This is a genomic window from Fibrobacter sp. UWH1, from assembly GCF_002210365.1.
In the GTDB taxonomy this organism is placed as follows: Bacteria; Fibrobacterota; Fibrobacteria; order Fibrobacterales; family Fibrobacteraceae; genus Fibrobacter.
Map to the genome: position 1 here is coordinate 1 of NZ_MWQG01000007.1, position 57,671 is coordinate 57,671.

Below are 57,671 nucleotides of genomic sequence, written 5' to 3' on the forward strand. Positions count from 1 at the left end.
AAATGAGTATCTTTTGAAAAAGTTCAACATTATGCGTTAGCGATTAGAAATCGCCATATAATACACGAACAAAATCAACACAATTTATACATTTTTTTCAATTCAAAGTAAAACACTTTATTAAGACACTTTATATAAGGTATTACAAAAATACAACAAAAATAATACAATTGCAGACAATGTAAAAAAAGAACATATTCTACAAACTAAAAAAAGACCTGCCCTTTAAGGCAGGTCCTTTTTACACGAAGGGGCTAATAATTAAGTATTAGCGTCAACCCATTCAGCGTTCTTCTTGCAAGCTTCGATAGACTTTTCGAAGGCAGCCATTTCAGCGTCGTTCATCTTCACTTCGAAGATCTTTTCGACACCGTTTGCGCCGATCACGCAGGGAACGCCGCAGTAGAGGCCCTTGCCCTTACCAGCATATTCGCCGTCCAGCTTGACAGCGCAGGTAAGAACGCTCTTCTTGTCCAGGAGGTAAGCTTCAGCCATCTTGATAGCGGAAGTTGCCGGGCTGTAGAATGCAGAGCCGCGGACGAGGAGAGAAACGATTTCGCCACCAGCGTTAGCAGTACGAGCAGCAAGTTCGTCGAACTTTTCCTTGCTCATGAGCTGCGGCAGAGGAATGCCACCGACGGAAACGCAGTCATAGAGGGAAACCATGGTGTCACCGTGGCCGCCCATAACGATTGCCTTAACGTCTTCAGCAGAAACGCCCAGTTCCATAGCAACGAAGCAAGCGAGACGAGAAGAGTCGAGAACGCCAGCCATACCGATCACCTTGGAGGAATCGAAGCCGGTAACCTTCTGCATGTTGTACACCATTGCGTCCAGCGGGTTGGTGATAACGATAACGAATGCGTTCGGAGCGAGTTCCTTGATCTTGAGGCCCACGTCCTTGATAACGCCGCAGTTGATGCCCAGGAGGTCATCACGGCTCATGCCCGGCTTACGGGGAACGCCAGCGGTAACGATAACGACGTCTGCACCAGCGATATCGTCATAGTTGGTAGAACCGGAGAGGTTGCAGGAAGTGCCCATAACGGAGCGGCCTTCCATAATGTCGAGAGCCTTACCCTTCGGCATACCTTCAGTCATCGGAATATCGATGAGGACCACGTCACCCAGCTGCTTCTGAGCGAGGACGAGAGCCATAGTACCACCAATCTGACCAGCACCAACGAGTGCAATCTTCTTTCTTGCCATGATTTTACCTTCCTTAATAAGGTGTTGAAAAATTTACGTCATAAATATAGCACATTTAGGTGAAAGGATAAAGGTTAAAGGATAAAGGTTTTGGCAAAAGAAGATAAAAAACACGTTTAGCGGAAAGCGTAAAAGGATAAAGATTAAAGAAAACTCTGTTTTATAACATTGAAAGGGGGCAAACTGCCCCTGGAGGCTCAATTTACTCATCCTTGACGCATCGAATAGAGTAGCCATACGTCTTATACTCTTCCGTATCAAGAATTACGTCCGAAGAATTAGAGAAATACATAGTCTTGGCTATAGTCGTAGAGACATCTTCATCCAGCCAGAAATACGCACGCTCGCCCTTGTTTTTAAAATCTGATGAACTGGAATAATACCCTATGGGGAAAACGCCAAAGCCCCAGCGGTCCTTGCCACTTTCGACGCCTGCATAACTTGTCCATCCATAGGATGTCTTCAGGAGAGATGTCGTTGAACCATATTCCGAGAAACCACTCACAAAACTAAGAAGGGTTTTGAACTCATCCAGACTCGGCAAATGCCAACCAGAAGGGCAAGCACCCTTATACGGGCGTTCTATTTTACAACGACTCGATGCGCAAATCGCTTCTGCAGTATCTAAAGCCTGCGCCCAGGTGTAAAGCTTTCCGTAAGAACTGTACTTGATAGAATCGTTATCGTAGAATTTTCCATCTCCGTACGCAAGATTTTCCGCCATCCAAACCTGGTCTCCCATGGTAACGAATTTATAGGCTCTGCCATCACGCTTGTCTATAAAGCACGTATTCTTGTCGGCCCAGAAGGCCTTAGCCTCAAACCACTTGGTCGAGGAAGCCAATCGATTGGTGGAATAGGACGCACGGAGAGTTTCCTTATCCTTCACAAAGACTTTTTTCTCGAAGTTCTCTACATTTACAACCTCGGGATCCTTCGTGAATTCAACGTAACCGATACGTTCCGTACCATCTCCACCGGGAACCGTATACATATCAACCAGTACGCCATAAAAATCAGATTCTGACGAAACCCGGATGGTCACCGCATCATTTTCGGTAAGGCTTTCATCCACCAGTTTCAAGACGGCCTTGTCAGTAACATCCATATACAGGGAATCACCGAAAGATACCGTTGCATAAAGAGCGAATCCAGCCTTGGCCATATCCTTTGATACAGTCCCTAACGTTGCGTCTTTATACTGGATAAGAATGGTGTCCTTTTCATCGATGGCCAGAACACCATCATTCTTGAGGCCATTCATAAGGAATTCTCCATAGAAGTAATCCTTATATCTGTAAGCAACAGCGCTGATTTCATCGCCCTTCACCTTACTGGAGATAGTCACCTCTACGGAGTCCTTACCGCAACCTTCGTCATAGACATAGAAATGTCCCTTGGAAGCCTGGTTATATCGATCCGCATCAAACTCCACTCGGCTATCGGCATTTTTCTTCCAGTAGACAGTTACGTTTTCAAATGTCTTTTTTTCATCTTTAAAGGTATATCGCACATCAACTGTCAAAATTTTCGCAGGATCAGAATAGAAGTAGTTATCGTGATTCTTACCTTCATTCACAACAAAAAAACTTCCTTTATAAAGGCCACCTGCACCAGCAAGCTTGAGATGGGCGTCATAGGTACCGAAGCCGCCCTCATTTTCTGTATAATGACATTCATAGCCGTCGTTATAGCACAAAATCATGGATACCTGTATGGAATCTCCTTCGGCATTCTTATCGTTAACGGTAACAACCACTTCGGCACTGTCCCCGTAATACCAAGGTTTATCCAGGGAGATGAAGTCCCGTTCATTCCTGGAAGCTAGGATAAAGGCTACATTGCGTTTAATGACTCTTTCAGGGTTTTCATCCTTGTAGCTAATAACCACGTTATCCCCATCCTGCACCTTGATCGTCCTGGATCCAGAACTCTTCTGAGCGAAGAACAGCATGGCATAGTAGAAACCGTCCCTAAGTTCTGCAGTCAGCACAATTCCCTTGGAATCAGAGGTACTGGTCACAGTAACTTCAACGGTTTCCTTTTTAGCCAGGATATCGTTATCGCTAATACGAATCAACAAGGAATCGGAATAACTCCATACGGTATCGCCAATTTCCACATGTTCGGCCTTATTAAAATCAATACTTGCAGTGGTACCACCATTGCTACCGGCCTGGCCATTGGTTCCATTCCAGATCGTTCCCACAAAATCCTTGCCACAGTAAATATCGATGCCCTTTTCGTCATCGCGGTATTCACCAGAACAGCTTAGACCATCCACACCATCCTTGCCGTCCACACCGTCCTTGCCGTCAGTACCGTCGGTGCCATCCTTACCATCTAAACCATCCTTGCCATCAGATCCGTCGGTTCCATCTTTTCCGTCGGAGCCATCCTTACCATCGCTTGACTCATATACGGGAATTTTACTTACGCCATAGGTCTTCCAATCCCCTTCCAGGCAAAGGAGCAATTCCCCCGTACTAGTCACATAGGACATCACTCCTTCCATGGATTTCTTGCAGGAATCAAGATCCGATTTTGCAGAAACCACATTCAATCCTTGACGATTTGGAGAATCGCCCTTCTCCGCGGAGGATCCGTTATCATCCCCGCAGGCCCAAAAACACATAACTGCAACTAGCAGCAAAAATGAATATAAAATTTTTTGCATTTTCATATTTCCCTCTTATTCTATGCAAAATTATAGTAAGATTTTTAAATTTGAGATTGATAATGGAAATACATTACATTCTCATACTGGTAGGCATTAGCTGCATGGGTAGCTTCATCCAGCGGGTCAGCGGTTTCGGGTTCGGCATTTTCGTGATGACAATCCTCCCCCACCTACTGCCCAGTTATGGAGAAGCTACAGCCCTATCGGGTATGTTGGCAGGTTCCATGTCCATCGTCGTGGCCCTGCGAATGAGAAAGTTCATCGTCTGGAAAGAAGTTTTGCCCATCCTGGCCATTTTTGCCGTAGTCAGCTTTTTTGCTGTAGGGGCCGTGGCAAACTTCGATGACAAGATGCTGAAACATGTGCTGGGGGTAATTCTAATTGCCATCAGCATCTACTTCTTCTTTATCAGCGAAAAAATCAAGCTGAAGCCCACCATTTTCGTCCAGGCAGTCCTAGGGATTATTTCTGGAGTCATGGGAGGCCTGTTCGCCATGCAGGGGCCGCCAGCAGTGCTCTACTTTTTGGCATCTTGCGAGACCAAGGAAAAGTACATCGCCCACAGTCAGGTGTATTTCGCCCTAGGGAACCTAATGATGACGTTCTTTAGAGCGACAAACGGATTCGTAACACCTGCAGTAGGAGCCGCCTACGTTTACGGTTTGGCCGCCGTGATTCTTGGAGCTTTTATCGGCGGCAAGGTTTTCAAGAAAATTCCCCACAAGGTGCTAAAGAAAATCGTGTATGCGTATATGGCCGTGAGCGGAATCGTGGCACTAAACGGATGAGAGAGCTGGTAGTAGGTAGTAGGCAGTAGGTAGTAGACGGGAGGTATGAGGGCGGAGCCTGCGGCTCCTTTCAGGTAACTAATCGCGCCGATTGCACCTGGCTTATTAATTCATATCTACGTCACTAGATCCTTCGACTTCGTCGCTTCGCGACTTCGCTCAGGATGACACGCAGACCCCCACTCTTCACTATTCACTATTCACTCTTCACTATTCACTGTTCACTGTTAATTATTTACTTTTGCTTCGTATGCGTGCTTTAATTCTTTCTGATATTCATGGTTCTGCAATCGCAGCACGACAGGCATTGTCCTTCTTCGAAAAGTTCGGCTGCGACAAGATTTTCTTGCTGGGAGACACTCTTTATCACGGGCCACGTAACCCGCTGCCCGAAGGACACGGTCCCATGGGAGTTGTGGAAGCGTTGCGACCTTATGCGGATAAGATTGTAGCCGCCCGCGGCAACTGCGATGCCGACGTTGACTTGATGATGCTGGACTTCATCAAGATCGAAGATGAATATGCCGTAGTTGAAGATGGACCCGTGCGCTTGTTCCTAAGCCATGGCCATATTTTTATGCCGGAATGTTTCCCGTCTAACGCACTTTCTCAGCTGGAACCCACCCTTAAAGAAGACCGCCCCATTGACGCCTATCTTTATGGCCATACACACATTTACCAGTTGCAAAGGAACTTCAAGGGCGTGCTCATGGTAAATCCCGGATCAACCAGTCTGCCCAAGGGCGGCAACCCACCCACCTTCGGTTTCTACGACAACGGCAAGTTCAGCATCCACCATCTTGAAACCGGCGAAGAATTAGCTTCCGTCACCTTGTAACGCAGGCTTCACTTGCAGTTCACAAAGGCCTTTTGATTCAGGTATTGGAACAACGTCTTTTCTAGGCTATCCAGGGCTTAGTCCTTGATGCAACGGACGGACATGGCGGAGGTTTTCAGACCAACGTAAGATCCGATGAAGTCCTGGTTGCCGTAGTAGAGGTTCCAGTAAGAAGCCCTGTTTTCACCGATGATTTCGTGTGAGGTCCAGAAATTGGCTTCATCGCCAACGGACACGTAGAGTCCACGATTGTCGCGATAGCCGGCAGGTTTTGCACCAAAGCCATAACGGTTTGTACCCACAGGGACCTCACCCATATCATCGTCATTCCAGCCGACAATAGTCTTGAGGCTCGTTCCAACACCTTCTTGACCGGCATTCTTCTTGAGCACATAATCATGAAGAATGGTAAAATCCCTCATCGTGGGAAGATGCCACCCTTCGGGGCAAGAATTGGCGGAACTCCACTGATAAAGTCTACCGTAAAGAGTGCAGTTTTCTTCCTGATCGTTGGGACACCAGCTGCCTTCTGCTTCGTAAGCAAGATTACGACGGAACCAGGTCTGACGGCCAATGACAACAATATCGTAGCGCTTACCGTCGCGAAGATCGCAGAATTCGTTCTCACCCACGTCGCTGCAAAGAGCCACCATGGCGGAATCCGGTTCGGTAGGCACAGGCAAAAGGGCCAGGGAATCGACGGCACTGTTATTAGATTTTTTCTGAGACGTAATAAGGGTAATCTTCTTTTTGGAAATAGGCTTCGCCTCGACCTTTGGCGGTGGCACGGGAGCCACGGTATCAACCGCAGGAACCGTATCGACAGGTGTTTCGACAGAATCAACTACTGTATCGGCAGGAGCAGGAACAGTATCAACGGGAACAATAACGACAGTATCCTTGGGGGGCGGTACAGGGTTCGAACGGAGTATGACGGACTCGTCTTTCTTGCATCCAAAAAGGACGCTTGCAAGAAATAATGCAAGAATGCACAAAAAAGCCGATGTAAATAGACGAAATAGCTTCAATATTTCCTCGTTTCATCCCATACCACAAGGAAATATAAATACAATTTAACGAAATACGTCATGTCTAACCTTAATTATTACGTCAAAGAGCATTATCTGTTGCGACATTTGCATCATTTTTAAGCTATTATTCAAGTATGAACTACACGCCTTACCGTGACTTGTTAGCAAAATTGTTCCCGAACTACCTAAAAGTGAGGAAACTTCCTCTTAACGGAGGCATGAACTGTCCTAATTTGGATGGTACCAAGGGTTTTTCGGGCTGTTCTTACTGCAACAACCGCAGTTTCAGCCCTGTTTTTGACCAAGCCAAGGTCAGCATCCAGGAACAACTGGAAAAATTCGTGCCGAAACTGAGGGACAAGTACCCCAACGCCGGTATTTTGGCTTATCTGCAGCCTTATACAAATACCCACGCACCCCTGGAACACTTAAAGGGGATTATCGGCCCCATCATCAAGCATCCGGAAATTGCCGGTCTCGCCATCGGAACCCGCCCCGATTGCCTGGAACAGGACAAGGTGGACTACCTGGCGTCTCTAAACAAGAAGAAACCCATAATCGTGGAAATCGGACTGCAGACAGCCAGCGACTTGACATTGGCTGGCATTAACCGTAGACATACTCTGGCGGAATTCGAAGACGCAGTCGCCCGTTGCCAGGCAGCAGGTCTCTGCGTGACGACCCATGTCATCGTAGGCCTCCCCGGCGAAACCATGGACGACTTCAAGCGCACGGCCCAAGTGGTTCGCGACCTGCATCTGGCCGCCGTGAAAATTCACCCCCTGCATATCGTGGTGGGAACAGCCATGGCCGAGGATTACGCCAACGGACAGATTACCCTCCTGACATTCGAGGAATACTGCGACGCCGTTGCAGAAATGATCAAGATTATCGGAACCGAAACAGCCATCGAACGTTTTAGCGGTGAAAGCCCCAGCGAACTGCTGATCGCCCCCAACTGGTGTGGCGAAAGGGACAAGATTATCGCGCTGGTAAATAAAAAACTAGAAGGCTAAAAGACGTTTTATCCCATATGAAGAAAGGCTGCTGTTCAAAAAGAACCGCAGCCTTTTTAAGGTCCATTTCTTAATTAGACTTTCTTGAAAATCAGCGAAGTATTAATACCGCCGAAAGCGAAGTTGTTGGACATAAAGTATTCCACATCCATTTCGCGACCGGAACCGGTAATGTAATCCAGGGGAGCGCATTCCGGATCCACGTTCTTCAAGTTAAGATTGGGGCTGAACCAGCCACGATTCATCATGTTGATGCCAAGCCAGGCTTCAATGCCGCCACAGGCACCGAGGGAGTGACCGATGTAGCTCTTGAGACTGGATAGAGGAACGGCCCGATTCCTGAAGGCACCGTAAGTGGCCCAGCTTTCGGCAATATCTCCATGATGGGTAGCAGTGCCATGACCGTTCACGTAGCCAATGGCTTCGGGAGCAACACCGGAATCCAGAAGAGCAAGTTCCAGGGCATGCTGCATGGTTTCCTTCTTGGGCTGGGTAATGTGGTCGCCATCGGTATTGTGCCCGAAGCCCACCAGTTCTGCATAGATGTGCGCGCCACGGGCCTTGGCGTGTTCATATTCTTCAAGCACCAAGGTACCGGCACCTTCGCCAATGACCAGACCGTCACGATCCTTGTCATAGGCGGCAGGAGTCAGTTCCGGAGTATCGTTCTTGACGCTAGTTGCGAACAAGGTATCAAAGACTGCAGATTCTGTAGGATCCAGTTCGTCGGCACCGCCAGCCACCATCACATCCTGCATGCCATACTTAATGGCTTCGTAAGCGTAACCGATAGAAAGGCTTCCGCTGGTGCATGCGGTATTGGTGGTAATCAGACGTCCAGTCATGCCAAAGAACACGCTGATATTCACGGCGCAAGTCTGGGGCATAGAGCGGATATAAGTGGTAGCTGTAATCTTGGAGCAATCGTAGGGAGGATTCAACATGGAGAAGAAATCCATCAGAGGATTGACGCTACCCATAGAAGAACCGTAAGCCACACCCACTCGGCCAGACTTTAAAAGTTCGGTATCGCCAGTGAGGCCAGCCACCTGCATTGCCTTGTCGGCAGAGGCCAAAGCCAGGAGTCCCACGCGACCGGCACCACGGATTTTCTTGCGGGGGTATTCCGGCAAGTCATAAAGAATGGGTGCAGCCAGACGAGTGTTCATCTGGGTATACTTATCCCAATCTTCCATACGGACAATGCGATTCTTCAAAGACTTTAGGCTAGTGAAGATTTCATCCAGTTCCATGCCGAGGGAAGAAATGCAGGAACCACCGGTAACGACAACTCTACGACTCATGCCAAACCTCCATTTACAGAAATTACCTGGCGGGTAATATAGGCAGCTCCATCAGAAAGCAAGAACACAACCGTGGCGGCCACTTCTTCAGGTTTGCCCACACGTTTCATGGGAACTGCCGGCAAGATCATATCCAGAGGGGCATCCTTGATCATTTCGGTTTCAATGATGCCAGGAGCGACGCTATTCACCGTGATGTTACGGCTAGCCAGTTCGGTGGCCAAAGCCTTTGTGGCTCCGATAAGGCCAGCCTTTGATGCGCTGTAGTTTACCTGGCCACGATTACCGATAACGCCAGACACAGAAGAAATGGTCACAATACGTCCACGACGCTTGCGGCACATGGGCATTACAATGGGGAACATCACATTATAAAAACCGTTCAGGTTGGTATCGATCACCTTGTCCCAGAACTCGCCGGTCATGGCGGGGAAAGGCATATCGGCACAGACACCGGCATTGGTCACAACGCCATAATAAACGCCATTTTCGGCAATGTCCTTTTCGATTACATCCTTGCACTGCTCGCGATTGCTGATATCAAATTGCAGAGTACGAACACAACCGCCATTGGCGCGAATCTTTTCGGCCAAGGCATCAACGGGAGCCGCATTTCGATTGTAATGAGCCACCACGGTGTATCCGGCATTGGCCAAGGCTTCGACAATGGCAAGTCCAATTCCGCCACTGGCTCCAGTAACCAATACACTCTTAGCATTTTCAGTCTTATTATTATCCATTTTACCCTCTACACACTCACAAACCCAAGGACGCCTTGGGATCAGGAACCTCTACGGTATTCAACGTTGCAGCAACGACCTGCTTTCCGTCTACCGAAGCGGATCCATCAAATGTTACCGCCATATCCATGCGGATGGTCTGGCGAACTTTTACCACGACAGTATCCCCCGTCTTAAACACAGGAATATCAGTCTTGAAACTAGACACGCTCATAATAAAACCGACCTTCGGTTTTTCGCCTTTGGAACGTCCATAAATTCCCGACAGAGCGGAAATACTCTGCGCCATATATTCAAAGGCAATCCAGGCGGGCACACCGCCTAGATTTTCATCATAGAACATGCAGTCCTTGCGAATATCAATTTCCGTGGATATGGAAATCTCTTCTAGGCTATAGCTCTGGACTCGGTCCAGCAGAAGCATTTTACCCTTGTGGGGCACAAGTTCACTGACGGAGTCTCTTGTCTTGAATTCTTCAATCATCAGTATTCCTACATCTTAGCCGTTTTCTACAATAAGCGAAACGTTACATCCGCCAAAGGCAAAGGAGTTGCTCATACAATACTTCAACCCGTTGGCAATTTCGCCAGGAGCCACGAGATGAACCGCAGGGAATGCCGGATCCACCACCCCATCATTCAGATGAGCAGGCAACACTCCCCCATTTTTTAGGGACATGCAACAGAACGCAATCTCTAGAGCACCGGCAGCCCCCAGAGAATGACCGGTCAAGGCCTTTGTGGAACTTACCGGGACAGACGCCCCATTTTCTTCGGAGCCGAACACCTTGGCAATGGCCTTGCTTTCCATGGAATCGTTCAACCTGGTTCCAGTACCATGCAGATTCACATAGCCAATCTGATCCGCTGAAATTCCGGCATCTTCAAGAGCGGTATGCATCGCCTGAACAGCACCCATTCCATCGGCCCGGGGTGCCGTAATATGGTCGGCATCGGCACTTTCACCACAACCAATCACCTTCAAGGTCGGCTCTGCACACAGTTCCGGGCAAGGCTCCCTGGTCACCACAAAGAAGGCTGCCGCATCGCCCAGGGTCAGACCTGAACGATTTGCACTAAAAGGATTGGTAGGCTGATCGCTCATCGCTTCTAACGATGCAAACCCGAGAATGACCGGTAACGAGGAAATATCCACCCCGCCCACAATCGCCACGTCACAATGACCGGCATAGAGACTATTTCGGGCAGAAATGAAAGCGGTGGCACTAGATGCACAAGCTGTGGAATGAACAAGAATCGTGCCCTTGATTCCATAACGTTCCGCAATAAACCTTGCGGGGAAATCAGCACGCTGCATATCCAGGACATAACCTTCTGGATACTTGCCCGTTTCTTTAAAACAACGCAATGCCGAAAGGGATGCCTCAGATCCATTGTCGCAGGAACCGATAAAAATACCTACGCGGTCTGCACCAAACTTTTCAACGGCTTTCCTGATTGTATCATCCAGTCCGTCGCCATTTATACCAGACAAAGCCGCCTGAGCCAAACGGTTCACGCGATTATCGAACCACTTGTCAGCTACAGGAGGCAAGGTATTCGGATCAATCGATGCAGCCGGCCGCATAACGCCTGCCACATCGTACATGGTAAATTCACCGCGTTCCGCATTATTCAATTTTTCAAGAACTTCATGGTGATTGGCCATGTTACCACCGCCAAGAATGCAGTGGAAGGCAAAGTCATTAATGTATAAAGGACGCTTCATCAGTTTTCGCTAAGGGTAATATGGTAACGGTATTTTCGCAGCTCGTTCACAAGTTCAATTTCGGAACCAGACTTTTTGACAAGAAGGATTGTATTCCCGTCTTCAAGAAGGGTCCGTTCAAAGTCAGCCCCCTCCACCTTCTCACGGAATTCAAAACCAGCCTTTTCAAAATTATTCTTGAGAGCGTCAAAAGGATAAAAACAAACCTGGAAATCCGCCAGCACGTATTCAGCCTTCATCTTTTCGCCATCGATGAAGGAACTGGACAGGGATACAGAATCCTTGGTATAGGTCAATTCTGCAATGGTCGTACCAAAACCGCCAAACAGGTGAATCGAAAGAATGGAATCATTGGCACGAACCCAGGTGTCACCCGAAAAAGAGCTGGTATCGCCATCGGGTTTTGCAAAATGTCCCTCTAGACGCTGAGCCATGTCTATGGAACCAGACATGGCCTGTGTAGGCAGCAATTGTACGGAACGTCCATCGGAATAAAACACCGGGGCTGTTGAATCCGGTTTTACTACAGCCTTATGGCATGCCCCAAAAAACAGGCAACATAGACATGCTGCGGCAATAAAAAAAGCTCTCGGGGTAAGGAATTCCATCGAGAGCAAAGCTAGAAAATTTAAATTCACTCCCCGCTAAAGGGAGACAAAATAAAGCAACAAATAATGCCTAGAAGGGTCGCTAGGCCAAAGGTGGCGACCGGCACAAAACTACTAAAGGCTAGACTGCCAAAAGAAATCAGCGTGGTACAAGCCGAAAGCATAACCGCCAACGTGGTCACCAGATTCCTACGCCCCCCCTCCTTGAAGAATAGGGCATAATCGATACCGATACCAAGGGTAAGAATCACCCCGACAATGGCAAAGAAATTGAAATCGATTCCTGCATACCCAAAAACAGCAGCCAAAAAGAGGCACGCCAGAACAGGTGCGCGAATTATGCGGACTGCCTGACGAATTCTGTATACAAGAACAAGAACCAGGAATACAATTACATAGGCAACAGCTACCAGCAACAGAGACACATGGGATAGTTTTGTCAGGGTTGCGTTAATATTCGCCATCTTGTTCACGGCATAAACTTTAGGTAGGTCTTGAGTCAGTGCAGCTGCATCAAATTTTAAAGATACGTGCAAAGGTAAAACCGCACTGTAGAATTTCCCGTTCACCTCGCCAATCCACAACATATTCAGAAGGCTCTTGGTAGAAGAGGGGAAACGACTTTCGGGAGTTAAATAAGCGGGTTCCGTAGCAAGGCTCGCCTTAAAGGCTGAATCGCTGACGATTCCCAGTTCGGACACAAATGACTGCACTGATGGAGCAAGCTGTTGAACAGCAGTCCAAGTTTCCTTCTGCGTTTTTACCGAAGGCAAGAAGCTGCTTGTGGCCAGAAAACCGGATAACAGGGAATCCGTTTGGGCGGACGCCAATTGCAGAGCAAGCGATTCCTCTCGCTGGAGAACCTCTTCAGGAGAATCGCCTTCTACAATGAAATAGTTGGCTGAAATTCCAAGGTTGTTAAGACGGGCGTTTAAAATTTCTGCGGCCTTCAGTTCATCGCTCATGCTATAGAGAGCTCGCATATCCGTATGAACATTCAGCAGGTAAAGTCCCGGAAGCAACGCCACAACAAATACGCCACCTAAAATTTGACGAAGATAGCGACCCGCAGGAAAACGTTCGTATACCTTCAGCACCTTTTGTGGAACGAGGGCTGGCAAACCTCCCTGGCGGCGAGGCTGCGAAATAACCGGGAACAACAAGGTAATTGTCGCAAAGGAACTTGCCAGGCCGATAAGCGAAAACACAGCCATCTGGCGCAACAAAGGGAATTCAGCAAATGTGAGGGCAATGTAGCTGAGTTCCGTGGTCATAAATCCCAACAGCAGTCCCTTGAAGATATGCCTGCGAACGTCCTTCACCCCATTCTTCCAGCTGGTAAAGAAATGAATGGCATAATCAATGCTCACGCCAATGACGCTGGTGCCGAAAACAAAAGTGAAAATATGAATCGATCCGAAAATAGCCCAGGTTCCAGCCAAAGCCGTAGCGGCGGCCACGGTAATAGACAAAACAGTAGCCACAAGGGGGAACACGGTTTTAAAGGCTAGCAGAAGAAGCAAAATGATCAAGGCCATGGAAATTCCAGAAATCCAGGCAATTTCGGACTGGGCGTTGCCAGAACTTTCATAACTATGGAAAGGTACGCCAGACTTGGCTACCTTCAGCCCAGGGTAAACCTGCTGCAGGGAATCCAAGGCTTTGTCCAATCGAGAGAGAACATGTCCCTTTGAAGCCATGGACGGTGTTTTTTCTGATAGGACGGCACTCCACATGACGTAATTAACAGGACTTTCCAATAAACCGTTTGCGGAATCCGTTGCGGTAAGCACCCCTTCCTTCAAGGTAAACTTGCCGCCCATCAATGGCGAATTCAGGGTGAAATATTCAAAGCTCTGTTCCCCAAGTAAAAGCGGATCCTGTTCAAGACGATTCAAGTCGGCCAGGGAGAATGCACCATAAACTTTCTGAAGAGCTTCGTTCTTCAAGGTTTCTACATCCCCGGACTTCAACATTTCACGTACAGGAGATCCCTGCAACACATAGCGATTTTCAAATAGAAAATCTCTGTTTTCCTGCATGGCATTTTCATCTACATGCAGACGGATTTCATCAAAAGATTCATCTTTTTCAAAGGACGCGAACAGCGCTTCAGCGGAAGCCTTGGCAATAGAAAAATTCTCGTGCCCCACCAGTACCGAAATATTCCGTATACTGCGAGCGCTCAAGACTTTTTCGGCTGCACTTACATGATGCAATTCATCGGAATCCGGCAACACCGAATAAAGATCGGACTCCACATTCCAGGGAACAGAAATACCGATAATCAAAAGAAGGGCGTGAAGCACAACCCAAATTGAGACACCGATTTTCTTATTCAAACCCATAGAATCACCAAGTTACGGATTATCTCTAAGAGTTTTATAGATCCTGACCGGAACGTTTTCTTCTGCAGAAATTAGCGAATCCATCTGGGATTCACTCATCTGCTTCTGGTCAGAAAGTTCATACACAACAGGGTTGCCTTCCCCGTCGGAAATGCTCATCTTGTCAAGACTTGAGGAGCCTTCAAGAACAATGCTCTCGATAACCTTACGAACAGCTGGTTCGCGAGGCACGAGGCCAATCACCACGTTCTTTCCTGCTTTCTCAAAATACACCGAGAAATTTTTCTCTAGCTCCTGACAGTTGCCAGAAAAGACCGCTTGTATCGTCCTAGAAAATTCGGCAAAGACCGGATTTTCCTGGGAAGAAATTTTCTTGATAGGGCCCTTTCCCGCCTGCTGGAAAATTCCGCTCTGAGTCACCATCATCAAGGAGGCAAAAGGTTTCAGGGTGTTCCACGAAATTCCATACTTGCTGGAAATCATGAAGTTCCCCGTAGAAACGAAATCGCGGTTCAGCTTCTTGATGGACTTCGTCTGTTTGAAGTTTCCATAGACAATTCCATGGGAAGTCATCTGTTCAAGGGCCGCAGTTAATTGCTTGCGGGATCCGTCATTTACAGGATGATCAAAGACTGCGCCCAAAGCAAAAGTCGCGGAAACCATCAAACAAAAAACGGAATAGGCAAACTTGTCCAGGAATTTCATCAGTCTTCCTTATCCAATGCAGTTCTCACCCGATCAACGAAGCAGGCCGGGCAAGTCCAGAGGGATTCCTTCGTATTCATATCCACGGCCATCTGGGTACTTTCAGCCTTTGTCAGCACGGCACCCGTTTCGGCATCCATAAACTTGTAAGCCAGCTTCATACAGACTTCGTATTCAGTCAAGGTTACTTCGCAACGGATTCTCTGCATAAATACCATAGGGCGAATGTACTTCACATGCAGATCCACCACAGGCCAAAGGTAACCGCTGCGGGTCATATCCCTGTAATCATAACCGATTTTACGAAGCAAGGCACAACGGGCCACTTCCATGAACTTCACATAGTTCCCATGCCAAGCCACCTGCATAGAATCCACATCGTAAAATTCAACATTAAATTCGACGGTTTCTTTAATTTTCTTCATTTTAACCTGTCTAATTTAAACTGCGTAGAATTTCTGACGGATCAGTTCCAAGGTGTTGCGGAGATCACCTTCCAGCTGGCGATCACATTCCAGGGGAGCAAACTTAGAGAAGACCTGATCGTAGGTGTTCTGAAGATTGATCATGCGGTCTGCGGAAATTTCGCCACGTTCAAACCGAATGCGCACGGCCTGGGCAGAGGCCAACAGTACAGCAGCAGCCACCTGTTCAGAAAGTTCCAGAATGCGGATACAGTCACGGGACGCAATTGTACCCATGCTAACCTTATCCTGATTATGACATTCGGTAGATCGGCTAAAGACGCTCATGGGCATTGTCAGGTGCAGCGCTTCTGCGGTCCAGGAAGAGACGCCAATCTGAACAGCCTTGAAACCGTGATTAATATCGTAATCACCCTTAGAGCCAGCCAAGTTCGGCGGCAAGTTGCGATTGAACTTGATGTCTACAATCATGGCCATCTGACGATCCAGAAGATCAGCCATATTGGCCACAATATTCTTCAAGGTATCCATAGCCAGACAGATATGTCCACCATAGAAATGACCGCCGTGGAAAATATTGTGGGTTACCGGATCCACAATGGGATTGTCGTTAGCGCTGTTCAATTCCACTTCAATCAACTGGCGCAGCAAATTTTCGGAATCGTAGAAAAGTCCGATAATATGGGGAGCACAGCGAAGAGAATAAGGGTCCTGAATTTTTTCGGGAACCACATTGTTGGCCTCGGCCAGATTCAAGCCATGGCGAATTTTCTTGGCGGCCTTCATCAGCCCCGGATGAGGTTTAACTTCGAAGAGGCGCTTGTAGAAATGGTAGGCATTGCCCTTCATGGCAACAGTAATCAAGGCAGTAATTCGACAAGCCAGGTCAGACAGATACTGGGCACGAGAGAATGCCATGCAGGCCACGGCGTTCATGGCGGCGGTACCATTCATAATGGCGATTGCTTCCTTGGGACGGAACTTGTGAGGGGTAATACCCAGTTCATTCATCACGTCTAGAGATTCACGAACTTCGCCCTTGTACAGCACCTTACGTTCCCCGATTACAGCACCGGCCAAATAAGACAGCGGAGTCAAATCGCCGCTGGCGCCCACGGAACCTTCCTGAGGAATCAGAGGAAGAATGTCGTTCTGCAGGAAGGTCATCATGATCTTGAGGAGAGCATAGCTGACACCGGAATAACCCTGTGCCAAGGTATTCATACGCACCACCATGATGGCGCGGGTGGTTTCAGGATCAAAATAGTTTCCCATACCACAACCATGAAAACGAGTCAGGTTAATGGGAAGCTGGTAGTAATGTTCCGGAGGCAGGACCTGAGTACAGGAATCACCGTAACCAGTCGTTACGCCATAGATGCCACCATGTTCAGCCAGAGCCTTATCCAGGAATTCTGCGCCGGCATCAATCATTCTCTGGAAGGCTTCGGAACTATCCAGTTCAACATTGACTTGCTTTTTGGCAATGGCCACCACATCTTCGACGGTCAGTTTTCTGCTACCAACAACTACAGTTTCCATAATCATTCCTCAATCATCAAAAATTTTTCTGTCTGCGGATCAATCTTCCCAGAAGTTGTAAAAGTTATACCACTGGTATGGATGTTTCAAACAGAGTTTTTCCAAAATCGATGTGTATTCCCGCAGCAACAACTTCAGACGTTCAGGGCGTTCCTTACGGGAACATTCCAATGAAGTCTTGGCTCGAATCACATGCATCTCATAAGTGGATTTAATATCGAAATCCTTCTTGCGGATTGCGAACATAAAATAAATCGGGGCGTTCAGAATTCCAGCCAGAGAGAAGGAGCCTTCCGGGAAGTTCGCCTTTTCGCCAAGAAATTCCGTTTCCAGTTTGCGGTCGCGGGAATTGGCAGAGGTTCGGTCCCCGGCAATCACCACCAGATTACCGGCAGCAATCTGATCCTTCATCCAGACGGCGGTATCGACGCCGATATTATTGGCATCAACCACATGATCCATAAGATCGGGATTTAACTCTCGAAGAAGTGCGTTAAACTTTGAGGTACCCGAGAAATCAACGACAGGGAAAACTTCAAAATCCTTCTGGGTATGATATTCATCGTAACCCGTAAGCGAACGGAGCATTTCCATATTGCCTAGATGAGAGCAAAGGAGGAACGCCCCTTCCCCACGATTCAGCTGATCCACCAAGGCATTCAAATCATCGTCTTGTGTTTCGATGTTGTTCAGTTTGATGGCCCCTTTCCAGCCAAGTAGCTTTTCCATCATGGAAAGGGCGAAGGACAAAATGTGTTTATAGGGCCCAAGAAAATCAGGACGTCTTTTTTGAACGCGAGCCAAATGTTCCAGATAAATCCGTGAGCGGGCTCGTACCGGCTTGGCCCCAATCCAAAAGAAAAAACAAATAATCGCCGTGCAGACTTCTACGAGGAACAAAGGCAAATGGCACACAATCCAAAGCATAAAGCGGAAGTGCCAGAGGCTACCTCCAACTTCTTTCACTTCGGACCAATGCTCCGATCTTACCTTTTCGTTTTCCATAAAATGCCTTTGAAAAAATCTACTTCTTCTTAAAAAGTCTGCGAGCAAGAATCATGGGACTGCGAAGGAACATGCCGCAGCACAGCTTAGTGTGCGTTGCAGATATGGCGACATTGTCGTGAAAAACACGGAAGTTGGAAACACCGTCTTCGGGATAGCTAACCTTGATGGGATAGAAGCGCATCTTAAGGCCCTTCCAGGAAAGTTTCACTAGAATCTCAATATCGAAGCCCATTCGGTAATTGCGAATTTTCTTTGCTACGGGCCAGACACTAGCCAGCGGATAAACTCTGAAACCGCACATGGAATCAGGAATTTCCCTGGACATGGTTTCAATGGACACCCAGAAGTTGGTAATCTTGCGCCCCTGCTCGCGAGCCTTGGGAACGGTTTCGTCATACTGGGGGAAGCCGCCAATCAGATCGTCAGGATGCTTTTGCGCGGCCTTCACAAAGAAGGGAATCTTGCCCATGTCATGCTGACCATCCGCATCCACCTGCAACGCGTGGGTAAAGCCAGCCTTTACAGCAGCTTCAAGGCCAGAACAGACAGCCTTGCCCTTGCCACCATTTACGGCGTGGGTCACAAGAATGGTATTGGGAACTTCACTAGCAATCTGTTCCAGAATCTGATGCCCTTCGGGCGCATTACCATCGTCCACAAGAACAACCGGTATGCCATAAGAAGCCAGCACATCCACCACATGACGGGACGCCGCCTCATGACGGTATACAGGAACGACCGCACAAATCTTAATATCAGTCAAACTAGCCATTCAAGCCACCTACATTCATAGTGAAGGAGCCATTTGACAAGGTCTTTTCGCCCAATTCATCGGTATAGTTAAAGGAAACCTTTCCTGCTTCCTCATCATAGGAAATTTTCACATTCACCGGCGTATCCGGGAAAATGGGATTTGCAAATTTCGTTCGATGAATCTTTGAAAGTTCCTTGGGAACATCCAGGAAATTACGGGCCAACTTAAGAACCATGTCAACCTGCACCACGGCGGGAAGCAACTTGAACTCCGGGAAATGTCCGTCGTAATAATCACTTGTCGCAGGGAAAATCAGCTTGGCGGTCAGCACGCCCGTCTCCCGACGGAATTTCAAAATTCTGAAATTGGGACTTTCAGCTAAACCAAAGAGCGCCTGCACATCACGCATGCGGATCTTGCCTTCGGTATTCTGAGGCAATTCTTCTAGATAGCGCCACTTCTTGGGAGACACCGTATTTTCGATGAACTTGACCAGGTAATCGTGGAAGAAATTATTCATCTGAAGTTTGGTGGAGCCCGCAAACTTTTCACGGCCTTCGGCATTCAGCACAATGGCTGCAGCCAAGTACTGACGCTTGCCCACCATGGGAACCACACGCACATCCTGCACCAGCCCCGTCTGCTTCAAGCGGTTTTCGACTTCGGGCAGGGAGATTCGCTTTTCTTCAATCTTTACGATAGAATCGGAACGTCCCTTCAAGAGGAATCGACCGTCATCGTAAATATCTACCAGATCGCCTGTGGTAAAACCATCCGGTTCCAGGATGTAGCTGGACTTGATGTTCAGACAATCATTTTCGCCCAGACTCATCTTGCAGACTTCAAAGGGTGTCCACACAGGGCCATTCTTAGACTGTCGATAGGCAATGCCACCTGTTTCTGTACTGCCATAGATTTCCATGGTCCAGTAGCCAGTCAGTTCGCAAGCCCTTTCGGCAACTTCCTTAGGCAAGGGACCACCGGAAGAATAAATGATGGGAGCGCACTTAAAATCGAAAGGCTTGTCGCTATCGGCGGCCAGGCGTTTCAAGTATGCAGGGCTTGATGCAATGACAGCCTTTTCATTTACGAGGCCGGCAAGTTCCTGAGGGAAGTCGATTCGGCGTCTACGGAAAGGCAGTCCTGTGGCGATAGGCAAAAGTACCGAGAACAGCAAACCATAAATATGATGATGGTTGACCGTACTATAGACCTTGTGGTCTACCCAGTCATTACCAAAGACCTTCACCAGTTCAAACAGTTCGTTCTCAAATTGCAGGAACAGCTTGAATACGGCCTTAGGTTCGCCAGTGGTGCCTGAAGTGTACATGACCATTTCGGCCTTGGACTTATCAAACTTCCCAAATTTCAGGTTTGCGGTATCGGAAGTTTCGCCCTTCAGGATATCCTGAATCAGGGAAGCCCCATCGGCCGCCGTACCAAACGGTTCGTCGGTAATAAACCCATATTCAGGCTTCTTGATTTCCTTGATGAAGGCATCCTGGCGATTGGCAGTCACGAGAGCCTTACGGCCACTCTGCAACATGGCAAGCAGGGCCACCACAAAGAAATAGGAGTCTTCGCAATGCAAAATCCAGGGGCAATTATCCCGGGATTCCAAGAAGGAACGAACCTTGGAAACGTCACTTGTAAAGTCAGACCATGTCTTTACGCTTTCACCATCAAAACTGACAACAGCCCCTTCGGGGCGGGAATTCAATTCCAAGTCGCAAACAGGAACATAGGATTGCAATTTACTCTGCATAATCTTTCGGATCAAAAATTCAACGGCAAAAAATACACCGATTAAAATGTAGGAAAAAAGCCCGTTGTACAAGGACCACAAACGGTCAGAACCAACGAACACGGTGGTTGCAGACACACAGGCGTTCGCCACAAAGAAGATGCACCAGGCAAAAGTCACCCTGTCGCAGTACCGTTCCACATAATTCCTGCTTGGCGAAGTCTTGATAGTCTTATCGCCCAGGTTGGCCATGCGGAATACGAAACTAGGCTTTTTCCATAGGGTAAAGCCAAAAAAGGCGAGCAAGCTCAAGTTCACCAACACGGGGTAGAACTTCAGGAACAAAATGTTGTCTGCAAAAAAGGAGACTACCCCACAGACTAGGATCAGCACAACGAGAACCGCTGCCTTTATGGAATTCGCGCGGCCGAGTTCCCCTGCCCCACGGTTGCGGGTAAAATTGAGGAACTGATAAAAGGCAAGCGCCAAGAGCAAAATGCTCAAGCGCCTAGGAGAAAGTCCCCAGAACTCCATCCCGCAAAAGACGAGTACTGGGTACAGAACAGAGATTGCGGTAAAGAAGACCTTTCCCGCTATAGATTTCATTATTTGGATTCCGCAGTCTGGATCAGGTTGTAGATGGCATCCACCACATCCTGAAGGGTACGCACGGTCTTGAACACTTCGGGATCGATATTGCGAGGAAGGAAGGACTTCAACTTCACAATCAGGTCCACAGCATCGATGCTATCCAGTTCCAGGTCTTCGTAAAGACGAGCCTCGGGCGTAAGCTTGGCCTCATCCATTTCGAATTCTTCGATGAGGGCGGTCTTGATCTTATCAAAAATTTCCTGTTTTTCCATTTGTGTACCTTTAAGCCCTTATGCGTCAGTGTGCTTGGAAATGTATGCGGCAAGAGCATCCACAGAGGCGAAATGCTTCTTGGTTTCTTCGTTAGCCACAGTGAAGGTCACGCCAAAATTTTCCTTGATGGCAATACCCAATTCCAGAGCGTCGATGGAATCAAGACCGAGACCTTCACCCTTTTCGTTTTTACCAAAAATGGGAGCCGCATCAACAATGTCGGCCGGAGTGATATCTTCCAGTTCCAGTGATTCGATCAGCACTTCCTTAATGCGGGTGTTCAGATCAGACATGAGACCTCCAAATGTTTATATACATGACAACCGAGTCAAGAGTTACAAAAATACGATCAGGCAATATAGAAAAAATTATATTTGAAACTGCTTTACACCCCTCTAAAAAGGTTTCGGAGAGTGGAACATGTTTGACTTTTATATTAACGACAATATTGACGCTGTAAACGCCAAGTTCGAAGCTCAGAAGATTGCGTTTGCCCCCCTTAGTTTCCAGGCCGCCCGCGCCCTGCGCAACCTGGGAATCCTGGATGAAATTAGCAACGCCCGCAAAAAGGGAATCAAGATTTCCGAACTATCCCAGAAGTTGAACATTTCTCTCTATGGAATCGGCGTACTGGTAGAAATGGGACTTGGCATGGGAGCTATCAAGGTCCACAAGGATTCTGACGACGATGACCTGCGCCTTACCCTAGGCAAGATCGGCTTTTTCCTCATGAAAGATGAAATGACCCAGGTAAACATGGACTTTTCCCAGGACATCTGCTACCGCGGTGCCGAAAATCTGGAAGAATCCATCCTGAAAGGCAAGCCCGCAGGACTCCCCCACCTGGGACCGTGGAAAACTGTTTACGAAGGTCTTTCCCAGCTGACCGAACAAGAAAAGAAGAGCTGGTTCGGCTTTGACCATTTCTACTCTGATTTGGCCTTCCCCGAAGCCCTGCCCATCGTTTTCGAGAAGCCCGTTGGACGTCTCTTTGACATCGGAGGCAATACTGCCAAGTGGGCCATTTCCTGCTGCAAATACAACGCAGACGTAAAAGTTTCCATTATCGATCTTCCGGGCCAGACCGCCGTTGCCGAAAAGAATGCTGCCGCAGCGGGTTTTGCCGAACGCATCAATACGCTCCCCTGCAATGTGCTGGACGAAACCACCGCTTTCCCCACCGGAGCCAATGCGGTATGGATGAGCCAATTCCTGGACTGTTTCTCTCTGGAAGAAATCACCAAGATTTTGACAAAGATCCGTAAGGCTGCAGCCCCCGATACAGACGTCTACGTTCTGGAACCCCTTTGGGACAAGCAGCGATTCGAAGCAGCAGCATATTCCCTTCAGGCGACATCACTGTACTTCACCTGCATCGCCAACGGCAACAGCAAAATGTACCGTTACGAAGAACTGAAAAAGGCAATCGAAGTAGCAGGTTTCGAGCTGAAGGAAGCTCACCACAATGTGGGCCCCAATGCTTATTCCCTTCTTCGTTTCCGTATCAAGTAAGACGCTCTTTTTGTAAGGAATCTTATGACAAAGAACGTTTATATCCAGCGACTGGCAAGTTTCATTCCCAACGACGCCCAACCCAAGCCTGACGTATCTTTCGTCCCGATGCTTACCCGCCGTCGCCTGACCTATGTTTCCCGCATGGTCGTTCTCGTAAGCGATATGGTATCCAAGGATAGCGAAGGCAACAAGTTGCCTCCTTGCAAGGTGACGTTCGCCTCTCAGTTTGGCGAAATCACCCAGCAGCTCAAAATATCCCAGGCGCTAATTGATACGGGCGCGGTTTCTCCGGCCCATTTTAGCCTTTCGGTATTTAACGCCTCTGTCGCAAACGCAACCATTCTCGAAAACAACACCGCAGGCTACTCAGCCGTCTTCTCGGGAAAGGAATCCTTTACCTCGGGCCTCACGGATTGCCTCGCCGCCTTGCAAAATTGCGACGACGCTACGGAACGAACCTTCATCTTTGCAGACGAACTAATTCCCGAAACTTACGCACCCGTGGCAGGAGTCCCCTACCCCAATGCCGTTTGCGGTCTCGCCCTCCGACTCACCACCGACGAGGCTAAGGCCGACAAGGCCTACAAGGGAATCAACCTGAATTCTCAGTTGGAGTACCTCAAGATGCTTCAGGGGAATTTTGACACCGCGGCAGAACAGGCCATCGCTTTCCTGAGCGCCCTAGAAATGCAGAAGCAACCCGTATTCTAGACTCTATGCAGAAGATTATCTACATCTACCGAATTGCAGTAAAACTTTTCAGTTTTGCATTTTTTGGTTTATGCAGTCTAGGATTGGCCCTTGGGCTTTTCCCCATTATGCATGTCTTGGCCGGATTCTCCGAAAAAAAGTTTAAGGCCATTGCCCGACGTTTCAACCATTGGTATTTCAAAGTTTTCGTAAACGTCATGAAGACCATTCGGTGCATCAGCGTAAACGTCGAAAACAAGGAACAACTTTCGAATATCAAGTCCAAGGTGGTTATCGCCAACCACCCATCCCTACTGGATGTGGTCATATTATTTTCGCTGATACCCAACGCAGACTGTATTGTCAAGGGTTCACTCATCGAAAACAAGTTCATCTCCTTGATCGTACGCAACCTTTACATTCCAAACACAATTCCTTTTGACGAACAGATGGAACGGGCAAGGCAATCCATGGAGGAAGGCAATAACCTGATCATCTTCCCCGAAGGAACCCGTTCTAGGCCAGGTCAACCCTGGGAATTCAAGAAGGGAGCCGCACGTTTCGCCCTATACTCCGAAAACGATGTCGTACCCATATTTTTCGGCGGAAACGAAAAGATTGGACTCCGGAAGTGTGATAAACTTTTGCAGTACCACCCCACGGAACGCTACCAGTACAACCTTAAAGTTCTACCCCAGATATCTGTGGCACCATACAAAGGTGTACCTATGACGAAGAGTGCCATTAAACTCACCGAAAAAATGAAGATGGCGCTTGAACAGGAACTTTCAAATGTCTAACTTTGGTATTATGAAAAAAACAGTCGCATTTCTTGTTTTGGGAACGTCAGTTCTCATGCTCACCTCATGTGGTGGCGGTAAATTCCAAAAGTTCCAAACTTCAGAACAGATGAACACTCCTTTTAACTGCTCGGGCCTCCACATGCGAAATGCCCAGTGGCATTTTGTGGATGATTTTGGTCAAACCGTAGATGCCATCGGAACCTGCAAGAAGGGAATGAAACACGGAAATTTCAAGTTTTCCATCAACGGCACGGTTGTAGCCAAGACTAAGTACAACAAGGACATTGAAATCAAGTCCGTATGTATGCTGGATCCCAAAAATTCCGTTAGCTTAGCTTTCTGCATGGAACAAACCGCAAAAAGTAACATCGCAAACATAGAGCCTGTTGACGCAGAAGACGACAGCGACTTTTTAGACGAAGAATAATTCAAAGAGAGACGTTATATGTCAAAGAATACAAAGACCGTTAAGGCCCCCAAGGCAGAAAAGAAAACCTCTGGCAAGTCCGGCACCCAGACCAACATGTGGACCGGCCGTTTCGCTAGCGGCATGGCACAGTCCATGGTTGACCTCTCCTTCAGCCTCCACTTCGACTCCGAACTGATTGAAGAAGATATCGAAGGCAGCATCGGTCACGGCAAGGGTCTGGTAGAATCCGGTGTGCTGACCAAGGCTGAATACAAGAAAATTTGCGACGGCCTCAAGACCATTCTCGATGACTATCATGCAGGCAAGAACCTGTGGCAGCCTTCCGACGAAGACATCCACATGGCAGTGGAACGCGTGCTTACCGAACGTATCGGCGCTCTGGGCAAGAAGATCCATACTGGCCGTAGCCGTAATGACCAGGTCTGCACCGACTTCAAGCTTTACATGCGTCACCGCGCTGCAGAAATCCGCGCTTTGGAAGTGGAATTGATGGAAGTGGTCCTCGACCTTTCCAAGAAGTACTTCGGCAAGCTGATGCCGGGCTACACCCACCTGCAGCAGGCACAGCCCATCTACTTCAGCCATTACCTCATGAGCATGTTCTTCGCCGTTTCCCGCGACGTGAAGCGCTTGGATAACTTCCTGGAACTGCACTCCCAGCTGCCCCTGGGTAGCGGCGCCATGGCAGGTTCAGCATTCCCCTACCAGCGCGCCCTGGTTGCAAAGGAACTTGGCTTCAAGGATGTGAGCCCCAACTCCATCGACGCCGTAAGCCACCGCGACATGATGCTGGAATTCAACGCAGACCTCGCCATCACCGCCAACACCATGAGCCGTTACGCCGAAGATTTCGTGAACTGGAGCACCAGCGAATTCGGATTCCTCACCTTGCACGACGCATTCAGCAGCGGTTCCTCCATGATGCCCCAGAAGAAGAACCCCGACTCCATGGAACTGATCCGCGGTAAGTCTGGCCGTATGCTGGGTAACTTCAGCGCCATGTACACTCTGGTGAAGGGCGCTCCCCTTTCCTACAGCCGCGACTTGCAAGAAGACAAGGAACCGGTATTTGACAGCGTCCACAACGTGAAGGTCATCCTCCGCGTCATGAAGGAAGCTCTGGAATCCGCACGTTTCAACTTCGACAAGATGGAAGCAAAGATGTTGCCGGCCCTGTTGGCAACTGACCTGGCAGACCTTCTGGTGGAAGCAGGCGTTCCCTTCCGCGACGCTCATCACGTTGTGGGTAGCCTGGTTGGCGAAGCCGCTCGCAGCGGTAGGGAATTCACCGACCTGTCCGACGAAGCTTGGGCAGCCGCCGGCGTTCCCAATGTGCAGAAGATGAAGAAGACCCTGACTTTCGAATACAGCGTTAGCCGCCGTAACATCGAAGGCGGTACCGGTCCCAAGTCCGTGAAGCAGCAGTTCGCAAAGGCCGAAACTCTTCTTAAAAAGTTTAAGAAGTAAGATTCGTTCCTGAAATCTACAGAGCATTAAAAAGACCGCAATTTGATTGCGGCCTTTTTTTGATAGAAATTTATCTTAAATTATTTCACAGTAATGCGGTTCTGCTTCAACAGGATTCCATTTTCCGTAACACGGACCAAGAGAACCTTATTCTTGAAAGAAGCCAGGTTTACGCCATAGGACGTTCCGTTGAAATCTGCCCCATAAACCTTATTTCCCTGCATGTCAAAGATAGCGACATTCTTGCGAGAATCCCCCGAAGCGAATACCTGAAGGTTATCGTTTTGCAAACGGAGTTCAACATTAAACGTCGTAATTGCCGACAAGGCTGTAACATCCTCATTGGTTGAAAATTCATCTACAACAATACTGGGTCTTGTCAACACACGATTTGATTTTTTCACATCCAAGGAAACTTCATACACTTCCCCGTTAATCGTGAAGCTTTCTTTATAAACAACAGGATTTGTGTATTTCGGGACGGTAGATGTAATGGTCAAGGTTTCTTCTGATTCATTATAGTCTATGTTCAAGAAATAAATCATCCAGGAATTACGAACGTAGCTTTTTACGCCGCTAATGGTTATAGGTTCAATAGAGGCGTCCTCTTCAACGGTCTGCTGCAAGGAACCATAAATTTTGAAAGCGTCTTTTTTCACATCACAAGTCGTCACCTTTACACCCTTCTTGGTAGTAAAGCAAATATTCTTGTTTTCTTCCATAATGCCATAAAGGTTGATTCCAAGATCAAGTCCAGACCAGGATTTAAAGCCATAAAATTCAGTCACGTTTTCTGAACCAGGGAACGGATCATCGACAAGATATTCTTGATTCCCGCCGTCATTAAAATTGGGAACCATCTTCGATCCGGCCTCCACCAAATCTACGTATTGATGGAACGCATCGTCATTTAAAGAGCTATTCCAGACATATTCATCATAATCAACATGCCAGATCAGCAAACCATGACTGGGCAATACAAAATCCCACTTATTTTTCTGTCGATTTTCAAGAATAAACCATTCATCGGGATTATTCGGGACGGGAATCATATAGGCCTTATTAGAAATTTCCAGAGGTTCAATGGTAATGACATCGGCCTTCAAATCCAAGGTATCAAAGTCCAGCCATCCCAAAAAATTCTTTTCAAAGGCATTATAACCAGGAGCTACATATCCGTTGCCGCTGTGGACTCCCAAAGTCATCACGCCCCAGCCGTGTACGCCAGGAGCTTGAACACCCCATGTTTTTACCCAATTTAAATCCACGCCATTTGTGCTATAAAGGTCATACAATCCTAAAGCATGGCCAAACTCATGAACAAAAGGAGAAAATACAGCACCATTGCCCCAAATTATGATGTGGGTATTGAACTTTTTTCCATTTCCTGCATCTACGCTCCCAAGGTAGCTCATGTAGGACTGTGCGCGTTTTTCATCCTCTTTTCCCAAGGTTCCTGCAAAAACAACAGAAAGGTTATCAACCTCGCCATCACCATCAGCATCATATTTTGCTGCATTAAAGGCTGCATTTTCCTTCAACTTGGCGGCGACTTCTTTAACCAAGCTATCTAAGCCAAAACCAACATAGAAGCTGAATTCCTCGTCCAGCTTCGCTGTATACACATCAAACTCAGGCACAAACTTTCCCACAGACTGATCGATAAAATAGTCACGGATAGAACCAAGATAATTATTCCTGGAATAACCGACCTCATTCAGCATGTCATCAAAGTCCGAGAGGTCTGATCGGTGCTCGGAATTGTCATACACCAGAACCACCGGAAATTTATTGGTTCCGGCAGTATAGCCCAGGGGCGAAGGCTTTCGCATAAATTGGGGACCATTGCCTTGGTTTGCCTTTATGTTCGCCCACGCAGCCGGTCCCTTTCTTTCGATTTTGGGAAGTTTATTGAAAAATGAATTGCTTTCAGAAGTCGCAGCTAAAGTTTCCGCAACAAAAAAAAGTACCGCAAGCAATGCGGCTAAAAAATTAGAATGTTTCATTTCTATGTTCTCCTTTAGTGGAGCCCAAAGATAGTTTATTTAAACAATCCTACATACCGCGAAACAAAAATAGAATAAGTTTGTATACATCGCCTGTTTTATAAATTCATACAAAGAAACCGTGACCCAAAAGCCACGGTTCATTTTTATAAAGCTTGTTTTTTAGAAGACTACTTCTTATCCTGCGGAACCAGGCGTTCCACGATGCGGAAGAGGTCGTTATAGATTTCCAGGAAGTCTTCTACCCAGATGGGGTCGCGTTCGCCCACCACATGGAAGGTTTCTTCCAAAGTATGACGGGCATTGTAAGGACCAACCAGGCTGCCCGTAGGAATGGAAACATTCCCCTGATAGGCGGACTTGGCCACGATGCGGGCACGATAGCTTCGGCGCAAACGGGAAATCAGGGCGGCACGGAGGGCCAGCAGTTCATCGTGAGCCAGCAGGAATTCCCCAGCCTTGATCCAGGCTTCAACCTGAGTCAGGCGGCGCAAGGTGGCGTCACGTTCCGTTGCGGGAATCAACTGGCGCTTAGAAGAAAGAGTCTGCTTGATTCTTTCGGAAATCTGGGACAGCAGAGATTCATTCCAGATGAGCAAGGGGCTTTCGGCAAATCGGTTGTCGGTCTCCACCTTGGGCGTATGGGTCGCAATCCAGCGGTCCAGCTTTTCGGCCACCATGCCTGCTTCGGGCAGACGGTCAACGGCGATATACTCACCGGCACGATTCAGCAGGTTGTCGGCATAAACCATACGCCAATGCGGCAGCTTTCCGGTCTTGCGGATAGCATCTACACTCTGTCGTAAAGATTCCAAACGGTCCTGCATAAAAATCCTTCAGTATCAAGCCTTACTGCTTCTTATCCATCATCTGGAGCGGGGTCACGCCAATTTCTACGCGGCGGTTCAGTCGGCGATGTTCTTCGGTATCGTTAGGATACTTGGGCTGGTGTTCGCCAAAGCCTGCGGCAAAAAGACGATCGGGGGGGAATCCCTGGGCAATCAAGGTCTTCACCACATTCACTGCACGTTCCGTAGAAAGATTCCAGTTGGTATAAGTATTGGATTTGATGGGAATGTCATCAGTAAAACCGCTAACCATGATTACATCCGTAGAATCCAGTGCGTCAAGAAGGCCCTTGCTGATTCCCTTAATCACGCCCACACCTTCGTTGGTCAGGTCGGCACCATTCACCGGGAAAAGGAAGGATGCCTGAATCTGGATCTTACCCCCTTCCAGGGCAATAAGGCCAGCCTCGATAGAGGTCTGCAAACTCTTGGAAAGAAGGGCGTTACGTTCAGCGGCAATCTTGCGCATTTCTTCCTGACAGCTCAGCACTTCCTCTTCGGTACGGGTAAGGTCTTCGGCCTTCTGTTCCTTGAGGGTCGCCATGGCCACAAAAGCCAAGATGAACAACGACACCAGGGCAACGCCCAAGTCCGTGTAGGCCATCCAGGGATTGCTGTTTTCGTCTCGCTTGAAACGCATAGATTATTCCTCGACCTTGTTCTCTTCGGAAGAGGCGGATGCAACAGAGTAAGAGCCCGGACGCTGAGTCTGTTCCAGAACTTCCAACAGGATTTCCTGAGTTTTGACCGCATTTTCCATAAGCACTTCGCTGGCACGTTCGTGGAAGGCTTCCAGAGACTGATTCAGATGTTCGATGAAGTTTTCTTCTTCGTCGCGTTCTGCAGTATCGCCGCTGAGCTTTTCAAGAATGGTTTCAAGACCAGCGCGGAGCATTTCAAGGTTGGCGCTCAGTTCAGACTGGTTGACGCGCATGAGTTCTGCCGTTTCTACGATGTTGCCGCCAAGAGCGTCGGTTGCTTCCTTTTCCTTGACAACGCGTTCGTCGATGCTGACGGTAAGAGCCTTCTGGGCTTCGAGCAGAGTTGCAGAAGTTTCGGAAAGTTTCTGGAAGGCGCCCAGGATATCGCTAGAGAGGCCAGCCAGCTTTTCGGAAACAGAAGCGGAAAGTTCTGCGGAACCTGCCTGAGCCTTTTCGGCCACCTGAAGGGCAACGTTCTTGAGAGTTTCAAGACCATCGCGCTGGGCATCCACATTGGCATTGGTACGTTCTTCCAGGCGCTGCATGAATTCATTCCACTGTTCGTTGGACTGCTTGACCTGTTCAGAAATGGAATCTGCAATGCTGTTGGAAGTATCGGCCAGAGAACTCTGGGCAGATTCGCTAACCTTATAAAGGCCATCATAAACGCTGCCAGAAACATCGCTCAGGGCAGACTTCACATCGTCAGCCACACTGTTAAGGCCAGCCTTCACGCCGCTGGCAATATCGCCAAGACCAGAATCCAGTGCAGAAGAAAGGCCGTTCAGCTGATCTTCAAGCTTAGACGGAATAGATTCCACAGAAGCAGACAGAGCCTTCACGCTGTTTTCCATGGGAGCAAATGCAGTAGAAATAGAAGCGCTAACAGAGCTACCCAGATCCTTGACGGATTCGTTCATGCCGCTCATGGCAGAAGCCAGAGATTCATTCAAAGTCTTCACGGAAGCAGACATTTCTGCAGAAACCTTTTCTACAGAGGCGTTCACGTTAGCAGAAACCTTGGCCACGGAATCAGAAACATTCTGGTTCATCATGGTGGTGGCGGCGGTCAGTTCCTCGCCCACCTTAGCCACAATACCACCCAGGCCATCCTGCACAGCAGAAGTCACCTTGGCCAGATTCTTTTCCACAGCGTCAAACAGACGTTCCAGTTCATTCTTGTTCTGTTCCAGTTCGTCACCGGTTTCGCCCTGAAGATTCAAAGTCATGGTATCCAGGCGGGACATAAAGGAATCGCGGGCATTGAGCAACAGGGAGCGGCTAGTATTCAAAATCAAGGCGGCAAACAAACCACAAAGGCTAGTACCGAAAATACCCTTCATACCCTGGAACAAAAGCTGGATAGTATCCAAAGTTCCCTGGGTGGTAGAATTGTCGATGGCACCACCGGCTGTGGCCACGGAATACATCAAACCGAAGAAGGTTCCCATAAGGCCCAGCAGAATAACGGTACCGCCAGCGCTACGGGGAACGTTAATGCCCACATTGCTGTTGAGCACTTCGAAAGCGATGGGAGAATCCAGACGAATCCTTTTTGCCATCAGGCGGTTGGCCAGCTGAATGCGGTTAGCCACAACGCCTTCGCCAGACACACTGTAAGAACCGCGGCTTTCGCATTCGTCTAGCACCAGGTTTTCAGCTTCGATCAAGTTCAACTTCTTAAGAGCCAGAAGCTGTTCCATCACGAACACGACAAAGATTGCGCCCATGATCACCCAGCCAAACAGCGGAGCGCCAAAGTACAATGCGCCTGCCACCAAAACGACAAGGCCCACAATGGTGAGTAATAAGATGGAACTAAATGCACTCTTCATTTTTTACCTGCATTTCATTAAGCCTTAAAAGAGGCCTGGGTTTCAAACAAATTCATCTGACCGCGGTTGAATCCGCGAAGGAACATAGCCCACTTGCTCTGGTACCACTCGATTACCTGAATGGTAAGTCCGCGGGCATAATCACAAAAATCATCGGTAAAGGCCAGGAAGCCATTTTCGTATGCGTAATGGGGATTCCAGTAACGACCTACATTACGGGCACAGGAAGCGGCAGAACTGTAGTAATGAGTATTACCCTTGGTAGCAAAGGCCGCAGCAAAACGCTTCTTGGCCAGGGCGTTCAAGGAACTGCGCAACGAAACCACCATGGAGTTTTCCTTATCGCGCAAGGAAGCTTCTAGACTGGGCAGCAACTTGGACATGGCGTCTACGGCGGATTCGCTATGCCAGTACTTGCACAACTTTTCCTGCAGTTGCATCACGCGGCCATGCATACGCACAAACAGAGGTTCCGCATCGCTCACCAGCAAATGGATGGTTGCCGAATAGAAGGCATTAATATCCTGTTTGCTGTTCTTGACCGTCAGATACCAACCCTTTTCTTCGTCATGATGCAAAAAGTCACCACCTTCCAAAAGGAGTCGCATCACTTCATCAGTAGAAAAACGCTGCATCCACTTGGTGCGGAATTCATCGTAAAGCTTATTTGCATCAGCGATAATCTGAGGGAAGCTGGCATCGGCCAACTTATAAGCGGTTTCGCTATACGAAATCAATTCCGACGTTCCTACGTTCACAGACGGGTCGTTCAGCATGGCATCAAGATGTTCGTACAGCACGATGGACCAAGTGACCATCATGGACTGCGACAGCGTTGCCACCATGGAGGAACGGTTAGGGCGCACCGTCAAACGGACACTGTTGCCCGTCATCTTTCGAATTGATCTGCGGAAATTTTCCTGCACTACGCCAGATGCTCCCTAGAAAGCCGTTTCGATACGATGCCAAATACTGCGGTTCACGCGCTTGCCCTTGCCAGCCATTTCTTCCACTTCGCTGCGGACATCGGCTTCAAGATTGTTATTGATCAAGCTCTTATCACCGTCAAACTTTCCACCGGCTTCAAGATAGAGGCCGTAAACATTGTTGGAAATCTTGGTTTCGGCAGACATCACCTGACCAGCACGCACAGAAAGGGCAAAACGGTTGCGGGTGAATTCGCAACGGGCCAGGAAAACCTCGGGCACGTCGTCGATCCACAGGCCATAGTAGTTGTTAATGAACTGCACACTTTCGAAAATACCCTTGGAGCGGAACACCGTATTGCGGAAGGCATTCTCCACCACCAGGTTCTTCACTTCGAAAGGACGGCTAGAAGAAACAAAATGTAGACCGTTCCAGCTTTCGCTAGAGTCGGCACTGCGGAACACCACAGGCTTCTCGTCGGTACCGGAAATCTTTACGGAACCGCGAAGCATCAGCTTGGCGTATTCACCCATCAAAACGGTAACACCCGGTTCCACCATCAAGGTATCATTAGCAGAGAACACCACCCCCTGTTCCAGAAGGTAAGGGCTGTCAGCCTCCACAAGAGTAACCTTGCCGTTCTCGATCTGCGGGAAAGGCATCTCACCAGCCACGGCAAGACCGCACACAGAAAGAGCAGTCAGCGCAGCTGCAATAACCCCCGCAACTCGCTTAGGAATCAAAATCAAAATTCACTCCTCAACTTGATCTTCTGGATCACGTGCATTTCGGGAATAACACTTTCGGCCACCAGGTCGCTTACTGCCAGGTCGCCAGTCAGTTCCAGGTTCACAGAAGAAATGGCCCCGTGGGTCATATCAAACAGAATCGTTCCGGAACCCACAATAAAGCCCTTGCTGGACATACGAACGTCGGCAGTAGAGTCGGCCACTTCCTTGTACTTCAGGTTCATGCCGATCTTTGCCATCTGCACGCCGTCGTGAACATACTGGTCCTGCAGGGTAAATGCCTTGTACACCACCGTATTGGCCTTGTTGTTGCCCGGAATATCCATGGGACGTTCCCAGGTTTCGCCAACGGCAACGGGCTTACCCGGCAGCAACGGCTGCACCTTCAGGAACAGGCGGATCAAATCCAGGGCTTCGGTTCCGAGCATCACGGAATCTTCGATGACCGCATTGCTGACAATGCCGTCCTTGGCCATCTTGAACTGGAAATGTTCCGTGGACATATAACGTTCCATGCTGCGGAATTCATCCACAGAACGCTTGTCGGACTTGTAGTCCACAGAATCAATCTTCATCTGGAACTTGGCAGCCCCATCATCATAGGCGGTCACCAAAGTATTGGTAGCCTTGACCACCAGATGTGTATTCATGGCCTCGGGAGTACCAGTCACCGTATCCATCGGCAAAATGGCATTCAGGGAAGATTCCAGGTAATAAGTCTGGGGCGGAACGTTCTGGGTATTAAAAGCCAAAGTAAATTCGTTACCGTCACAGGAACACAAAAACATGAGCGCAGCAGAGCTGGCGAAAAGCTTAAAGAAATTCATAAGTAAAATTTAATTTTTTCAAATTACGACACAGGCGGTTTGGCGCCAGAGTCACCCTTTTCAAGGCGCATCCGCTGAAAGAACAGCTTTAACAGCCCCAAACATTCCCCTGCCAGAACCCCGCCCGTCACGGGAACCACCCTTTTCAGGGCATTATTGGCAATCACGTCAATGGTCGTGCCGCAGCCACCGAAACGGGTATCCGGGGAACCATACACAACGCGACCGACACGGCTGTTCAAAATGGCACCGGCACACATGGGACACGGTTCCAAAGTCACATAGAGAGTGCAACCATCCAAACGCCAGTTATCCAGCGCATTGGCCGCCGTACCGATAGTCAGAATTTCGGCATGGGCCGTGGCATCCTTCAGCATCTCGATCTGATTATGCCCCTTCCCTATGACCACACCGTCCTTTACGATAACGCAGCCAATGGGAATTTCGCGTTCATCAAAAGCCTTTTCGGCCTCACGCAAGGCCATACGCATAAAGCGTTCGTCTTCAGCATTCTGGTTTTCTAGGGAATCGGCCATAAACAAACTAAAAAGGGATTATACAAACAAAGAAATAATGGAGATAATCAGGGCAAGAACAGCTAACGATAAAGAGACAATTGAAATCGGAGACTTCGGCTCCTTAGGCAGCTCTGCATCGGGTCGAATATTTTCGGGAAGCAACTTGATCAAGAACCTCACCTGCTTTTCCAGGGCGGCACAACGGGATTCAAGACCCTCGAAACGATTATCGTGTTCTTCGTCCTTGATGGCCTGACGATGGAGTTCCTGATCCTGTGCATCATTCTTGTTGGTAATGGAATCAAGGCGGAAATCATGTTCGCGATCCTTGGCCACCTGAGACTTCAACTTGAATTCCTGACTCTGATTCTGTGAGCTCAGGGAATCAAGGCGAGCATCGTGCTCACGATCCTTTTCACGAAGTTCCGAAATTTCACTTTCTTTTACGTCTGACATAAACACCTCATCTTATACCCAAACGTGATCCCGAATATTTCAGTCTACTTCAAGCCTCTTCCATAGGCGCAGTTGTTATCTTCCTGCATATAGTCGCCATCGTGATAGTAGGCGGCACGGGCGCGACAGCCTCCGCAACGGTCATTGAACTTGCACTTGCCGCAAGCCCCTTCGTAAGCCTTGGTACGCAGTTTCTTGAAAACTTCCGCATTGGCCCAGATTTCGTCAAAGGGCGTATCGTGAACATCGCCTGCGTCTTCAAGCATGTAAGCACAAGGGCGAACGAGACCCACCGGATTTACAATGCAATAATCCAGCCCGGCAAGGCAACCGCGGGTGTAGCGAGTCTTGATGTCCAGCTGGTCTGCAATGCGCAGGAACTGCGGAGCGCAAGTAGGCTTTACAGGAATACCCAAGGTACGGCTCTTTTCCATAATGCCGCGAAGCAGCTTTTCGTATTCGGCCACCTTCAAGGCATGATCTGCAATTTCCTTGCCACGTCCCACCGGCACTAAAAAGAAAATCTGATGGTTTACAGCACCGATGCTCTTGACCCAATCCATAATTTCCAGGATTTCGCCCTGGTTCCAATCCATAATGGTGGTATGAATCTGGAACGGGAGACCTGCGGCCTTGCAGTTTTCGATACCAGCCATGGTCAGTTCAAAAGCGTTGTCCAAGCCACGGAAATCATTATGACGCTTGGGATCGATACTGTCAATGCTAATGCCCATGGCCATGGCTCCGGCCATCTTAAGTCCCTGGGCCAATTCGGCGGTAATCATGGTACCGTTAGTACCGAACACCGGACGGAGACCATTCCTGGAAGCATGTTCCACCAATTCCAAAATGTCCGGGCGGGTCATGGGTTCGCCACCGCTGAAAATCATGATCTTGAAACCGGCCTTGGTGATTTCATCAATGAGCTTGTGGCCTTCGGCCGTTGTCAGTTCTCGATCCCTGGTACCACCAGCGTTCTGGTAGCAATGCTTACAGGTCAAGTTACACTTATTGGTGGTCATCCAAGAAACGATCATGATTATCCTCTTTTTACTTGGCTAAATATAAAAAATGGAAATCCTCAGTTTGGATTTCCATTTTCATATCAGTTAATAACTTGGTTATCAATTACAAACAATGTCTGATTAGAACTTATGGCAGTCCGTCATGCCTTCCCGATAAAAGTAGGTAACGCCTTCACCCACATCATTCGGGCACTCCATGGTATAGCCTTCCGGGCAAGCGTCCACCAAAACCGAAGACTTCAAGTCCGAACTGGAGCCACCGCAAAGGAACTCTACAGACTCGTGAGTAAAACAACGGATTTCACCATCATTGAATGTATTGAGGCAAGCCTTGCCGGACTTGCTTCCGCCATTGTTTCCACCATTGTCCCCACCGTTAGATGCAGACGGAGACGAAGAAGAATCATCACCGCAAGCGGAGATAGTGGCGGCAATGCCCAGAGAAGCAAGAATCATAAAGAACTTTTTCATTTATTCTCCTAAAGATTTTGAAAATTTGTTTCCTAAAATATAACAATGAAATATTTTTTCATCATCGATAAAAATATAGAAAAAACTACTTCTTGATTTTTGCAGCAAATGTCAGTGCTGCAGAAATTGCAACCGCAAGCAAAGTGGGACCAACAGCATCAAAGCCAGTATTTACAGCCAGCTGGTAAGATGCAAAACCCACCAGCCAGGCAAACAAATTCCAGATCCAAAAACCCTTTCTTTCGAGATGTTCCTTCACAAAGAAGAACGAAACCAGAAGAACAGCCGCCATGGGCGCAAATACAGAAGCGATCAGATACAAGAAATGAATGTAGTGGTCCACGATTCCCCAAATAGCAAGAACCGTACTGAGGGCGCAAACCACAACTCCCGTAACCTTGGGATTCAGCCTACCCACAATGGCCTTGGCCGATTCACCTGCAGAGTTGGCGGCCAAAAAGTTGGTCGTCACCGTAGAAAGGGCGACAATCAGAATGCCTGGGATACCGATGCCAGCCAAAAGAATTGCCTGGGCGATGTTGGTCCCTACACCAAGACCAGCAATCTGCAGGCCAATAAAGTACATCCAGAAGCTGGCGGCAGAATAGGCAATGGCAGAAACCGCAGTTGCCGCCCTGGGGCGAGCCACGTCCTTGGTATAGTCAGAAATTACCGGCAGCCAGGAAAGGGGCATGGCAATGGAGATCTCAAAGACCGTCCAGAAATTGAAGGTAGGAAGACTAGAGGCTGCTCCACTGGAAGCTACCGTAGCCGCGGCACCACCCAGGCCAAAGAACTTCGCGGTAAGCACCACCAAAAGAACGGCCAGCAAGCCCATGACCACCGTGGTGATCTTCTGGGTACGGCGAAGCCCCACAAAAACCCAGGCCGCAATAAGCACAGCCAAGATAATGCAAGTCAACGGGAATGAAACCGGCAAGTTCAAACCCGCCAAAGCCATGGCACCCTGGGCATTCAGAACTGCAATCCAGCCAATAAGCTGCAGCAAGTTCAACGAGGCAAAAAACTTGGAACCGTACTTACCAAAAGTGGAAGCCGTAGTCTCCATGGCGTTCAAGCGGACCCTGGCACCGATAAGTCCCACAAAGTACAGCATGATACCGCCCAAGACATGACCAAGAATCAGCGGGAGCCACAAACCATCGGGGGTATTGGAAGCCCCAATCTCGATACCACATTCAATTTCAGAAACGGAGATGGCTACACCAAACCAAATGATTCCGTTAGTAAAAACGCTCGTCTTCTTTTCCATATAAGTTCCTAGGAGTTTTTCAAATTTTGGGGAAAAAGATAGAAATAAAAGTCTAGTTTTATTACCCTAAAAGCAAAAAAGGCTTCCTGACATCAGGAAACCTTTATATGTGAAACTTGATTTAGAAAGACTAATTATTAGTCTTCACCGTCCAAGAGTTTATCACAACTGGAGTCGGCGGCATCAGCGTCGTAGAAGTACACAGCACCACTTCCGTCAGGAGAATCGCACTTCTTCTTTTCGCCACCGGCGCAGCCAGAACCCTTAGTAGCTGTAATTCCGAAATCCGGTGCACCTACACAGCTTTTTTCCAACTCATCAGCAGCAACAGCATTGGAAGAAATTTCAGCACAGGAATGCGAAGTAAGGGTTTCACCCATAAAAACGCGTTCAGTCTTCATGTCGCAAGATATAATCTTACCACCGCTAGAGGAAGAGTCATCACCGCAAGCAGTAAACATGGCTGCCAAACCCATAGCAGCAAGTGCGAGAGCAATCTTTTTCATTTTTAATCTCCTATTAATCATAAAATTATGTTATAAATATAACACATTTAGTTCTTAATAGTTCAAAAAGCAGTCTTTTTTCAAAAAAAGTGATTTAAACCTAAGCTAAAGTGCTTTTAGGACCTTGCGGGCAGCTTCGATAGTCTTTTCGATGTCGGCATCAGTGTGGGCAGAGCTGACGAAAATGGCTTCGAACTGGCTGGGGGCCAAGTAAATGCCTTCATCCAACATTCCCAGGAAATACTTGCGGAAAAGTTCCAAGTCAGACTTCTGAACATCTGCGAAGCAATTTACAGGACCATCAGTGAAGAAGACGCAACCCATGGAACCCACCTGGTTTGTGGTCATAGGGAGACCCGCTTCCTGGGCAGCAGCCTTGAGGCCTTTTAACAAGTTCGTCGTGGATTGTTCCGCACGAGTGTAATGTTCCGGATTGCGGCTCAGTTCGCCCATGGTAGCAAGGCCCGCAGCCATGGCCACCGGGTTACCTGACAAAGTACCAGCCTGATAGATTCCGCCCAAGGGAGCAATCTGCTGCATCACATCCAGGCGGCCGCCATAAGCGCCCACCGGCATGCCACCGCCAATGATCTTACCGAAGGTGGTCAGATCCGGCTTAATGCCGTAAAGGCCCTGGGCGCAATGAACACCCACACGGAAGCCGGTCATCACTTCATCGAAAATCAGGATGGAGCCATGCTTCTTGGTTTCTTCGGAAAGAGCCTGGAGGAATTCCTGAGTCGCAGGAACAACGCCCATGTTGCCAGCCACCGGTTCCACGATAACGCCTGCGATTTCACCACCGATGGCGTTGAAAGTTTCGCGAACCTGAGCCACATCATTGTACTGGAGCGTCAAAGTATACTTGGCAAGGTCTGCGGGAACACCCTTACTGCTGGGCTTGCCCGTAGTCAGCATGCCGGAGCCGGCCTTGATCAGCAGGCTATCGCTGTGACCATGATAGCAACCTTCAAACTTGATAATCTTATCGCGCCCGGTAAAGCCACGGGCAGCACGGATGGCACTCATGGTAGCTTCGGTACCGGAGTTCACCATACGAATCATCTCGATGCTGGGAACCAACTGCATCACCAATTTCGCAAGTTCAGATTCCAGACCGCAGGGTGCGCCAAAACTAAGGCCATTCTGAGCCGTTTCGGCAACAGCCTTGATAACGGCATCGTGAGCGTGGCCCAACATCATGGGGCCCCAGGAACCCACATAGTCCACATAGTCGTTTCCATCGACGTCATAGATGTGGCTACCCTTGGCACGAGCGATAAAGGGAGGAGTTGCCCCCACGTTTCCAAAGGCTCGAACAGGACTATTGACACCACCCGGCATCAGGGACTTTGCTTCAGCAAACAGTTTTTCACTAACAGAATGATTCATAGGATACAATATAGGAATTATGAACTTTAAGCATCCCCAAGATTTTACAGTTGTGCATCAAAAAACTTCATGATTTTTCTGCAGCATCTCGCTTGACAGTTTGTTCTAAGTTTCATATATTCCGTCTATCTGCGAGTGCAGATTTTTTCATATATCGTATTCATCTGCGAATGCAGATTTTTTTTACATAGCTTCAACCTTTAACCTGCATTTTCCGCAGTTTGGATTGGCACCTTCTTTACAACAATCTAAACCGAGGTCACCCTTGAATTCAGGAGGTGACCCGAGGGCAGGTTCCCGGCGATTACAAAATCCTCCAGCGACGATGGCGTCATGGATCAGCTCCGCAAGTACCACTACTATCTGATGGAAAACTAGCTGAAGGCCAATGCGGAAAAGGGGATTCCCTCCGTGGCAATCATCCTCTACAATGGCAAGGACAACTGGGACCCGCTTAAAAAGCTGCAGGCGTACCCCAAGGAACTCCAGAGGTACCTGCTCCCCTTCAAGTGCATCCTGCTGAACGTGAAGGAGGTTTCTGACGAATCTCTGAACGGATTCGGGGCGCGCCTTGCAGCCTTCATCTGCGCCATGAAGTACATCTGGAATCCAGACAATTCTCGGGAGACATTCTCTAAAGTACTGGACCGAATCCACAGGGAACTGCCCAAATCGGAAGCCCTTGACTTACTGTACCAGATGGATGTATATTTGAAAGGATGGTTAAGAGCCAACTTTATGGAGGCATTCAAGATGGATTTCGTTCGTCCCAATTACAAGACTGTCGGCGACGTTCTCAGGGAAGAAGAAGAGGCTGCCAAGAAAGCCGCCCGCAGGATGCTTAATCAAAACGAGCCTATGGAAAAGATTGTAGCCTATTCCGGTCTGACCGAAGAACAGATCAGAAAGCTAGCAATCCCAAAGCCCTAAGATTCAGATTTCTTTCAGAAAAAAATCTCACCCGCGGTTATATACTGCGGGTGAGTTTTTTTTGAAACCAGTAGTAAAAAAAGCCCGCCGGCACTAAAACCAGCGGGCTTTTGAGAATTAAACAGTTATTCTTTATCCTTTACGCAACGGATGGATATTGCATAAGCTGTCTTAGTTTCAGTAAAAGACATTTTTCCTTTATTAGGGTCATCATCAGCATAGTCAAAAGCCAAGGTGGAATACGTACTTGTTGCCACCGGATTAGCATCAGTCGTCCAGAATGCCGTATACTTGTCAGGATTCCAACAATCGCTCGATCCACAATTACCTGTGGGAACGACACTGAATCCCAGTTCATCAGTTCCGTCCCATGTCGTGGATCTCAAAACTTTGGACGGATCGCCGGTTCCCCCACATGTGGCACGAGCGATTAGATCCTCAAAATCAGCCCTCGACGGCAAACGCCAATCCTCAGGGCAAACACCATTTGCACCGTAATAAAGCAGTTGTACACCGTTAGTATGTACTTTTGTCGTGACGGAAGAAGCACTATATTGAATGTTTTCAGCAAACCATGTCCGATCACCGATGGTCACAGTCTTGTACTCATGATCATCGCGAGTATCGGTATAGGTACCCTTAACAGTCTCTTCACAGGAGGGGGCTGCACCGCTGGAGGTTATCGGAGCGGCCGCGCTGGAGCTGTATTCAAATACTTCCGGTACAGCGCTGGAGCTCGGAACAGATGCGCTAGAGCTAGGAGCAGCTTCGCTAGAATAGGATGCGCTGGAGATTATCGGAGCGGCCGCGCTGGAGTAGGCTGGTGCAGCGCTGGAGGTTGCTGTGCTGGAGGCATTATTTTGAAGAAGTTCATCGTCGTCAAGGCAAATCCATTCTTCCGGATCATAGGGAGTGCTTCCGCACAAGGGCTCTTTGAGATTGACGGAATTGTCACCGCAGATAAGTTTCACGACACCATTGCCTTTGTCACTGATGCTGCAGCTGGCACCATCCTTACCGTCATTCACCACATATTCGGCAGATTCGCCTTCGGCGGTTTCGCAAGTGATGGTCGTCGTCTTCGTGCCATCATTATTTTCGATCTGCGATGCAGAGCAGGAAAGGCCATCTTCGCCCTTATCGCCCTTGTCGCCCTTGTCACCCTTATCGCCCTTATCGCCCTTGTCACCCTTATCACCCTTCAGGCTGGCAAGCCAGTCTTCCAAGGACAATTCAGATTCAGCCAGTTCGAAGGCGCTCTTGCCGTTCCTGAGGGTGTCTAGGACTTCGCCATCGCAGCTAACTTCGATGCCTTCATTAATGATTTCGGCTGTACAGCTGGTGCCGTTGTCGCCATTGTCGCCCTTATCACCCTTGTCACCCTTGTCGCCCTTATCACCGTTCTTGCCGTCTTCGCCGTTCTTGCCGTCTTCGCCGTTCTTGCCGTCTTCGCCGTTCTTGCCGTTTTCGCCATTCTTGCCGTCTTCACCATTCTTGATGGTGCCTACGACTTTGCCATCGCAGCTAACTTCGACGCCGTCATCAACGACCTTGGCAGTACAGCTTGCGCCATTCTTGCCATCCTTGCCGTCCTTACCATCCTTGCCGTCTTCGCCATCCTGGCCCTTCAGGGGAACCCATTCCCCATCAGCACAGAAATACAGGGCAGCGGAATCAGTCACATAGGCCATTGCGCCCTGGTTGCTTTCGCTGCATTCACCAAGCTTCTCGTCAAGAATCGAGACGTTAGATCCTCCGTCAGATACGGTAGATTCATCACCGCAAGCAGACAATCCCAAAATAACAGCAGATGCAACTACTGCATATTTACTAAACTGAGCACTCATACTCACTCCTTTTAAAAAAAGACGCGGTAAATGTAAGAAAAAAAAATGATTTTGTCTACAAAAAGTAAGTTTATTTTTTTCCAGACAAAAAAATTTTTTATTTATTATTTCCTGCATAAAAAAACGCCCCTGCGAAAACAGTAGAGTCATTTTTAGACAACAAGCACTCTACCCTAGCAGTCCCTTTTCCAGGATTTCCTTGGCGTGGTAGGTAATGATGATGTCGGCGCCGGCACGCTTGAATGCAATCATATTTTCGCGGATGATGGAATCTTCGTCGATCCAGCCCATCTTTGCAGCGGCCTTCACCATGGAGTATTCTCCACTGACGTTGTAGACGGCTACGGGGACGTTGCTGATTTCGGCAGCACCGCGAAGCACATCCAAAAAAGCAAGACCCGGCTTTACCATAACGATATCGGCACCTTCTTCCAAATCCAGTTCCACTTCGTGCATAGCTTCACGGATGTTGCGGACATCCATCTGGTAAGTTTTGCGGTTGCCGAAATGGGGTGCGGAATCGGCGGCATCGCGGAAGGGGCCGTAATAGGCGCTGGCGAACTTAGCGCTGTAACCCATAATGGGAGCGTTGGTAAAACCAGCTTCGTCCAAAGCTTCACGGATGGCGGTAATGTGACTGTCCATCATATCACTGGGGGCCACCATATCTGCGCCGGCAGCAATCTGAGAAACAGCTGTCTTCGCCAGAAGTTCCAAGGTGGGATCGTTATCCACATCGCAATCCTTGATGATACCGCAGTGGCCGTGGCTCATGTATTCGCAAAGGCAGACGTCGCAAATCACGTAGATTTCCGGGAATCTGGCCTTGATTGCACGGGTGGCGCGCTGAACGATACCATCATCATCATAAGCCTGGGAGCCCATTTCGTCCTTATGGTCGGGAATACCAAACAGCAACACGGACTTCAAGCCCAAAGGTCCAAAGGTTTCAATTTCCTTCAGCAGTTCATCGATGCTGAAGCGGAACTGGTTGGGCATGCTGGGAATTTCTTCTTTGACGCCCTCCCCTTCTACCACGAACATGGGGTAAACGAGGCAATCGGGGCTAACGGATGTTTCCGCAATCATGTTGCGGATGGTAGTATTCTGACGAAGACGACGAGGACGGATAATCATAGGTTAAAGTTTTAAGGTTAAAGATTAAAGGTATGAGGTTTAATAATCGCGCCGAGGGCGCCTTGTTTTAGCACAAAACTCATTACTCATAGCTCACAGCTTTCTTTTTCAATTTGTTCTAGGTCTTTTTTCCAGTCTGCCTGAATTTTCTGTTTCAACTTTTTGGCAAGGCTCGGGGCGCGGCCCTGGGTGGAAACGGTTACGGTGATGTTTTTACCAAAGTCCATTCGGGCGGGAACAATGAAATCACCGTCCAGGTAATCGCAAGCGTTGTTCACCAGAATGCGGCGGGCTCGCGCATCGTTACTGACTTGTGCATTTACTGCCGGCTGATCCGTACAGATGAATACCATAGAAACAGAACGAAGATCCAGAACATCGTAAGGACGCTCTTCCAGAGTTACAGTCGTAAGAGAATTCTGCGGCACTTCTAGAGTTTTGAACTCAGGATCAAACATGGGTGCCACCACCGTAATGCGAGCTCCTGTAGGAAGCAAGGTCTTTACCTTACGAAGGGCTATGCGGCCACCGCCCACCACCAGCACATTTTTACCTTCCAGATTCATTTCAATAGCGAAAAGGCTGGAATTGGAATGAGCTTGATTTTCCTTTTGTGCTTCGGCGCGATTCGCACGACGAACACCATTGACCACCATATCCGCAAAGCCGTCCCATTCTCCCAGGGGTGGCAAAAGCGTCATGGGAATCTGTGGGAAGTCCTTCTGGGCTGCGGCAACAATGGCGGGAATATCACCCTTGGAATGCTGACCGTTCAAAAGCAAGTAAGGCAACAAGGTTACGGATTCCACATCCTCGCGTAAGATAGCACGCAAATCATTATCCAAATCCACAAGGCTAGTACTTGCTATACGAGCGTCAGGCATATCCTTACGAAGGCGGTCAAGAACAGTTTCAAAACCGCGGTAAGCTCCCGGACGGATGCAGTTATGGGCGATAATCAGAACGACTTTCATACAGAGTAATACTCCGCAATTTTTTTGACCAAGGAGTCCATGGAAGTCTCTTCGCTTTCCACAACTTCAAAGTCGTACTTCTTGGCGGTGGCAGAGGTCAGGCGACCGATGGAGAAGGCCAGCTTCGGCGCAACACGAGATTCGGAAGCAGCGGTGCATCCGGTTACCTTCATGAAATTTTCCACGGCACTGGAGCTGGCGAATACAACGGCATCGGCGCCGGCAACGGCTTCACGCTTCCAGTCGGGCAAGGTGGCCACAGGAAGGGTTTCGTAAACCACCCAACGGGTTGCCTTCGGCAAAAGCTTCAGGATGGTATCGTCGGCAAGATTTCCCTGGAGAAGGAGGATACGAGATTCGTCAAGACGGGATCCGTCGACGCGCGGCGCTTGCTCAGAATGACATATGGCGGCAAGCAGCTTGCCCAATCCTTCGCCGGTGTGGTCTTCGGGAACGTAATCACAGCGAATACCCCGTTCCAACAATTTCTTTTCGGTAATCTTCCCAACACTGGCGATTTTCTTTCCGGCGAGAGAACGAATATCCAGACCCGCCCTGAACAACAATTCAAAGAAGGAATCAACGCCGTTGGTGCTGGTAAAAGCGAGAACATCGAAGTTTGAAAGGTCTGCTAAAACAACCTTGCTAGATTCTTCACATAGCGTGCGTGTCTCGATCATGGGAGTTTCGATGACTTCGGCACCCAGAGCGCTAAGCTTGGCCGCAATGCCGCTAGCCTGCTTTGCAGCACGGGTCACCACAAGACGCTTACCCGAAAGTGGCAAGTTCTTTCGCCATGCAAGAATCTTGCCCAATTCCACTACGCCACCCATAATGGTAATGGCAGGAGCGGTTACGTTTTCACGAAGGATAGTCTCCCCTGCGGTTTCCAAGGTACACATAACGGTACGCTGGTAGGGGGTTGTTCCCTTTTCGATAAAAGCCAGAGGAGTCTTGGGATCCTTACCGCATTCAATCAGACGGCGAGAAATCATTTCCATATTGGAAATGCCCATCAAGAAAATCAGAGTGCCAGGGCACTTGGCAAGAGCGGGAAAATCGAGACCAGAAATGCTAGATTCTTCGACTCCGCCCTTCGTGCTTCTACCCAAAGGGCATAACTCAACTTGAGAACTAAAGTTCTTAGTTTCGTATAGCTCAGAATGACACGTCTGCATTTCCTGCTTTTCATGGCCGGTAACAATGTGGAAGCTGGTAGCAATTCCACGATGGCTTACAGGAATGCCTGCGTAGGCGGGCACAGAAATGGCACTTGTGATACCGGGAACCACTTCGAATTCCACACCGGCATCAATCAGTTCCAAAGCCTCTTCGCCACCACGACCGAACACAAAGGGATCACCACCTTTCAGGCGGGCGATTACGGCACCAGGCTTTCCCTGGGCAAACTTCACCAACAGTTTATTGATTTCGGATTGCTTAACCTTGTGATGAGTAGGCATCTTGCCTACATCCACCATTTCGGCACTTGCATTACAAAAAGACAAAATTGCCGGAGAAACCAAACGGTCGTACACCACAACATCGGCACGTTCCAAAATGGACTTGCCCTTCAAGGTAAACAGACCCGGATCACCGGGGCCTGCGCCAATCAAATAAACTTTTCCAAAATTCTTCATTCCGTATTAAAATTTAGAATTTATGGTAGGACGTAAAATCTTTTATTATTCAGCCAGCTGCTTTTTAATGAGTTCCGCAAGGGCAACGCCCAAAGCCTTGGATTCTTCGAGCGTATTGGATTCATTCATGTGGATTTCACGGGACGTTTCAGCACGAAGCAAACGAGAGGAAGATTCGTCCCAATAGATACCGCGAATTTTCAAAGTACGTACATCACCAATTGCGTCTTTTTCAAATTCTGCAAAACTTGCCACAGGGAATTGGCATCCTGCATCCAGAGCCTTCAAGAAAGCCATTTCGGCAACGGCAATACAGAAGGTGGGAACGTGGTTTACGCGGGAGAGGATCGTTTCGACACACAGCTCTTCGGGTTGGCGCAGGGTTTCAATGGCGAGGATGCCCTGGCCGCTGGCAGGGAGCATCTGTCCGGTGCTAAAATATTCAGTCACCTGATCCGCCAAACCCATTCGGTTCAAGCCGGCGGCAGCAAGGACTACACCGTCCAATTCGGCCAGCTTAGAAATGCGGGTCTGGATGTTTCCGCGAATGGGAACGTATTCCAAATCCGGGCGCAAGGCCTTCAGCTGAACGACACGTCGAATGCTACCCGTTCCAACCTTGGCTCCCGCAGGCAGGTCCATAAAGCGGATGCCAGCGACACCCCCGCGGGCCAAAAAAGCGTCACGGGGATCTTCGCGTTTTAACACGGCAGCCAACTTAAACTGGGGAAGCACTTCGGCAGGCATATCCTTCAGGCTATGAATCGCAATGTCAGCGCGCCCTTCCAGAAGAGCCACTTCAAGTTCCTTGATAAAAACGCCTTTGCCTCCAAAACTTGCCAGGGACTTGTCCAGACGACGGTCCCCTTCAGTAGTCATAGAAACCAGTTCGTATGAGAGGCCCGCGCAGTCCCCACCATCGGCGCAATTCCCACCGACCTTTTCGTCAGCGAAAAAACTGCGGTTGGCCGCAACGATTTCATCGGCAGCCTGGGTGGTCTGGGCAAGCGCCAAGGCGCTCTTACGGGTCGCGATTCTTAGCTTCATTACAAAACCTTCTGCTAGATCCTTCGCTACGCTCAGGATGACACGTTGCAAAGGCATTCCAAATACTTCTGAACGTCTTCAGGAGAATTTTTGTCCTTTACCTTATAGAGGTACTCGCTGGCGATTTTCTTGGCGAACCGTTCAAACATCATCTGAATTTTTTCAGATTCCGCAGTTTCCAAATTCGGCAAGGAGCGGAGCAATTTCTCAGATTCCTCGGAAGCCATCCGCATCATCTTTTCGGCCTGGACATTAATAAGCTTGGCCACATCATCCATGCGGTACCACTGCAAAAATTCCTCGATACCTTCCTGAAGGATTTTCTGGGCGGCCTCCAGTTCGATAACGCGGAGGCGGCGGTTTTCATCCACAACTTTCTGCAGTTCATCGACGCAGACATAGGTAACGCCCGGAAGTTCGCCAATAGAGGCTTCACCATTACGGGGGCTTCCCAAGTCGATGACCAAGTGGGACTTTTCCTTTAAGGCGGCAGCGTACTCATCCCTGGTAATAATCGGGTCATGGCAAGCGCTACATAGAATGACCACATCGCACGTTCCAACCACATCGTAGCGGTTTTCAAACGGAACAGGAGTCAACACGTCGGCAAACTTTTCGGCATTAGAAAAAGTGCGGCTGCTGGCAAAAATGTGAGTCGTATATTCCTGAACATACTTCAACATCAGGGAACCCATTTCGCCAAGGCCGATAATGTAGACCGAACGGTTTTCAAGATCGTCAAAAGTCTTAAGGACCTGCTTCATGGCCAAAAAGGGAATGTTGCAGCTAAGCTTGCTCAAATTGGTTTCGGTCTTGATGCGCTTGGTGGTGTGAATGGCACTCTGAAAAAGCTTATTCAGGCTGTTGCCTGTAGCCCCAAGCTGGTGAGCCGTTTCGTAAGCACGATTAATCTGGTTAAGGATCTGGTCCTCCCCCACGGCCACGGAATCCAGGCCCGCACACACGTTCATCACATGATGGGCCACATCGTCACCACACTTCACATAGAAGAACTGTCCGAAGTCTTCAAACTTCTGTCCAACCAATCCGCAAATGTAGCGGACCAGTTCGCCTTCTTCAAGTTCCCTGTCGCTGGCCACGTAAAATTCAGTGCGGTTACAGGTGGCAAGAATCAAAAGTTCATCAAAAGGTTTGCGCTGGAGAGTTTCGGTCTTTATATCCATGGGGATATAGAACTTCTCGCGGACAGCAATATCCGCGACCTTATGACTCATTCCTGCCATGTAGATTTTTCGCATGGCCCAAATGTAGAAAAAACGTTCTGATCTTTAATGTTCTTCAATCCATTCGTACCGTTCTTTCATCCACTTCACCATGGCTTCAACCGCTTCATCGTAAGAATCATACGGTTCCTTCAAAGCCCAGTTTTCGGTATTGCGGATAATGGGCCAACGCTTGTATTCATTGGCAATAGCCTTCTCGATTCCCTTACGGTACAGGGGCACGCTATCGATCAAGTCATAAAAAAGTTCCTTGTGATCTTCCCAGAATTTTTGCGCTTCCAACCGAACGTAATAGTCATTGAAAATTAGACGGTTCCAGCGTTGAGAACGAATGTACCAACCATCGGCAGATTTATTCTGATCATAGGAAGCATTGCCGAAAGCCAGGTCAAAATCCCACAGGGGGCCAAAATGAATCAAGCCTCCCTTCGACCAAGTCATATAAACGCTGCGGGCAAAAGAGCCATCTTCATTCTTTGAATATTCCTGCACCCAATAGTAGCGCAGATAATCTTCCATATCAATCCATTTGCTCATGGTATCAGAATAACCATTGTGACCGCCATGAATAAAAATCTCAAATTCATTCAGGTGTTCCGTCAGCAGCGCTTCTGACTTTTCCGTCATATTCTTGGGCGACTTCACATGGAATGTGTATCCCAAATTCGTGGTCACATAAGGCGGATCCAATTTTTTACTGTCTTCCTTTTCAAACAAAAAGGTAGAATCGTTCTCTTCGATGTTCACCCGGTTCTTGCCCACCTTTACGGTTTCAGAAAAAAGGTAGAGGCCCATATATTTGCGATTTAGATAAAGCTCTACAAATTGCATCTTGGGAGTATATCTCGCCCCAAGCCATTCCGAAATTCTGGACATCATAAAATTCCGCAAATGAGTCTTGTCCCCATAATTGGCGATCAGGGCCCAGTCCCTATTCTTGGGCATGCCGAACATTTTTACCTTGTCTTCAAATTCCAGTTTCAACCCGTACTTGGGCATCTTGGCGCTTGAATTTCCGCGGCCACGAACAGTCAGCTTATAGACACCGCTAACCGGAGCCGAATCGCCATAAATCTGGAGCCGCGACGGGAATTCCGTTTCAACATCCCGGATCTGAGAAAAATTTTCGGTCTCGATAACCACACGGGGAATACCCGCATAAGGGTACTGCGAATCATCAATGGGCAAGTAATCCATTTCGTCATCCGTTCCATCATAAACACAACCGCCAAACAACAAGGCGATCAAAAGGAACATCAAACTTTTTACGAAAGACAACCGCATACGACATTTCAAAAATACAACATAAATCATCATTTGTTTAAATCTTTGATATATTTGGAGCATGATGCGAGGGACTTCCATTTTAATGTTGTTGGGCGCGGCCGCCATGGCCTACGCAACCGAAGTCCTGCACCCTATTTTACCCCCAAGCACCTGGGCCTCTGTAGAAGGAGCCGTCGATCTAGACGAAGACATCTACAGTGCCGACATGAATGTCTCTGCCGAGTTCGCCCTTCCTATGACCGGTGGCAAGGCCAGTCTTTATGTTGACGGAGCCTTCCGCTTCTTGAGCTTCAGCTACGAATATTCGACCAAGGGGTACATCCACAATTACTGCAACCTTCACGTAAACGGTTTTAACGAAACCTACGTAGGCGCCAAGTTCATGCCCTTCGTCAACGAAGAAGCCGACATTCTGAAAGGTGCCGGCCTGAACGTCGGCTGGCGATTCCCTCCAGGAGAAGGTTCCCAGCGGAACCGATTCCACCGTCTGAACATAGAGCCCTTCTACGCGTTCAAGTTTACGCAAAGATTGATTTTGGGGACCGCATTCAGGTACAACAGATTTTTTGAAAAGAACGACTTCGCCCCAGGTGACGAAGTCGGCTTCAAGGCATCTCTGGCATGGAAATTCTGGTGGAACGAAAGCACACAGAGTGGCTGGATTTTTGACCAGGTGTTCCTATACCAGAACCGAATCCACGAATCCGAAAACCTGCACATGGACAAGCCCTACCGCAAAATGAAGGACGACTTCCATGGTTACAAGATGCGATTCGACCTTTCCAGAAGGTTCAGCGCCCTCCCCATTAGCCTAGGTCTCAATTACGAAATTCACGAAGGCACCCTCTTCGGTTTCGAGACGGGTCATCGCATCGGCATCTTCCTGAAAGCAGGAATCTAGAAGTACTTATAGCTGGTCTTCTTAAGTTCGCGTACAGAATGCAGTACCGCAAACTGAGGATTGCCAAGAGCCGCCACAGCCTCGTTCACAAAACGCAGAAGTTCTTCGTTTGTAGAAGCATGGAACATGGCATAAACATTATAGGGGAACCCCTCAAACGGAGGGCGTTCATAGCAATGGGACACATGAGGATTCGCCGCGAGAACCGCACCGGCAGCAGACCCATCAGCCACATCAAAACAAACCATGGCATTGCACGGGAAGCCGGCATCCTGATGGCGAAGTACGGCCCCGAATCGGCGCATACGCCTGGACGTCAGGTCAGAACAAGCATCCTGTAAAAGATCCGCCAGAGACTTCGTCCCGCTAATGACATCCGCGAAAAGTTCGTTAAACGGAGTCAGGGAATGAGGCAAATCTCCACTCAGCAACCGGATGCGGGTTCGGTCAGAAACAGACAACGCCGAAACGTTCAAGGCATTCGCCGAACTTACCGAGTTCATCGCGCTAGCCGAAGGTTCGCCCTGCTTTGCCGAAGTCCTGGAACGCCGAGACATGACCGTGTTGATCTTGAACATCTTGCGGGCCGGCATGGAATGAACATCGTGCAGAGCGGTCTCCCCGCAAAGTTTATCGATTACAGCCTGCAAAGCCAATTCACTTTCGGCAATGACCGTAAACCACACATTATACTGGTGAGACCTGACGTAATTGTGGGTAATGGCAGGAATTTCCATAACCGCAGCAGCAAACTGTTCCAGGGCAGAATCGTCAGTGGCACCAGTCGCCACGCTAGGAACCTTGCCGGCACACAGGCGGCTTACCAGACCAACTCGTTTTGTATCGTACACACCGCCAAGTCGACGGATAACGCCAGATGAACGAAGGGATTCAACCACATCAAATACAAGCTGTTCCGTAGTATGCAAATGTTGAGCATCATCCGCATGCTGCAACACGGCTTCGCGATTCAGCATATCGGCCAAGGCAGCATAAGGACGTTCCACAATGGGGAATCCGTCCTGGATGATGTCAAGGATTTGCTGTTCTAATTCAGTCATAATATAGTGGTTAGTAAGCAGTGGTTAGTAAACAGGTTTATAATCCTAATCACTAACCACTAATCACTGTTGACTAGATAACCACTTCGTCGTCGTTCAGGTAGCAGGCCGGGTCCATTTCCCAGAAGTCACCTGTAACAGCTTCGGCGCGGGTACGGAAGTTACCGTTGCAAAGGTTCAGGAAGGCGCACTTGGGGCAGCGACCCTTAAGCAGCGGCTTACGGTTCTTGAGGCCCGCCATAATGGGATTGGATTCGTCGGTCCAGATATCGCCGAACTTGCGTTCGCGAACATTGCCCAGGGTAATGTACTGGGTGAACTGGTCGGGATGAACGTTACCGATACTGTCGATGTTACCGAAAGCCATACCGCTACGGTTACCGCCATTGCTCTGGATCAGTTCCAGAATCTTCTTGGCGCGTTCCGGATCTTCGCGCTTCATGCGCTGGTACAGATACACGGCGTCGGCGTGATTGTCGACAGTCAGAATTTCCTTATTGAGACCACGCTTCTTAAAATCAAGAACGCGGTCGATAATCAAGTCCATGACTTCACGGCTTTCTTCGTGGCTCAGGTCATGGTCAACAATGCCGCTGCCACGGCCGCTATAGACCAGGTGGTAGAAGCAGGCGCGATCGATGTTTTCGGCTTCGATCAAATCGAAGATGGAATTCAGGTCGCGGAAATTGTCCTTGGTAATGGTAAAGCGGAGGCCCACCTTCTGACCGGTAGCCACACAGTTACGAATGCCGCGGATGGCAAGCTTATAGGCACCCTCTTTACCGCGGAACTTGTCATGGGTAGACTCGTTACCATCAAGGCTAATACCAACATAGCCCACCCCCATGGCCTTCAGCTTTTCGGCCACTTCGGGAGTGATGCATGTACCGTTGGTAGAAATTGTAGGGCGAATGCCCTTGCTGGCCGCATAGTTGGCCAGTTCAAAAAAGTCGGGGCGAAGCAGAGGTTCGCCACCGCTGAACAAGATCACAGGAACCTTGAATTCAGCCAGCTGATCGATAAGTGCCAGACCTTCTTCGTGGGTCAGTTCGTTCTGATACTTGATGGCTTCAGAACGGGCATAGCAGTGTACGCACTTCAGGTTGCAGGTCTTGGTGCAGTTCCAAACCACCACCGGGCCGCGGCCTTCAGAAACTCCGTTCTTGGCTTCGTGAGCCTTGGGAGTATAGCGCAACTGGTCCCCATAATTGGGGGAATCCATCAAAAGCTTGGTAATACTGATCATCGTGAATTCTCGGTTCCTAAGGTCAAATTACATCTTCACAGAATCCTGGGAGACGAACTTCTTGATCTTCTTGTCGCCAATCCAGAGCTTCTTGTGAGACTGGAGGTCGGTGAGTTCCATATCAACCTGGTAGAAGATAACGGACTTGCCACCTTCCTGGTCGACGATGGTGTTGATGGTGCCGGTGAGCATCCAGTCGGCGCCCTGTTCCATGCCCAGTTCCTTGGCGGTTTCTTCGGTAGCGTTGCCGCGCTGGTCCATAACTTCCTGGCGGAGTTCTGCGCGTTCGTCGGAGTTGGCAACGAAGTCAACAGCACCGGAGTTCAGCAGGGCACGTTCCATGTCCTTGGTAAAGGTTTCGACACTGATATGTTCGTGGCTCTTGTTCTTGACCTTGCCGATTACGACAGTGGGAGTACGATCCATAGACTTGATGAGACGGTCGATCTTTGCGCTAGAAAGGCAGCTAGAGATCATTTCGTCAGCCACCAGGCGGGAATCGGTGTCGTTCCACTTGCCAGACAGGTCAGTAGTGGAATTTTCGTCGATACGGGTAACGGACTTGCCACCACCGCTGCTGCAAGCAACAAAGCAAAGGCTGCAACCAACGGCGAGAAGAGCGAACAGTTTACGCATAATTATCTCCTTTTAGATTTTATGACCCATATATAGAAAAAATACCCCCATCCGAGGACAGGGGCACTTTCAAGATTTTTTGAGATTCAGAAGAATTACTTATCAGCGAACTTCTTGGAAGCTTCAGCAACCTTCGGGTCCTTCTGAGCGTCCTTGATCTTCTGCTTGATACCATCTTCGATCTGCTTCTTCAGCTTTGCAGCGAGAGCCGGGAAACGATCTTCAAGAGAGTCGCTGAATACCTTGGGAGCCTTAGGAGCGGCCGGCTTGCCACCGAACTTACCACCCTTCTTGTTGAACGGGCGCTTGCCACCCTTACGGGGAGCCTTCTTCTTATCGGCAGCCTTAACTTCTTCCTTAGCTTCTACCTTAACTTCTGCAGCTTCTGCAGCTTCAACCTTAACTTCTTCGACTTTTTCTTCTGCCATGATATACCTCTTGAAAATATTGTTAATTGTCGGGCCAAATGTAGTAATTTTTTGATTTTTAGCAAAGATTGTAAAGCAAAAAATCCCTCTTTAGGCGTAGCGATTCTCCAACCAGTGGGCCAAAACCGTAATATCGGCCGGTCGGACCCCCGGAATTCGGCTTGCCTGGCCCAATGTGAGGGGCTTCTGGGCGTTCAGGCGCTGACGACTTTCGATACTGATGGCCGAAATCTGCATGAAATCCAGGTCCGGAGACAGCTTTACAGACTCCATCTTCTTCTGGTCGTCGATTTCTCGGGCCTGACGGTCGAAGAAACCGGCATAAATCTCTTCGGCATACATATACCACTGGTCGCGGCGGGAAATGTTCAAATCGGGAGTAGCCACCTTGAAGAACACTTCAGGGTCGATGCCGGGGCGGCGCAAAACGTTAATCCAGCGGGTACGTTCCGTTGCCAGGGCCTGACCACCTTCGGCCAGAATGCTGTTTGCCTCTTCGGGGAGGGCGCTGGTAGTTGCAAGACGTTCCTTTACAGTAGCCATCAGTTCCTGACGGCGGACCCAGTCGGCAAAGTCGGATTCCGACAGCATGCCGATCTTGCGGGCCTTTTCCTTGAGGCGGGCTTCGGCGTTATCGCTGCGGAGGAACAGACGGTATTCGGCACGGCTGGTAAACATACGGTAGGGTTCGTCCAGCAGAACGTTCACCAGGTCATCCACCATGACGCCCAGGTAGCTTTCGGAGCGGCCCAGAATCAGAGGTTCTTCGCCTTTAACTTTAAGGGCAGCATTAATACCAGCCATCAAACCCTGTCCAGCAGCCTCTTCGTAACCGCTGGTGCCACAAACCTGGCCGGCAAAATAGAGGCCGGGCACCTTCTTGCATTCAAAGGTGGGGTAAAGCTGGGTCGCATCTACGGAATCATACTCAACCGCATAACCGATCTGCAGCACCTTGGCGCGGGTCAAACCGGGAATGGTATGAATGGCCTGGAGCTGAATATCCGCCGGCAGACTGGAGCTGAAACCGTTGATATACACTCGACCAATATCGGCCTGTTCCGGTTCCAGGAACAGCTGGTGGCCATCACGGTCGCCAAAGCGGTTGATCTTGTCTTCGATACTGGGGCAATAGCGGGGGCCCTTGCCGTGGATACGTCCACTGAACATGGGGCTATCCTTAAAGCCGCTACGCAGAATATCGTGAGTCTTTATGTTGGTGCGGGTAATCCAGCAGACGCAATCGTTGCGGACAAAGCTGTTCTTGGGGTCGCCCCAGAAGTAGTTCGCATCGCGGCCGGGAACGGCATTGTCCAAGTGGCGGTCGCTCATGGGCCACGGGGAATCGTCACCACGCTGCACTTCGCATTCGTTAAAGTCGATGGAATCCGGATCCAGGCGGCTAGGCGTACCCGTCTTAAGGCGACGGAGCTGCACCCCTTCGCGGGCCAGGCATTCCGAAAGCTTGTCGGAACTAGGCTCCCCGACTCGCCCACCGATGCTGGTATCCAGACCGGTAAACATCTTAGAAGCCAGGAAGGTTCCGCTCGTCACCACGATAGACTTGGTAATGTAACGCTTGCCGTCCAGCAAGGTCAATTCCAGGCGGCCATCAGCCATACGTTCAAAGGCAGCCAGTTCCCCTTCGATTACATCCAGCCCCGGGAGGTTCGTAATCACTTCCTTCGCCACTTCGCTATAATACTTCATGTCGCACTGGGCGCGGGGTCCCCAAACGGCAGGCCCCTTGCTCATGTTCAACATGCGGAACTGAATACCGGCCTTATCGGTCAGCAAGCCCATCAGGCCACCCAAGGCATCGATATCGCGAACGATCTGGCCCTTGGCCACACCGCCCACAGCCGGGTTGCAACTCATGCGACCGATGGCATCAATTTCCATAGTCAGCATGGCCGTCTTTACGCCAAGTTTCCAGGCAGCATGCGTGGCCTCGATACCGGCATGACCGCCACCAATCACAACAACGTCGTATTCAGCAATAATCATAGGTTAGGATAAAGCGGATAGCAGAAAGGATAAGGGTTAAAGCGAGATTAAAGCGGAAAGGATAAAGCGGAAAGGATAAAGGTTAAAGAATCGAGCTCATTAGAATCAGCCAAATCCTTTAACCTTTAATCTTTAACCTTTAAACTCTAAACTACTTAGCTGCGGGAGCAGGTGCTGCAGGAGCGGCAGGAGCTTCAGCCGGAGCTTCGGCAGCCTTGGGAGCTTCGACAGTCCAGACAACCGGAGTGCCCTTCAGCAAGGCAGCGATTTCGGTCTTCAAAGTTTCCTTTTCGCTTTCGAAGGAACCGTACAGCTTGTAGGTACCATCCGGGTTCACCAGGTAGACCTTGGGAACGTAGCCATCGCTATAGAGTTCGCCGAATTCGCGGGTTTCATCCCACACAACGTTAATGGTTTCGTCCCACTTGGCGTTGTCCATGAACTTACGGATGCCAACCTTGTTGTTTCCGCCGCTAGCAACAGCCAGGGTGGTCAGGCCGGTAGAAGCAAATTCCTTGGCGATGTCGAGAATCTGGGGAGCAGCGTGCTGGCAGTGGCCGCAAGTTGCAGAGAAGTAGAACACCAGGGCAGACTTGCCGGCGATGTCAGAAAGGTCGGTAGACTTACCGGTAACACCAGTTACAGGAACCTTGTAGTTCATGAGCTTGGGCATGCCGTTAGCGAGAGTATCGCCACGGAGTTCAGCCACGGCAGCCTTCACCTTTTCCTGTTCTTCCTGCTGCTTCTTCATGGCAGCCTGACGGAGTTCCTGAGCCTTCTGCTGGTAGCGCTGGCCCACTGCAGCCAGAGAATCCTGGGGCAGCTGGAGGGTAAGGGTCGTGTCCTTCACCTTGGCGGCGGCTTCCTTGATACCGAGAATGAAGTAGTCTTCATCAAGAGAAGTATCGAACTGGCCACCAATAGCGTTCAGCTGGTTACCGAACTGCATACCGATCAGGTAAGAGAACTTGGCATTGTCGCTGGACTGTGCGTTAATGGTAACGTTAGCACCGGTAGAAGCCTGGGCTGCAACAACAGGCAGGGCGTTGGTTGCAGAATCCATCCAGGCACGCATCTTCTGCTGGTCGCCTTCGAAAGAAGCGAAGGTTGCGCTATCCGGGCGGGTTGCCTGGGCACGGTTACGGGCGATAGCAGTGTAACGGCCACCCACAGCCTGCAGGGAATCATCGGTCATCTGCGGCTTGAAGCTGGTATCCTTAGAAGCCTTCACCATGTCGCGTACGCCCTGGACCACAGCGTCCATGTACAGTTCTTCGCCCATCTGGCGAGGAATGAAGGTAGCGTTCTGACCACCAAACTGAGCACCAAGCATATAGGCGAACTTCTGGTCGTCGGTAGAATTGGCATCGATGGCAACAACCTTCTTGGCAGCCTGTTCATTACAGGCAACCAGAGCGAGGGCTGCGGCACCCAGAGCAAACTTTTTCATGTTCATTTTGTAATCTCCTAATTATTCAGCAAAATATTCCTTGGCCTTGGCGACAACGTCTTCA

At 49.1% G+C, this 57,671-nt stretch carries 55 protein-coding genes (1 of these 55 running past the window's edge); 10 read left to right on the forward strand and 45 right to left on the reverse strand.

Going from position 1 to position 57,671, the window contains the following annotated elements:
• Positions 1-261: 261 nt before the first annotated feature.
• Both mdh and B7992_RS04595 read right to left on the reverse strand, forming a co-directional pair.
• The gene (mdh, locus tag B7992_RS04590) at positions 262-1,209 is read right to left on the reverse strand and encodes a malate dehydrogenase (RefSeq protein WP_073159321.1); all 948 of its coding nucleotides are present in this window, start codon (positions 1,207-1,209) and stop codon (positions 262-264) included.
• 202 nt (positions 1,210-1,411) lie between these two features.
• Entirely contained in the window at positions 1,412-3,844 is a 2,433-nt protein-coding gene (locus B7992_RS04595; protein WP_217897574.1) for an FISUMP domain-containing protein, read from the reverse strand.
• A gap of 104 nt (positions 3,845-3,948) precedes the next feature.
• On the opposite strand from B7992_RS04595, the gene B7992_RS04605 reads away from it, so the two are divergent.
• Both B7992_RS04605 and yfcE read left to right on the forward strand, forming a co-directional pair.
• Positions 3,949-4,677, forward strand: coding sequence for a sulfite exporter TauE/SafE family protein (locus B7992_RS04605; protein WP_158535421.1), 729 nt, complete (start codon positions 3,949-3,951; stop codon positions 4,675-4,677).
• A gap of 250 nt (positions 4,678-4,927) precedes the next feature.
• A complete protein-coding gene (gene yfcE / locus B7992_RS04610; protein ID WP_088665677.1) occupies positions 4,928-5,515 on the forward strand; it encodes a phosphodiesterase in 588 nt (195 codons plus the stop codon).
• A 77-nt stretch (positions 5,516-5,592) separates the two neighbouring features.
• Here yfcE and B7992_RS16290 read toward each other — a convergent pair whose 3' ends face one another.
• Positions 5,593-6,543, reverse strand: a complete 951-nt coding sequence (locus tag B7992_RS16290; protein ID WP_176421854.1) for a fibrobacter succinogenes major paralogous domain-containing protein — start codon at positions 6,541-6,543, stop codon at positions 5,593-5,595.
• Between the two features lie 137 nt (positions 6,544-6,680).
• Between B7992_RS16290 and B7992_RS04620 the strand changes: the two genes are divergently transcribed.
• Positions 6,681-7,562 (forward strand): TIGR01212 family radical SAM protein, encoded by an 882-nt coding sequence (locus B7992_RS04620; protein WP_088665678.1) that lies wholly within the window; start codon positions 6,681-6,683, stop codon positions 7,560-7,562.
• Positions 7,563-7,636: 74 nt separating this feature from the next.
• On the opposite strand, the gene B7992_RS04625 is transcribed toward B7992_RS04620, so the two are convergent.
• From B7992_RS04625 to B7992_RS04690, 14 genes are all read right to left on the reverse strand, one after another.
• Complete coding sequence (locus tag B7992_RS04625; protein WP_073159331.1) at positions 7,637-8,866, reverse strand: beta-ketoacyl-ACP synthase; 1,230 nt, start codon at positions 8,864-8,866, stop codon at positions 7,637-7,639.
• Positions 8,863-9,606: a 3-oxoacyl-ACP reductase FabG gene (fabG, locus tag B7992_RS04630; RefSeq protein ID WP_088665679.1), complete on the reverse strand. Its 744-nt coding sequence runs from the start codon at positions 9,604-9,606 to the stop codon at positions 8,863-8,865. The genes B7992_RS04625 and fabG overlap by 4 nt, the downstream gene beginning before the upstream one ends.
• A 16-nt stretch (positions 9,607-9,622) precedes the next feature.
• On the reverse strand, positions 9,623-10,090 hold the full coding sequence (locus B7992_RS04635; protein WP_073159335.1) for a thioester dehydrase: 468 nt from the start codon (positions 10,088-10,090) through the stop codon (positions 9,623-9,625).
• Positions 10,091-10,105: 15 nt separating this feature from the next.
• On the reverse strand, positions 10,106-11,335 hold the full coding sequence (locus B7992_RS04640; RefSeq protein WP_088665680.1) for a beta-ketoacyl synthase N-terminal-like domain-containing protein: 1,230 nt from the start codon (positions 11,333-11,335) through the stop codon (positions 10,106-10,108).
• Positions 11,335-11,835, reverse strand: a complete 501-nt coding sequence (locus tag B7992_RS04645; RefSeq protein WP_158535419.1) for a DUF3261 domain-containing protein — start codon at positions 11,833-11,835, stop codon at positions 11,335-11,337. The genes B7992_RS04640 and B7992_RS04645 overlap by 1 nt, the downstream gene beginning before the upstream one ends.
• A gap of 134 nt (positions 11,836-11,969) precedes the next feature.
• On the reverse strand, positions 11,970-14,291 hold the full coding sequence (locus B7992_RS04650) for an MMPL family transporter (protein WP_254917616.1): 2,322 nt from the start codon (positions 14,289-14,291) through the stop codon (positions 11,970-11,972).
• 12 nt (positions 14,292-14,303) lie between these two features.
• Positions 14,304-14,996: an outer membrane lipoprotein carrier protein LolA gene (locus B7992_RS04655; protein ID WP_073159341.1), complete on the reverse strand. Its 693-nt coding sequence runs from the start codon at positions 14,994-14,996 to the stop codon at positions 14,304-14,306.
• Positions 14,996-15,421, reverse strand: coding sequence for a thioesterase family protein (locus B7992_RS04660; protein ID WP_073159343.1), 426 nt, complete (start codon positions 15,419-15,421; stop codon positions 14,996-14,998). The genes B7992_RS04655 and B7992_RS04660 overlap by 1 nt, the downstream gene beginning before the upstream one ends.
• Positions 15,422-15,436: 15 nt before the next feature.
• On the reverse strand, positions 15,437-16,963 hold the full coding sequence (gene hutH / locus B7992_RS04665; protein ID WP_083538154.1) for a histidine ammonia-lyase: 1,527 nt from the start codon (positions 16,961-16,963) through the stop codon (positions 15,437-15,439).
• A gap of 39 nt (positions 16,964-17,002) precedes the next feature.
• Positions 17,003-17,968: a lipid A biosynthesis acyltransferase gene (locus B7992_RS04670; RefSeq protein WP_073159346.1), complete on the reverse strand. Its 966-nt coding sequence runs from the start codon at positions 17,966-17,968 to the stop codon at positions 17,003-17,005.
• 19 nt (positions 17,969-17,987) lie between these two features.
• Entirely contained in the window at positions 17,988-18,743 is a 756-nt protein-coding gene (locus tag B7992_RS04675; protein ID WP_073159347.1) for a glycosyltransferase family 2 protein, read from the reverse strand.
• Positions 18,736-21,075 (reverse strand): AMP-binding protein, encoded by a 2,340-nt coding sequence (locus B7992_RS04680; RefSeq protein WP_073159349.1) that lies wholly within the window; start codon positions 21,073-21,075, stop codon positions 18,736-18,738. Before B7992_RS04680 ends, B7992_RS04675 begins: the two co-directional genes overlap by 8 nt.
• Positions 21,075-21,332 (reverse strand): acyl carrier protein, encoded by a 258-nt coding sequence (locus B7992_RS04685; RefSeq protein WP_073159351.1) that lies wholly within the window; start codon positions 21,330-21,332, stop codon positions 21,075-21,077. Before B7992_RS04685 ends, B7992_RS04680 begins: the two co-directional genes overlap by 1 nt.
• An 18-nt stretch (positions 21,333-21,350) precedes the next feature.
• On the reverse strand, positions 21,351-21,626 hold the full coding sequence (locus tag B7992_RS04690; RefSeq protein WP_073159353.1) for a phosphopantetheine-binding protein: 276 nt from the start codon (positions 21,624-21,626) through the stop codon (positions 21,351-21,353).
• A 127-nt stretch (positions 21,627-21,753) separates the two neighbouring features.
• Here B7992_RS04690 and B7992_RS04695 point away from each other — a divergent pair, with 127 nt between their 5' ends.
• The 5 genes from B7992_RS04695 to argH are packed head-to-tail and all read left to right on the forward strand — an operon-like array spanning position 21,754 to position 26,238.
• The gene (locus tag B7992_RS04695; RefSeq protein ID WP_073159355.1) at positions 21,754-22,845 is read left to right on the forward strand and encodes a methyltransferase; all 1,092 of its coding nucleotides are present in this window, start codon (positions 21,754-21,756) and stop codon (positions 22,843-22,845) included.
• A 24-nt stretch (positions 22,846-22,869) separates the two neighbouring features.
• Positions 22,870-23,559, forward strand: a complete 690-nt coding sequence (locus tag B7992_RS04700) for a beta-ketoacyl synthase chain length factor (RefSeq protein ID WP_073235362.1) — start codon at positions 22,870-22,872, stop codon at positions 23,557-23,559.
• A 5-nt stretch (positions 23,560-23,564) separates the two neighbouring features.
• The gene (locus B7992_RS04705; protein WP_088665681.1) at positions 23,565-24,338 is read left to right on the forward strand and encodes a 1-acyl-sn-glycerol-3-phosphate acyltransferase; all 774 of its coding nucleotides are present in this window, start codon (positions 23,565-23,567) and stop codon (positions 24,336-24,338) included.
• Positions 24,331-24,768 (forward strand): hypothetical protein, encoded by a 438-nt coding sequence (locus tag B7992_RS04710; RefSeq protein WP_088658497.1) that lies wholly within the window; start codon positions 24,331-24,333, stop codon positions 24,766-24,768. Before B7992_RS04705 ends, B7992_RS04710 begins: the two co-directional genes overlap by 8 nt.
• Positions 24,769-24,786: 18 nt before the next feature.
• Positions 24,787-26,238, forward strand: a complete 1,452-nt coding sequence (argH, locus tag B7992_RS04715; RefSeq protein ID WP_254917618.1) for an argininosuccinate lyase — start codon at positions 24,787-24,789, stop codon at positions 26,236-26,238.
• Between the two features lie 80 nt (positions 26,239-26,318).
• Here the strand turns inward: argH and B7992_RS04720 are convergent, their stop codons facing one another.
• The 14 genes from B7992_RS04720 to hemL form a co-directional block, all read right to left on the reverse strand.
• Positions 26,319-28,070, reverse strand: a complete 1,752-nt coding sequence (locus B7992_RS04720; protein ID WP_141100374.1) for a hypothetical protein — start codon at positions 28,068-28,070, stop codon at positions 26,319-26,321.
• A gap of 344 nt (positions 28,071-28,414) precedes the next feature.
• The gene (locus B7992_RS04725) at positions 28,415-29,071 is read right to left on the reverse strand and encodes a hypothetical protein (RefSeq protein ID WP_088665683.1); all 657 of its coding nucleotides are present in this window, start codon (positions 29,069-29,071) and stop codon (positions 28,415-28,417) included.
• A 22-nt stretch (positions 29,072-29,093) separates the two neighbouring features.
• Positions 29,094-29,732 (reverse strand): OmpA family protein, encoded by a 639-nt coding sequence (locus tag B7992_RS04730; RefSeq protein ID WP_073159365.1) that lies wholly within the window; start codon positions 29,730-29,732, stop codon positions 29,094-29,096.
• 3 nt (positions 29,733-29,735) lie between these two features.
• Positions 29,736-31,628 (reverse strand): fimbrial protein, encoded by a 1,893-nt coding sequence (locus tag B7992_RS04735; RefSeq protein ID WP_088665684.1) that lies wholly within the window; start codon positions 31,626-31,628, stop codon positions 29,736-29,738.
• Between the two features lie 17 nt (positions 31,629-31,645).
• Entirely contained in the window at positions 31,646-32,554 is a 909-nt protein-coding gene (locus B7992_RS04740; protein WP_073159369.1) for a hypothetical protein, read from the reverse strand.
• Positions 32,555-32,569: 15 nt separating this feature from the next.
• Positions 32,570-33,304, reverse strand: coding sequence for a hypothetical protein (locus B7992_RS04745; RefSeq protein ID WP_249269270.1), 735 nt, complete (start codon positions 33,302-33,304; stop codon positions 32,570-32,572).
• On the reverse strand, positions 33,301-34,131 hold the full coding sequence (locus B7992_RS04750; protein WP_073159371.1) for a hypothetical protein: 831 nt from the start codon (positions 34,129-34,131) through the stop codon (positions 33,301-33,303). The genes B7992_RS04745 and B7992_RS04750 overlap by 4 nt, the downstream gene beginning before the upstream one ends.
• A 23-nt stretch (positions 34,132-34,154) precedes the next feature.
• Complete coding sequence (tadA, locus tag B7992_RS04755) at positions 34,155-34,667, reverse strand: tRNA adenosine(34) deaminase TadA (RefSeq protein WP_217650871.1); 513 nt, start codon at positions 34,665-34,667, stop codon at positions 34,155-34,157.
• 18 nt (positions 34,668-34,685) lie between these two features.
• On the reverse strand, positions 34,686-35,105 hold the full coding sequence (locus B7992_RS04760) for a hypothetical protein (protein ID WP_073159373.1): 420 nt from the start codon (positions 35,103-35,105) through the stop codon (positions 34,686-34,688).
• A gap of 44 nt (positions 35,106-35,149) precedes the next feature.
• Complete coding sequence (nirJ2, locus tag B7992_RS04765; RefSeq protein ID WP_088665685.1) at positions 35,150-36,142, reverse strand: putative heme d1 biosynthesis radical SAM protein NirJ2; 993 nt, start codon at positions 36,140-36,142, stop codon at positions 35,150-35,152.
• A gap of 108 nt (positions 36,143-36,250) precedes the next feature.
• Positions 36,251-36,601 (reverse strand): hypothetical protein, encoded by a 351-nt coding sequence (locus tag B7992_RS04770; RefSeq protein ID WP_088665686.1) that lies wholly within the window; start codon positions 36,599-36,601, stop codon positions 36,251-36,253.
• A gap of 85 nt (positions 36,602-36,686) precedes the next feature.
• Positions 36,687-37,874, reverse strand: coding sequence for a cytosine permease (locus B7992_RS04775; protein ID WP_088665687.1), 1,188 nt, complete (start codon positions 37,872-37,874; stop codon positions 36,687-36,689).
• A gap of 137 nt (positions 37,875-38,011) precedes the next feature.
• Complete coding sequence (locus B7992_RS04780) at positions 38,012-38,380, reverse strand: hypothetical protein (protein ID WP_073159381.1); 369 nt, start codon at positions 38,378-38,380, stop codon at positions 38,012-38,014.
• 105 nt (positions 38,381-38,485) lie between these two features.
• Entirely contained in the window at positions 38,486-39,772 is a 1,287-nt protein-coding gene (gene hemL / locus B7992_RS04785; RefSeq protein WP_088665688.1) for a glutamate-1-semialdehyde 2,1-aminomutase, read from the reverse strand.
• Positions 39,773-40,183: 411 nt separating this feature from the next.
• On the opposite strand from hemL, the gene B7992_RS04790 reads away from it, so the two are divergent.
• Positions 40,184-40,702, forward strand: a complete 519-nt coding sequence (locus B7992_RS04790) for an Rpn family recombination-promoting nuclease/putative transposase (RefSeq protein ID WP_088665689.1) — start codon at positions 40,184-40,186, stop codon at positions 40,700-40,702.
• A 125-nt stretch (positions 40,703-40,827) separates the two neighbouring features.
• Here the strand turns inward: B7992_RS04790 and B7992_RS04795 are convergent, their stop codons facing one another.
• From B7992_RS04795 to B7992_RS04825, 7 genes are all read right to left on the reverse strand, one after another.
• Positions 40,828-42,549 carry an FISUMP domain-containing protein gene (locus B7992_RS04795; RefSeq protein WP_176421855.1) on the reverse strand — a complete coding sequence of 574 codons (1,722 nt, stop codon included), beginning with the start codon at positions 42,547-42,549 and terminating at the stop codon, positions 40,828-40,830.
• 168 nt (positions 42,550-42,717) lie between these two features.
• On the reverse strand, positions 42,718-43,686 hold the full coding sequence (gene hemB / locus B7992_RS04800; RefSeq protein ID WP_088665691.1) for a porphobilinogen synthase: 969 nt from the start codon (positions 43,684-43,686) through the stop codon (positions 42,718-42,720).
• An 86-nt stretch (positions 43,687-43,772) separates the two neighbouring features.
• Positions 43,773-44,660 (reverse strand): NAD(P)-dependent oxidoreductase, encoded by an 888-nt coding sequence (locus B7992_RS04805; protein ID WP_088665692.1) that lies wholly within the window; start codon positions 44,658-44,660, stop codon positions 43,773-43,775.
• A complete protein-coding gene (cobA, locus tag B7992_RS04810) occupies positions 44,657-46,300 on the reverse strand; it encodes a uroporphyrinogen-III C-methyltransferase (RefSeq protein ID WP_088665693.1) in 1,644 nt (547 codons plus the stop codon). Before cobA ends, B7992_RS04805 begins: the two co-directional genes overlap by 4 nt.
• A gap of 45 nt (positions 46,301-46,345) precedes the next feature.
• Positions 46,346-47,347 (reverse strand): hydroxymethylbilane synthase, encoded by a 1,002-nt coding sequence (gene hemC / locus B7992_RS04815; RefSeq protein WP_073235435.1) that lies wholly within the window; start codon positions 47,345-47,347, stop codon positions 46,346-46,348.
• Positions 47,348-47,379: 32 nt separating this feature from the next.
• A complete protein-coding gene (gene hemA, locus B7992_RS04820; protein ID WP_088665694.1) occupies positions 47,380-48,606 on the reverse strand; it encodes a glutamyl-tRNA reductase in 1,227 nt (408 codons plus the stop codon).
• Positions 48,607-48,636: 30 nt separating this feature from the next.
• Positions 48,637-49,875, reverse strand: coding sequence for a CotH kinase family protein (locus B7992_RS04825; RefSeq protein WP_158236636.1), 1,239 nt, complete (start codon positions 49,873-49,875; stop codon positions 48,637-48,639).
• Between the two features lie 61 nt (positions 49,876-49,936).
• On the opposite strand from B7992_RS04825, the gene B7992_RS04830 reads away from it, so the two are divergent.
• A complete protein-coding gene (locus B7992_RS04830; RefSeq protein WP_158236637.1) occupies positions 49,937-50,779 on the forward strand; it encodes a hypothetical protein in 843 nt (280 codons plus the stop codon).
• Here the strand turns inward: B7992_RS04830 and B7992_RS04835 are convergent.
• From B7992_RS04835 to B7992_RS04865, 7 genes are all read right to left on the reverse strand, one after another.
• The gene (locus tag B7992_RS04835) at positions 50,776-51,840 is read right to left on the reverse strand and encodes an Lrp/AsnC family transcriptional regulator (RefSeq protein WP_088665697.1); all 1,065 of its coding nucleotides are present in this window, start codon (positions 51,838-51,840) and stop codon (positions 50,776-50,778) included. The genes B7992_RS04830 and B7992_RS04835 overlap by 4 nt on opposite strands.
• Positions 51,841-51,913: 73 nt before the next feature.
• Positions 51,914-53,086, reverse strand: a complete 1,173-nt coding sequence (gene nirJ1, locus B7992_RS04840) for a putative heme d1 biosynthesis radical SAM protein NirJ1 (protein WP_073159403.1) — start codon at positions 53,084-53,086, stop codon at positions 51,914-51,916.
• A 27-nt stretch (positions 53,087-53,113) separates the two neighbouring features.
• Positions 53,114-53,722, reverse strand: coding sequence for a penicillin-binding protein activator LpoB (locus tag B7992_RS04845; protein ID WP_073159405.1), 609 nt, complete (start codon positions 53,720-53,722; stop codon positions 53,114-53,116).
• Positions 53,723-53,817: 95 nt separating this feature from the next.
• On the reverse strand, positions 53,818-54,150 hold the full coding sequence (locus tag B7992_RS04850; RefSeq protein ID WP_073159407.1) for a hypothetical protein: 333 nt from the start codon (positions 54,148-54,150) through the stop codon (positions 53,818-53,820).
• 90 nt (positions 54,151-54,240) lie between these two features.
• Positions 54,241-56,157: a tRNA uridine-5-carboxymethylaminomethyl(34) synthesis enzyme MnmG gene (gene mnmG, locus B7992_RS04855; protein ID WP_073159409.1), complete on the reverse strand. Its 1,917-nt coding sequence runs from the start codon at positions 56,155-56,157 to the stop codon at positions 54,241-54,243.
• Between the two features lie 151 nt (positions 56,158-56,308).
• Positions 56,309-57,613 (reverse strand): FKBP-type peptidyl-prolyl cis-trans isomerase N-terminal domain-containing protein, encoded by a 1,305-nt coding sequence (locus B7992_RS04860; RefSeq protein ID WP_088665698.1) that lies wholly within the window; start codon positions 57,611-57,613, stop codon positions 56,309-56,311.
• A gap of 15 nt (positions 57,614-57,628) precedes the next feature.
• Positions 57,629-57,671 carry the final stretch of a proline--tRNA ligase gene (locus B7992_RS04865; protein ID WP_088665699.1) on the reverse strand. The gene runs 1,652 nt beyond the window's last position, so 43 of the gene's 1,695 nt are visible here — the last part of the coding sequence; the start codon falls outside the window, past its right edge; its stop codon occupies positions 57,629-57,631.

What these genes read in the sequence shown, in the direction of transcription:
- B7992_RS04675 (WP_073159347.1), bottom strand. Translation starts at nt 18,743, where the DNA reads ATGGCTAGTTTGACTGATATTAAGATTTGTGCGGTCGTTCCTGTATAC.
- nirJ1 (WP_073159403.1), bottom strand. Translation starts at nt 53,086, where the DNA reads ATGATCAGTATTACCAAGCTTTTGATGGATTCCCCCAATTATGGGGAC.
- B7992_RS04830 (WP_158236637.1), top strand. Translation starts at nt 49,937, where the DNA reads ATGATGCGAGGGACTTCCATTTTAATGTTGTTGGGCGCGGCCGCCATG.
- B7992_RS04770 (WP_088665686.1), bottom strand. Translation starts at nt 36,601, where the DNA reads ATGAAAAAGTTCTTTATGATTCTTGCTTCTCTGGGCATTGCCGCCACT.
- B7992_RS04605 (WP_158535421.1), top strand. Translation starts at nt 3,949, where the DNA reads ATGGAAATACATTACATTCTCATACTGGTAGGCATTAGCTGCATGGGT.
- B7992_RS04825 (WP_158236636.1), bottom strand. Translation starts at nt 49,875, where the DNA reads ATGCGGTTGTCTTTCGTAAAAAGTTTGATGTTCCTTTTGATCGCCTTG.
- B7992_RS04650 (WP_254917616.1), bottom strand. Translation starts at nt 14,291, where the DNA reads ATGGGTTTGAATAAGAAAATCGGTGTCTCAATTTGGGTTGTGCTTCAC.
- mnmG (WP_073159409.1), bottom strand. Translation starts at nt 56,157, where the DNA reads ATGATTATTGCTGAATACGACGTTGTTGTGATTGGTGGCGGTCATGCC.
- B7992_RS04725 (WP_088665683.1), bottom strand. Translation starts at nt 29,071, where the DNA reads ATGCAGGACCGTTTGGAATCTTTACGACAGAGTGTAGATGCTATCCGC.
- cobA (WP_088665693.1), bottom strand. Translation starts at nt 46,300, where the DNA reads ATGAAGAATTTTGGAAAAGTTTATTTGATTGGCGCAGGCCCCGGTGAT.
- B7992_RS04750 (WP_073159371.1), bottom strand. Translation starts at nt 34,131, where the DNA reads ATGAATTTCTTTAAGCTTTTCGCCAGCTCTGCTGCGCTCATGTTTTTG.
- tadA (WP_217650871.1), bottom strand. Translation starts at nt 34,667, where the DNA reads ATGGCCGATTCCCTAGAAAACCAGAATGCTGAAGACGAACGCTTTATG.
- B7992_RS04695 (WP_073159355.1), top strand. Translation starts at nt 21,754, where the DNA reads ATGTTTGACTTTTATATTAACGACAATATTGACGCTGTAAACGCCAAG.
- B7992_RS04620 (WP_088665678.1), top strand. Translation starts at nt 6,681, where the DNA reads ATGAACTACACGCCTTACCGTGACTTGTTAGCAAAATTGTTCCCGAAC.
- B7992_RS04680 (WP_073159349.1), bottom strand. Translation starts at nt 21,075, where the DNA reads ATGAAATCTATAGCGGGAAAGGTCTTCTTTACCGCAATCTCTGTTCTG.
- B7992_RS04635 (WP_073159335.1), bottom strand. Translation starts at nt 10,090, where the DNA reads ATGATTGAAGAATTCAAGACAAGAGACTCCGTCAGTGAACTTGTGCCC.
- yfcE (WP_088665677.1), top strand. Translation starts at nt 4,928, where the DNA reads ATGCGTGCTTTAATTCTTTCTGATATTCATGGTTCTGCAATCGCAGCA.
- B7992_RS04710 (WP_088658497.1), top strand. Translation starts at nt 24,331, where the DNA reads ATGTCTAACTTTGGTATTATGAAAAAAACAGTCGCATTTCTTGTTTTG.
- B7992_RS04690 (WP_073159353.1), bottom strand. Translation starts at nt 21,626, where the DNA reads ATGTCTGATCTGAACACCCGCATTAAGGAAGTGCTGATCGAATCACTG.
- B7992_RS04625 (WP_073159331.1), bottom strand. Translation starts at nt 8,866, where the DNA reads ATGAGTCGTAGAGTTGTCGTTACCGGTGGTTCCTGCATTTCTTCCCTC.
- B7992_RS04660 (WP_073159343.1), bottom strand. Translation starts at nt 15,421, where the DNA reads ATGAAGAAAATTAAAGAAACCGTCGAATTTAATGTTGAATTTTACGAT.
- B7992_RS04805 (WP_088665692.1), bottom strand. Translation starts at nt 44,660, where the DNA reads ATGAAAGTCGTTCTGATTATCGCCCATAACTGCATCCGTCCGGGAGCT.
- B7992_RS04685 (WP_073159351.1), bottom strand. Translation starts at nt 21,332, where the DNA reads ATGGAAAAACAGGAAATTTTTGATAAGATCAAGACCGCCCTCATCGAA.
- B7992_RS04720 (WP_141100374.1), bottom strand. Translation starts at nt 28,070, where the DNA reads ATGCGAAAGCCTTCGCCCCTGGGCTATACTGCCGGAACCAATAAATTT.
- B7992_RS04850 (WP_073159407.1), bottom strand. Translation starts at nt 54,150, where the DNA reads ATGGCAGAAGAAAAAGTCGAAGAAGTTAAGGTTGAAGCTGCAGAAGCT.
- B7992_RS04835 (WP_088665697.1), bottom strand. Translation starts at nt 51,840, where the DNA reads ATGACTGAATTAGAACAGCAAATCCTTGACATCATCCAGGACGGATTC.
- B7992_RS04775 (WP_088665687.1), bottom strand. Translation starts at nt 37,874, where the DNA reads ATGGAAAAGAAGACGAGCGTTTTTACTAACGGAATCATTTGGTTTGGT.
- B7992_RS04735 (WP_088665684.1), bottom strand. Translation starts at nt 31,628, where the DNA reads ATGAAGAGTGCATTTAGTTCCATCTTATTACTCACCATTGTGGGCCTT.
- B7992_RS04640 (WP_088665680.1), bottom strand. Translation starts at nt 11,335, where the DNA reads ATGAAGCGTCCTTTATACATTAATGACTTTGCCTTCCACTGCATTCTT.
- B7992_RS04780 (WP_073159381.1), bottom strand. Translation starts at nt 38,380, where the DNA reads ATGAAAAAGATTGCTCTCGCACTTGCTGCTATGGGTTTGGCAGCCATG.
- hutH (WP_083538154.1), bottom strand. Translation starts at nt 16,963, where the DNA reads ATGGAAACTGTAGTTGTTGGTAGCAGAAAACTGACCGTCGAAGATGTG.
- B7992_RS04670 (WP_073159346.1), bottom strand. Translation starts at nt 17,968, where the DNA reads ATGGAAAACGAAAAGGTAAGATCGGAGCATTGGTCCGAAGTGAAAGAA.
- B7992_RS04595 (WP_217897574.1), bottom strand. Translation starts at nt 3,844, where the DNA reads ATGTGTTTTTGGGCCTGCGGGGATGATAACGGATCCTCCGCGGAGAAG.
- argH (WP_254917618.1), top strand. Translation starts at nt 24,787, where the DNA reads ATGTCAAAGAATACAAAGACCGTTAAGGCCCCCAAGGCAGAAAAGAAA.
- B7992_RS04705 (WP_088665681.1), top strand. Translation starts at nt 23,565, where the DNA reads ATGCAGAAGATTATCTACATCTACCGAATTGCAGTAAAACTTTTCAGT.
- hemC (WP_073235435.1), bottom strand. Translation starts at nt 47,347, where the DNA reads ATGAAGCTAAGAATCGCGACCCGTAAGAGCGCCTTGGCGCTTGCCCAG.
- hemA (WP_088665694.1), bottom strand. Translation starts at nt 48,606, where the DNA reads ATGCGAAAAATCTACATGGCAGGAATGAGTCATAAGGTCGCGGATATT.
- B7992_RS04730 (WP_073159365.1), bottom strand. Translation starts at nt 29,732, where the DNA reads ATGCGTTTCAAGCGAGACGAAAACAGCAATCCCTGGATGGCCTACACG.
- B7992_RS04860 (WP_088665698.1), bottom strand. Translation starts at nt 57,613, where the DNA reads ATGAACATGAAAAAGTTTGCTCTGGGTGCCGCAGCCCTCGCTCTGGTT.
- B7992_RS04760 (WP_073159373.1), bottom strand. Translation starts at nt 35,105, where the DNA reads ATGTCAGACGTAAAAGAAAGTGAAATTTCGGAACTTCGTGAAAAGGAT.
- hemL (WP_088665688.1), bottom strand. Translation starts at nt 39,772, where the DNA reads ATGAATCATTCTGTTAGTGAAAAACTGTTTGCTGAAGCAAAGTCCCTG.
- mdh (WP_073159321.1), bottom strand. Translation starts at nt 1,209, where the DNA reads ATGGCAAGAAAGAAGATTGCACTCGTTGGTGCTGGTCAGATTGGTGGT.
- hemB (WP_088665691.1), bottom strand. Translation starts at nt 43,686, where the DNA reads ATGATTATCCGTCCTCGTCGTCTTCGTCAGAATACTACCATCCGCAAC.
- fabG (WP_088665679.1), bottom strand. Translation starts at nt 9,606, where the DNA reads ATGGATAATAATAAGACTGAAAATGCTAAGAGTGTATTGGTTACTGGA.
- B7992_RS04655 (WP_073159341.1), bottom strand. Translation starts at nt 14,996, where the DNA reads ATGAAATTCCTGGACAAGTTTGCCTATTCCGTTTTTTGTTTGATGGTT.
- B7992_RS04795 (WP_176421855.1), bottom strand. Translation starts at nt 42,549, where the DNA reads ATGAGTGCTCAGTTTAGTAAATATGCAGTAGTTGCATCTGCTGTTATT.
- nirJ2 (WP_088665685.1), bottom strand. Translation starts at nt 36,142, where the DNA reads ATGATCGTTTCTTGGATGACCACCAATAAGTGTAACTTGACCTGTAAG.
- B7992_RS04845 (WP_073159405.1), bottom strand. Translation starts at nt 53,722, where the DNA reads ATGCGTAAACTGTTCGCTCTTCTCGCCGTTGGTTGCAGCCTTTGCTTT.
- B7992_RS04700 (WP_073235362.1), top strand. Translation starts at nt 22,870, where the DNA reads ATGACAAAGAACGTTTATATCCAGCGACTGGCAAGTTTCATTCCCAAC.